At 71.5% G+C, this 53304-nt stretch carries 55 protein-coding genes, 1 other RNA gene and 1 riboswitch (2 of these 57 only partly in view); of the genes, 20 read left to right on the top strand and 36 right to left on the bottom strand.

What is annotated here, in order from left to right:
* Positions 1 to 720, bottom strand: partial view of an ABC transporter substrate-binding protein gene (locus V8J39_RS17900; protein ID WP_336462312.1) — the 5' portion only. It extends 372 nt beyond the left edge of the window; 720 of the gene's 1092 nt are visible here — the first part of the coding sequence; the start codon lies at positions 718 to 720; the stop codon falls past the left edge of the window.
* 41 nt (positions 721 to 761) lie between these two features.
* Positions 762 to 948, bottom strand: a riboswitch (cobalamin riboswitch).
* Positions 949 to 1180: 232 nt separating this feature from the next.
* Between V8J39_RS17900 and dut the strand changes: the two genes are divergently transcribed.
* The 3 genes from dut to V8J39_RS17915 all read left to right on the top strand — a co-directional run bounded on the left by dut (position 1181) and on the right by V8J39_RS17915 (position 4860).
* The gene (gene dut, locus V8J39_RS17905; protein WP_336462313.1) at positions 1181 to 1633 is read left to right on the top strand and encodes a dUTP diphosphatase; all 453 of its coding nucleotides are present in this window, start codon (positions 1181 to 1183) and stop codon (positions 1631 to 1633) included.
* A gap of 63 nt (positions 1634 to 1696) precedes the next feature.
* A complete protein-coding gene (locus V8J39_RS17910) occupies positions 1697 to 2785 on the top strand; it encodes a HesA/MoeB/ThiF family protein (protein ID WP_336462314.1) in 1089 nt (362 codons plus the stop codon).
* Between the two features lie 56 nt (positions 2786 to 2841).
* A complete protein-coding gene (locus V8J39_RS17915) occupies positions 2842 to 4860 on the top strand; it encodes a M3 family metallopeptidase (protein ID WP_336462315.1) in 2019 nt (672 codons plus the stop codon).
* A 93-nt stretch (positions 4861 to 4953) separates the two neighbouring features.
* Here V8J39_RS17915 and V8J39_RS17920 read toward each other — a convergent pair whose 3' ends face one another.
* On the bottom strand, positions 4954 to 5844 hold the full coding sequence (locus V8J39_RS17920; RefSeq protein WP_336462316.1) for a cation diffusion facilitator family transporter: 891 nt from the start codon (positions 5842 to 5844) through the stop codon (positions 4954 to 4956).
* A 202-nt stretch (positions 5845 to 6046) separates the two neighbouring features.
* Positions 6047 to 6772 (bottom strand): SH3 domain-containing protein, encoded by a 726-nt coding sequence (locus V8J39_RS17925; protein ID WP_336462317.1) that lies wholly within the window; start codon positions 6770 to 6772, stop codon positions 6047 to 6049.
* 383 nt (positions 6773 to 7155) lie between these two features.
* Between V8J39_RS17925 and V8J39_RS17930 the strand changes: the two genes are divergently transcribed.
* The 4 genes from V8J39_RS17930 (at position 7156) to V8J39_RS17945 (ending at position 13721) form a co-directional block, all read left to right on the top strand.
* Positions 7156 to 8142, top strand: a complete 987-nt coding sequence (locus V8J39_RS17930; RefSeq protein WP_336462318.1) for a 2-hydroxyacid dehydrogenase — start codon at positions 7156 to 7158, stop codon at positions 8140 to 8142.
* Between the two features lie 35 nt (positions 8143 to 8177).
* Entirely contained in the window at positions 8178 to 9644 is a 1467-nt protein-coding gene (locus tag V8J39_RS17935; RefSeq protein ID WP_336462319.1) for a glycosyltransferase family 39 protein, read from the top strand.
* On the top strand, positions 9641 to 11077 hold the full coding sequence (locus V8J39_RS17940) for a glycosyltransferase family 39 protein (RefSeq protein WP_336462320.1): 1437 nt from the start codon (positions 9641 to 9643) through the stop codon (positions 11075 to 11077). Before V8J39_RS17935 ends, V8J39_RS17940 begins: the two co-directional genes overlap by 4 nt.
* Positions 11078 to 11219: 142 nt before the next feature.
* Positions 11220 to 13721, top strand: coding sequence for a GcvT family protein (locus V8J39_RS17945; RefSeq protein WP_336462321.1), 2502 nt, complete (start codon positions 11220 to 11222; stop codon positions 13719 to 13721).
* Between the two features lie 283 nt (positions 13722 to 14004).
* Here the strand turns inward: V8J39_RS17945 and V8J39_RS17950 are convergent, their stop codons facing one another.
* The 9 genes from V8J39_RS17950 to xdhA form a co-directional block, all read right to left on the bottom strand.
* The gene (locus V8J39_RS17950; protein WP_442902611.1) at positions 14005 to 14772 is read right to left on the bottom strand and encodes a glycoside hydrolase family 25 protein; all 768 of its coding nucleotides are present in this window, start codon (positions 14770 to 14772) and stop codon (positions 14005 to 14007) included.
* A gap of 108 nt (positions 14773 to 14880) precedes the next feature.
* Positions 14881 to 15951 carry an NAD(P)/FAD-dependent oxidoreductase gene (locus V8J39_RS17955; RefSeq protein WP_336462323.1) on the bottom strand — a complete coding sequence of 357 codons (1071 nt, stop codon included), beginning with the start codon at positions 15949 to 15951 and terminating at the stop codon, positions 14881 to 14883.
* 104 nt (positions 15952 to 16055) lie between these two features.
* The gene (locus V8J39_RS17960; protein ID WP_336462324.1) at positions 16056 to 17135 is read right to left on the bottom strand and encodes a BMP family ABC transporter substrate-binding protein; all 1080 of its coding nucleotides are present in this window, start codon (positions 17133 to 17135) and stop codon (positions 16056 to 16058) included.
* A 61-nt stretch (positions 17136 to 17196) separates the two neighbouring features.
* Positions 17197 to 18114: an ABC transporter permease gene (locus V8J39_RS17965; RefSeq protein ID WP_336462325.1), complete on the bottom strand. Its 918-nt coding sequence runs from the start codon at positions 18112 to 18114 to the stop codon at positions 17197 to 17199.
* Positions 18111 to 19193 carry an ABC transporter permease gene (locus tag V8J39_RS17970; RefSeq protein ID WP_336462326.1) on the bottom strand — a complete coding sequence of 361 codons (1083 nt, stop codon included), beginning with the start codon at positions 19191 to 19193 and terminating at the stop codon, positions 18111 to 18113. Before V8J39_RS17970 ends, V8J39_RS17965 begins: the two co-directional genes overlap by 4 nt.
* Positions 19190 to 20773 carry an ABC transporter ATP-binding protein gene (locus tag V8J39_RS17975; RefSeq protein WP_336462327.1) on the bottom strand — a complete coding sequence of 528 codons (1584 nt, stop codon included), beginning with the start codon at positions 20771 to 20773 and terminating at the stop codon, positions 19190 to 19192. Before V8J39_RS17975 ends, V8J39_RS17970 begins: the two co-directional genes overlap by 4 nt.
* Positions 20770 to 21669 carry a xanthine dehydrogenase accessory protein XdhC gene (xdhC, locus tag V8J39_RS17980; RefSeq protein ID WP_336462328.1) on the bottom strand — a complete coding sequence of 300 codons (900 nt, stop codon included), beginning with the start codon at positions 21667 to 21669 and terminating at the stop codon, positions 20770 to 20772. Before xdhC ends, V8J39_RS17975 begins: the two co-directional genes overlap by 4 nt.
* Entirely contained in the window at positions 21666 to 24098 is a 2433-nt protein-coding gene (gene xdhB / locus V8J39_RS17985) for a xanthine dehydrogenase molybdopterin binding subunit (protein WP_336462329.1), read from the bottom strand. The genes xdhC and xdhB overlap by 4 nt, the downstream gene beginning before the upstream one ends.
* Entirely contained in the window at positions 24095 to 25459 is a 1365-nt protein-coding gene (gene xdhA, locus V8J39_RS17990) for a xanthine dehydrogenase small subunit (protein ID WP_336462330.1), read from the bottom strand. The genes xdhB and xdhA overlap by 4 nt, the downstream gene beginning before the upstream one ends.
* A 244-nt stretch (positions 25460 to 25703) precedes the next feature.
* Here xdhA and speB point away from each other — a divergent pair, with 244 nt between their 5' ends.
* The gene (speB, locus tag V8J39_RS17995) at positions 25704 to 26681 is read left to right on the top strand and encodes an agmatinase (RefSeq protein ID WP_336462331.1); all 978 of its coding nucleotides are present in this window, start codon (positions 25704 to 25706) and stop codon (positions 26679 to 26681) included.
* Positions 26682 to 26796: 115 nt separating this feature from the next.
* On the opposite strand, the gene V8J39_RS18000 is transcribed toward speB, so the two are convergent.
* Positions 26797 to 27051 carry a hypothetical protein gene (locus V8J39_RS18000; RefSeq protein ID WP_336462332.1) on the bottom strand — a complete coding sequence of 85 codons (255 nt, stop codon included), beginning with the start codon at positions 27049 to 27051 and terminating at the stop codon, positions 26797 to 26799.
* Positions 27052 to 27497: 446 nt separating this feature from the next.
* On the opposite strand from V8J39_RS18000, the gene V8J39_RS18005 reads away from it, so the two are divergent.
* Together V8J39_RS18005 and V8J39_RS18010 are read left to right on the top strand one after the other, a co-directional pair.
* The gene (locus tag V8J39_RS18005; RefSeq protein ID WP_336462333.1) at positions 27498 to 29426 is read left to right on the top strand and encodes a DEAD/DEAH box helicase; all 1929 of its coding nucleotides are present in this window, start codon (positions 27498 to 27500) and stop codon (positions 29424 to 29426) included.
* 124 nt (positions 29427 to 29550) lie between these two features.
* Positions 29551 to 30540, top strand: coding sequence for a bile acid:sodium symporter family protein (locus V8J39_RS18010; protein WP_336462334.1), 990 nt, complete (start codon positions 29551 to 29553; stop codon positions 30538 to 30540).
* A gap of 11 nt (positions 30541 to 30551) precedes the next feature.
* Here the strand turns inward: V8J39_RS18010 and V8J39_RS18015 are convergent, their stop codons facing one another.
* Positions 30552 to 32333: an SLC13 family permease gene (locus tag V8J39_RS18015; RefSeq protein ID WP_336462335.1), complete on the bottom strand. Its 1782-nt coding sequence runs from the start codon at positions 32331 to 32333 to the stop codon at positions 30552 to 30554.
* Positions 32334 to 32494: 161 nt separating this feature from the next.
* On the opposite strand from V8J39_RS18015, the gene V8J39_RS18020 reads away from it, so the two are divergent.
* On the top strand, positions 32495 to 32944 hold the full coding sequence (locus tag V8J39_RS18020; protein ID WP_336462392.1) for a nucleoside deaminase: 450 nt from the start codon (positions 32495 to 32497) through the stop codon (positions 32942 to 32944).
* Here V8J39_RS18020 and V8J39_RS18025 read toward each other — a convergent pair.
* The 5 genes from V8J39_RS18025 to V8J39_RS18045 all read right to left on the bottom strand — a co-directional run bounded on the left by V8J39_RS18025 (position 32941) and on the right by V8J39_RS18045 (position 36753).
* Positions 32941 to 33561, bottom strand: a complete 621-nt coding sequence (locus tag V8J39_RS18025) for a class I SAM-dependent methyltransferase (protein WP_336462336.1) — start codon at positions 33559 to 33561, stop codon at positions 32941 to 32943. The genes V8J39_RS18020 and V8J39_RS18025 overlap by 4 nt on opposite strands.
* Before the next feature lie 4 nt (positions 33562 to 33565).
* A complete protein-coding gene (locus tag V8J39_RS18030) occupies positions 33566 to 34357 on the bottom strand; it encodes a CDP-alcohol phosphatidyltransferase family protein (RefSeq protein WP_336462337.1) in 792 nt (263 codons plus the stop codon).
* 4 nt (positions 34358 to 34361) lie between these two features.
* Positions 34362 to 35054, bottom strand: a complete 693-nt coding sequence (locus V8J39_RS18035; RefSeq protein WP_336462338.1) for a phosphatidylserine decarboxylase — start codon at positions 35052 to 35054, stop codon at positions 34362 to 34364.
* A gap of 274 nt (positions 35055 to 35328) precedes the next feature.
* On the bottom strand, positions 35329 to 36024 hold the full coding sequence (locus V8J39_RS18040) for a metal-dependent hydrolase (protein WP_336462339.1): 696 nt from the start codon (positions 36022 to 36024) through the stop codon (positions 35329 to 35331).
* 126 nt (positions 36025 to 36150) lie between these two features.
* The gene (locus tag V8J39_RS18045; RefSeq protein WP_336462340.1) at positions 36151 to 36753 is read right to left on the bottom strand and encodes a TetR/AcrR family transcriptional regulator; all 603 of its coding nucleotides are present in this window, start codon (positions 36751 to 36753) and stop codon (positions 36151 to 36153) included.
* 107 nt (positions 36754 to 36860) lie between these two features.
* Between V8J39_RS18045 and V8J39_RS18050 the strand changes: the two genes are divergently transcribed.
* The 6 genes from V8J39_RS18050 (at position 36861) to rnpB (ending at position 42139) form a co-directional block, all read left to right on the top strand.
* Positions 36861 to 38075, top strand: a complete 1215-nt coding sequence (locus tag V8J39_RS18050; RefSeq protein WP_336462341.1) for a Bcr/CflA family efflux MFS transporter — start codon at positions 36861 to 36863, stop codon at positions 38073 to 38075.
* Positions 38076 to 38192: 117 nt separating this feature from the next.
* On the top strand, positions 38193 to 38480 hold the full coding sequence (gene gatC, locus V8J39_RS18055) for an Asp-tRNA(Asn)/Glu-tRNA(Gln) amidotransferase subunit GatC (protein WP_336462342.1): 288 nt from the start codon (positions 38193 to 38195) through the stop codon (positions 38478 to 38480).
* A 4-nt stretch (positions 38481 to 38484) separates the two neighbouring features.
* Positions 38485 to 39972, top strand: coding sequence for an Asp-tRNA(Asn)/Glu-tRNA(Gln) amidotransferase subunit GatA (gene gatA / locus V8J39_RS18060; RefSeq protein WP_336462343.1), 1488 nt, complete (start codon positions 38485 to 38487; stop codon positions 39970 to 39972).
* A 55-nt stretch (positions 39973 to 40027) separates the two neighbouring features.
* Complete coding sequence (locus tag V8J39_RS18065; protein WP_336462344.1) at positions 40028 to 40879, top strand: hypothetical protein; 852 nt, start codon at positions 40028 to 40030, stop codon at positions 40877 to 40879.
* Complete coding sequence (locus V8J39_RS18070) at positions 40876 to 41574, top strand: N-acetylmuramoyl-L-alanine amidase (RefSeq protein WP_336462345.1); 699 nt, start codon at positions 40876 to 40878, stop codon at positions 41572 to 41574. The genes V8J39_RS18065 and V8J39_RS18070 overlap by 4 nt, the downstream gene beginning before the upstream one ends.
* A gap of 143 nt (positions 41575 to 41717) precedes the next feature.
* Positions 41718 to 42139: RNase P RNA component class A (gene rnpB / locus V8J39_RS18075), an RNA gene on the top strand.
* Positions 42140 to 42167: 28 nt separating this feature from the next.
* Here rnpB and V8J39_RS18080 read toward each other — a convergent pair.
* Complete coding sequence (locus V8J39_RS18080) at positions 42168 to 42674, bottom strand: GNAT family N-acetyltransferase (protein WP_336462346.1); 507 nt, start codon at positions 42672 to 42674, stop codon at positions 42168 to 42170.
* Between the two features lie 181 nt (positions 42675 to 42855).
* Here V8J39_RS18080 and rpmG point away from each other — a divergent pair, with 181 nt between their 5' ends.
* Entirely contained in the window at positions 42856 to 43023 is a 168-nt protein-coding gene (gene rpmG, locus V8J39_RS18085; protein WP_336462347.1) for a 50S ribosomal protein L33, read from the top strand.
* 1007 nt (positions 43024 to 44030) lie between these two features.
* On the opposite strand, the gene trpA is transcribed toward rpmG, so the two are convergent.
* On the bottom strand, positions 44031 to 44822 hold the full coding sequence (trpA, locus tag V8J39_RS18090; RefSeq protein ID WP_336462348.1) for a tryptophan synthase subunit alpha: 792 nt from the start codon (positions 44820 to 44822) through the stop codon (positions 44031 to 44033).
* A gap of 322 nt (positions 44823 to 45144) precedes the next feature.
* Between trpA and ychF the strand changes: the two genes are divergently transcribed.
* Together ychF and V8J39_RS18100 are read left to right on the top strand one after the other, a co-directional pair.
* Positions 45145 to 46242 carry a redox-regulated ATPase YchF gene (gene ychF / locus V8J39_RS18095; RefSeq protein ID WP_336462349.1) on the top strand — a complete coding sequence of 366 codons (1098 nt, stop codon included), beginning with the start codon at positions 45145 to 45147 and terminating at the stop codon, positions 46240 to 46242.
* A 6-nt stretch (positions 46243 to 46248) separates the two neighbouring features.
* A complete protein-coding gene (locus V8J39_RS18100) occupies positions 46249 to 46593 on the top strand; it encodes a GIY-YIG nuclease family protein (RefSeq protein ID WP_336462350.1) in 345 nt (114 codons plus the stop codon).
* On the opposite strand, the gene V8J39_RS18105 is transcribed toward V8J39_RS18100, so the two are convergent.
* The 15 genes from V8J39_RS18105 to V8J39_RS18175 all read right to left on the bottom strand — a co-directional run.
* Complete coding sequence (locus tag V8J39_RS18105; RefSeq protein ID WP_336462351.1) at positions 46590 to 47090, bottom strand: cell wall hydrolase; 501 nt, start codon at positions 47088 to 47090, stop codon at positions 46590 to 46592. The genes V8J39_RS18100 and V8J39_RS18105 overlap by 4 nt on opposite strands.
* A 392-nt stretch (positions 47091 to 47482) precedes the next feature.
* Complete coding sequence (locus V8J39_RS18110) at positions 47483 to 48466, bottom strand: site-specific integrase (RefSeq protein ID WP_336462352.1); 984 nt, start codon at positions 48464 to 48466, stop codon at positions 47483 to 47485.
* Positions 48463 to 48627 carry a hypothetical protein gene (locus V8J39_RS18115; RefSeq protein ID WP_336462353.1) on the bottom strand — a complete coding sequence of 55 codons (165 nt, stop codon included), beginning with the start codon at positions 48625 to 48627 and terminating at the stop codon, positions 48463 to 48465. Before V8J39_RS18115 ends, V8J39_RS18110 begins: the two co-directional genes overlap by 4 nt.
* A gap of 1 nt (position 48628) precedes the next feature.
* Positions 48629 to 48811 (bottom strand): hypothetical protein, encoded by a 183-nt coding sequence (locus tag V8J39_RS18120; RefSeq protein WP_336462354.1) that lies wholly within the window; start codon positions 48809 to 48811, stop codon positions 48629 to 48631.
* Entirely contained in the window at positions 48808 to 49053 is a 246-nt protein-coding gene (locus V8J39_RS18125; protein WP_336462355.1) for a hypothetical protein, read from the bottom strand. Before V8J39_RS18125 ends, V8J39_RS18120 begins: the two co-directional genes overlap by 4 nt.
* Complete coding sequence (locus V8J39_RS18130) at positions 49050 to 49313, bottom strand: hypothetical protein (RefSeq protein ID WP_336462356.1); 264 nt, start codon at positions 49311 to 49313, stop codon at positions 49050 to 49052. Before V8J39_RS18130 ends, V8J39_RS18125 begins: the two co-directional genes overlap by 4 nt.
* Positions 49313 to 50236 carry a hypothetical protein gene (locus V8J39_RS18135; RefSeq protein WP_336462357.1) on the bottom strand — a complete coding sequence of 308 codons (924 nt, stop codon included), beginning with the start codon at positions 50234 to 50236 and terminating at the stop codon, positions 49313 to 49315. The genes V8J39_RS18130 and V8J39_RS18135 overlap by 1 nt, the downstream gene beginning before the upstream one ends.
* Positions 50233 to 50445 carry a hypothetical protein gene (locus tag V8J39_RS18140; protein WP_336462358.1) on the bottom strand — a complete coding sequence of 71 codons (213 nt, stop codon included), beginning with the start codon at positions 50443 to 50445 and terminating at the stop codon, positions 50233 to 50235. Before V8J39_RS18140 ends, V8J39_RS18135 begins: the two co-directional genes overlap by 4 nt.
* Positions 50442 to 51236, bottom strand: coding sequence for a hypothetical protein (locus V8J39_RS18145; RefSeq protein ID WP_336462359.1), 795 nt, complete (start codon positions 51234 to 51236; stop codon positions 50442 to 50444). Before V8J39_RS18145 ends, V8J39_RS18140 begins: the two co-directional genes overlap by 4 nt.
* Positions 51233 to 51895, bottom strand: a complete 663-nt coding sequence (locus tag V8J39_RS18150; RefSeq protein ID WP_336462360.1) for a hypothetical protein — start codon at positions 51893 to 51895, stop codon at positions 51233 to 51235. Before V8J39_RS18150 ends, V8J39_RS18145 begins: the two co-directional genes overlap by 4 nt.
* Positions 51892 to 52077, bottom strand: coding sequence for a hypothetical protein (locus V8J39_RS18155; protein WP_336462361.1), 186 nt, complete (start codon positions 52075 to 52077; stop codon positions 51892 to 51894). Before V8J39_RS18155 ends, V8J39_RS18150 begins: the two co-directional genes overlap by 4 nt.
* A complete protein-coding gene (locus V8J39_RS18160) occupies positions 52074 to 52505 on the bottom strand; it encodes a DUF968 domain-containing protein (RefSeq protein WP_336462362.1) in 432 nt (143 codons plus the stop codon). The genes V8J39_RS18155 and V8J39_RS18160 overlap by 4 nt, the downstream gene beginning before the upstream one ends.
* Positions 52502 to 52960, bottom strand: coding sequence for a DUF1367 family protein (locus tag V8J39_RS18165; protein ID WP_336462363.1), 459 nt, complete (start codon positions 52958 to 52960; stop codon positions 52502 to 52504). The genes V8J39_RS18160 and V8J39_RS18165 overlap by 4 nt, the downstream gene beginning before the upstream one ends.
* A 5-nt stretch (positions 52961 to 52965) precedes the next feature.
* The gene (locus V8J39_RS18170) at positions 52966 to 53175 is read right to left on the bottom strand and encodes a hypothetical protein (RefSeq protein WP_336462364.1); all 210 of its coding nucleotides are present in this window, start codon (positions 53173 to 53175) and stop codon (positions 52966 to 52968) included.
* Positions 53172 to 53304, bottom strand: the final stretch of a protein-coding gene (locus V8J39_RS18175) for a lambda exonuclease family protein (RefSeq protein WP_336462365.1). 494 nt of this gene lie beyond the right edge of the window; the window shows 133 of its 627 coding nt (coding positions 495-627); its start codon lies beyond the right edge, outside the window — the gene reads right to left on this strand; its stop codon occupies positions 53172 to 53174. Before V8J39_RS18175 ends, V8J39_RS18170 begins: the two co-directional genes overlap by 4 nt.

Below are 53304 nucleotides of genomic sequence, written 5' to 3' on the forward strand. Positions count from 1 at the left end.
CCACACCACCGCCGAGGCGTCGGGCAGCGACAGCGCCTGCGCCCGGCCGACGGCGGCCGCCGCGCGCGCCTTCAGGTCGGCGACGATCTCGGCGCCCCGGGCCGGGCGGTCCATGATCGCGGCCATCTCCTCGATCGAGCGGTACAGCGTGGCGACGTCGAAATCGGCGCTGCGGGTGCCGTCCGAGCCGGTGAGGTTGTCCTTCGCCTCGCAGTCGGTGGGCATGACATAGGCGGGAATGCCGAGGTCGGCGAACTGCGCGCGGGTTCCGACCGCGCCCTGCGGCCCGATCATCCACTCGAACATCGTCGGCACGAAGCCCGGGCGGCGGTTGACCACCGCCTCGAAGCCGGGCGCGTTGTCGGCGATGCGCGGCACCCCGGCATCGACATCGCGATAGGCGGGCAGCACGTCGTTGAACCACAGCGCGGTGCCCGCCATCCGGTCGGCGACGCCCAGCGCATACAGGATCTCGGTCGTGGCCTGGCCGATGCTGACCACGTTCCCCGGCGGGCCGTCGAAGCGTAGCGGGTGGCCGCAGTTGTCGATCTCCAGCGGATAGCGCGTGCCCTCTGCCTGCGCGGGTGCGCAGGGTGCCAGCAGCGCGGCGAGCGCGAGGGCAAGGGTGACGGGACGGGCGGCGGGAAGGGCGGCGGGCGCCCGGTTCGGAAGACGGCTGGACGCGGGGGCCGGGGACCGCCGCAGGGAATGGGCACGCATGACTGCTCCTTCCGGGCACCCCGCCCGGGCTTGCTGATGGGGGATGGCAGGTCTCCTGACTCGCGGGTCGTGGCTTGCCCCGCCTTCCCGCGCCGTTGAGGGCGCAGTGGCATCGGGGGTCGCTCGCCGCTCACAGTTGCGGGGGCAGTCGCGGGTTCGGCGCCTGATGGCTACACCTCACCGCGTTCCCTTTTCATCCGGGCGGCCTGGCCGGCCCGGAAACCATCCGTTCCGGGATGCCCGAGCCGGGGGTGCGGGTCAAGCGGGCATGGTGGGCAAGGCGCAGCTGCATGGGGTGATCCGTATGAGTGTTATAATATAACAATCATGCCGGCCGGGGGCCGTCAAGCGGCTTTCCCTGCGCCGCGCGGGGTCAGCCCGGCGCGCGGGCCGCAGGGACATTCGGGTTGCCTGCGGCGGGGGGGCTTTGTATCGGTTGGCCATGGCGCAAGGGGCTCGGATGGAACTGATCATACTGGACGCGCGGCTGGCCGAGTGGGGCTTTCCCAGGTACCACAGCGCCGGTGCCGCCGCGATCGACCTCTTTGCCTGCATCGAGGCCCCGCTGCGCATCGAGGCGCAGGCGCCCGCGACCCTGGTCAGCAGCGGCGTCGCGCTGTCATTCGACGATGTCAGCCTTGCCGGGCTGGTGCTGCCCCGCTCGGGCCTCGGTCACCGCAAGGGGCTGGTGATGGGCAACGGCACCGGCCTGATCGATCCCGACTATACCGGCGAGATCTTCGTCAGCGCCTGGAACCGCAACCCGCCCGGCGCGGACCCGATCGAGATCCAGCCGGGCGAACGCATCGCGCAGATGGTCTTCGTGCCCGTCGTGCGCCCCAGCTTCACCGTCGTCGACCGCTTCAGCCGCAGCACCGAGCGGGGCGCCGGCGGCTTCGGCTCGACCGGCTGAGCGCCGGGCCGCGACCGCGAGGGGGCCACCACCCATGCAATCCGCCGCCAGATCGCCCGAGCGATGCCGGCCCTTCCGGGCGGGACGCTGATGCTGGTGGCCGCGATCGCCGCCGCGCTGCTGGCGCTGGCTTGGGCGCTGCGCCTGCCGCGCCGGGTGCTGGCCACGATGCTGGCGCTGCTGTGGCTCGCCGCGCTCTCGGCGCATCTGGTGCTGCCCGAGGGGGCGGGCCTGCGCCGCGCCATCGGCGGATCGGCGGCGGGCTGGTTCGCGCTGGGCCTCGCCGTGGCCGCGGTGCTGGCCTATCGCGGGGGCCTCGCCCGGCTGCGCGCCCGCGTCGCCGCAGCACCGGACCCCGCTTCGGACAGGCCCGCGGGCGCTTTCTCGTCGGCCGAGCTTGACCGCTATGCCCGCCACATCGTCCTGCGCGAACTCGGCGGTCCGGGGCAGCGCAAGCTGAAGGCCGCGAGGGTGCTGGTGATCGGTGCCGGCGGCCTCGGCTCGCCGGCGCTGCTGTACCTTGCCGCCGCGGGGGTGGGGACGATCGGCATCGTCGACGACGACACGGTCTCGAACTCGAACCTGCAGCGGCAGGTGATCCACCGCGACGCCGACATCGGCCGGCCCAAGGTCGCGAGCGCCGCGCGCGAGATGACGGCGTTGAACCCGCACGTCACCGTGATCGCGCACCCGATCCGGCTGGAGGCCGACAGCGCGGCGCGGCTGTGCGCCGACTATGACCTCGTGCTGGACGGCACCGACAATTTCGCGACCCGCCTTCTGGTCAACGCCGCCTGCGTCGCCGCCCGCAAGCCGCTGATCTCGGCCGCGATCACCCAGTGGGAAGGCCAGATCTCGCTCTACGATCCCGCCGCGGGCGCGCCCTGCTACGCCTGCATCTTCCCGCAGGAACCGGCCGAGGGCCTCGCGCCTTCCTGCGCCGTCGCGGGGGTGGTGGGCGCGCTGCCGGGCGTCGTCGGCGCGATGATGGCGCTCGAGGCGGTGAAGGAACTGGGCGGCGTCACCGCGTCGGGGGCCGGGCTGTCGCTGCGCGGGCGGATGATGCTTTACGACGCGCTCTGGGGCGAGAACCGCACCATCGCCATCCGCCGCCGCCCCGACTGCCCGACCTGCGGCGGGCTGCACGGCTGAGCCCCTCTGGCAAATCCGCCGCGCCGGTCATAGCTTCGGGGCAAAGGAGATTTGCGATGACCAACCCGCTGCTTTCCGACTGGACCGGCGCCTTCGCGCTGCCGCCCTTCGCCCAGATCCGCGACGAGGATTTCGCGCCGGCCTTCGATGCCGCGCTGCATGCCGCCCGCACCCGGATCGGCGAGATCGCCAAGGACCCGGCCGCGCCCAGCTTCGCCAACACGATCGAGGCGCTGGAGCTGGCCGAGGGCGATCTCGACCGGGTGGCGGGGGTGTTCTACAACCTGTCGGGCGCGGACTCGAACCCCGCGCGCGAGGCGCTGATGCGCGAGCTGGCGCCGAAGATGGCGGCCTTCTCGTCCGAGGTGACGATGAACGCCGCGCTGTGGTCGCGGATCGAGACGCTGTGGCACGGCCGCGACGGGCTCGGGCTCGACCCCGAGCAGGCCCGGGTGCTTGAGCTTTATCACCGCATGTTCCTGCGCGCCGGGGCCGAGCTGACCGGCGGCGACCGCGACCGCATGGCCGAGGTCAAGAAGCGCCTGGCCGTGCTGGGCACCAGCTTCACCCAGAACCTGCTGGCGGACGAGCGCGACTGGTCGCTCGACCTCGCTCCCGGGGATCTCGAGGGGCTGCCCGATTTCGTCGTCGACGGCATGGTGGCGGCGGCGGCGGAACGCGGGCGGACGGGGCACACGCTGACGCTCTCGCGCTCGCTGATCGTGCCGTTCCTGCAGTTCTCGCCGCGCCGCGCCCTGCGCGAGACCGCCTATCGCGCCTGGGTCGCGCGGGGCGAGACCGGCGGGCCGACCGACAACCGCGCCATCGCGACCGAGATCCTGTCGCTGCGAGCGGAGCGCGCGACGCTCCTCGGCTATGACAGCTTCGCCGACTACAAGCTGGAACCCGAGATGGCCAAGACGCCCGCGGCGGTGCGCGACCTGCTGATGCGGGTCTGGACCCCCGCCCGCGCCCGCGCCGAGGCCGACGGCCGGGTGCTGGAGGCGACGATGCATGACGACGGCATCAACGGCGCGCTCGAGCCCTGGGACTGGCGCTACTACTCCGAGAAGCGCCGCCTGAAGGACCACGCGCTCGACGAGAACGAGATCAAGCCGTTCTTCTCGCTCGACGGCATGATCGAGGCCGCCTTCGACACCGCCAACCGCCTGTTCGGGCTGGAGTTCAGGGCGCTCGACGTGCCGCTCTACCACCCCGACGCCCGCGCCTGGGAGGTGACGCGCGGCGGCCGCCACATGGCGGTGTTCATCGGCGACTATTTCGCGCGCGGCTCGAAGCGGTCGGGCGCCTGGTGCTCGACCATGCGGGGCCAGCGCAAGCTGGGCGGCGAGGTGCGGCCGATCGTCGTCAACATCTGCAACTTCGCCAAGGGCGACCCGGCGCTGCTGTCCTATGACGACGCGCGCACGCTGTTCCACGAATTCGGCCACGCGCTGCACCAGATGCTGTCGGACGTGACCCACCCGTTCATCTCGGGCACCTCGGTCGCGCGCGATTTCGTCGAACTGCCCAGCCAGCTCTACGAGCACTGGCTCGAGGTGCCCGAGGTGCTGACCACCCATGCCCGGCACTGGAAGACCGGCCAGCCGATCCCCGACGACCTGCGCGACCGGCTTCTGGCCGCGGGCACCTACGACCAGGGCTTCGCGACGGTCGAATACGTCGCCTCGGCGCTGGTGGACCTTGCCTTCCACGAGGGGCCGGCCCCGGCCGACCCGATGGCGAAGCAGGCCGAGGTGCTGGATGCGCTTGGCATGCCGCGCGCGATCCGGATGCGCCACGCGACACCGCACTTCGCCCATGTCTTCGCGGGCGACGGCTATTCCTCGGGCTATTACAGCTACATGTGGTCCGAGGTGATGGATGCCGACGCCTTTGCCGCCTTCGAGGAGGCCGGCGATGCCTTCGACCCGGCCACGGCCGGCAAGCTCGAGGCCTTCATCCTGTCGAAGGGCGGCAGCGAGGCGGCCGAGGCGCTCTACACCGCGTTCCGTGGCCGGATGCCGGGGGTCGAGGCGCTGCTGAAGGGCAGGGGCCTGTCGGACGCCGCCTGATCGCGCGCCGCGCGCCGGCCCGGCCGGCGCGCGGCCTGCGGGTCCCGGGCGGGTCCCGGGCGGGAACCGCGTCTGGACCGGATCAGGACCGGATCACGACCGGGCGGGGCCGTACCAGACATCCTTGTGGATGATCACGTCGCACTGCGGCCAGGTCTCGATGATCCGGCGGCGCAGCCCGGCGCCGATGTCATGCGCCTCGCGCAGGGACTGGCTGCCGTCCAGTTCCAGGTGCAGGTTCACGAAGACCCGGCTGCCCGCGGTGCGGGTCTTGAGGTCGTGAAAGCCCATCACCCCTGGCCAGTCGCGCGCCAGCTCGGCGATCGCGGCGACCAGCGCGGGGTCGGCGCGGCGGTCCATCAGCGCGTCCCAGGCGCCCTTGCCGATGCGCAGCGCCCCCGCGATCATCAGCGCCGCGGCCGCCAGCGCGACCACGCTGTCGATCTGCCCCAACCCGAACCGGCTCGAGGCCCAGAGCGCGACGATCGCGCCGATGTTGGGCAGCAGGTCGCCGATGTAATGCAGCGAATCCGCGGCCACGACCCGGTTGCCGGTCCGGGCCGCGACATGGCGCTGCCACAGCACCAGCGCGATGGTCAGCACGATCGACAGCACCATCACCGCGATGCCGCCGGCCTGCGCGGCCAGCGCCTCGGGCTGGTCCGCGACCAGCCGCCCGGCGGCGGCCCAGCCGATCACCACGGCCGAGACGGTGATGAAGATCGCCTGCCCGAGCGCCGCGAGGTCCTCGGCCGAGGAATGGCCGAAGGCATGGTCCTCGTCCGGCGGGCGCGCGGCATAGGTCATCGCGGCCAGCCCGCCAAGCGACACCATCAGGTCCATCGCGCTGTCGGCGAGCGAGGCCGCGACCGACAGCGCCCCGGTGGCCGCCAGCGCCCAGAGCTTGGCCACCACCAGCACGAGCGCCACCGCGACCGAAGCCGCGCCGGCGATCAGGTTCAGTCGGGTATGGGCCTTGTCCATCGCAGCGCTCCGCAAAGAGGCGCCGTTCTAGCGCCCTGTGGCCGAAGGTGGAAGCGGGCTTTGCCCCTTCGGCCGTTCCGCGACGGATTATCGCGGCCGGTTCGTCTGCGGATCGCCACGCCCCTCGGGCGCGCGGCCCGGTGGGCCCTGGATGTGTCGCGCGACGGGACCCCGGCGGGCGCCCCGGGATCACTCGACGGGATCACTCGAAGCGTTCGCGGGCGTCGACGCCCCAGATCTCGGTCTTGCGGACCCAGCCGTCCTGGCCGGCGCCGGTGACCTCGCACCAGTCGGTCTGGCACTGGTCGAGCCGGGCGATCGCGCCCTGCTCGGCGAAGGCCAGCACGCCGCTGGCATCGTCGGGGCTGCCGTGAAGTTCGGCCTTGTCGGCGGTGAAGACGACGGTGCGCACCCCCGAGATCAGCGAATAGTGCAGCCAGCCGCCGACGCCGTCACGATCCTCGACCCGGCGCCAGTGGCCGAATTCGGCGGTCACGCGCAGCGGCATGTCGCGGTGGCGGAACACCCAGTCGATGCGGTGCGACAGCGAGGGGCCGCGGCGGACATTCGCCTCGGACGCCTTCAGCGAGACATAGCGCGGCACCGGCAGGTTGGTCACCGACCCCTTCTCGGGCCGGACCGCCGCCAGTTCGACCATCGTGTCCAGCGTCGGGTCGGCCGAAGCCTCGATCACCGCCTCGGACGGGGTGGCCTGACCCTGCTGCAGCCGTGCCGCCTGCGCCGCCACGACCGCGGCGCCGGGGGCACCGGTGACGGCCGGATCCGGGATCGGCGTGACATCCGCCATCACGGCGCTGTCGGGCAGGGCAGGGGCGTGGTCGCTGGCACGGACATGGTCCGCCGCCACCCAGATCATGCCCGCAAGGCAGGCCACGCTTACAGAAATCCCACCAAGACGGATGCTCATGCCGCCCCCTCTCACTGTCCGCTACTGCCGGATGCGACATCTTGGCCCGGACCCCGTCGCCCGGCGCCCGGGCCGGTCCTTGCCGGGAGCCGGCCGCGTCGCTTGGCCCGATCACACCATCCCCCGCGAAAGATTTCCAGCCGGTTGCGGTCAATTCCGCACGAGGTCGGGGAACCGTTGCAAAGCTGCGACTGACGCGCCTGCCATGGCGCGTCAACTTCCGCCCGCAACCTGCTGCAATCTTGGTAGACTCGCCGCGGCGCCGTCACGTCGGGGGACTGTTTCGCCAAGATTGACCGCTTGCGCGCGCAATAATATTTCGGGCAAGATGCCGCGCATGCAGCACAGCGTCGCTGCAGCCAGCAGAACCGGAAGGCCTGAACATGTCGAAGCCGCGACTCACCGTCACCCTCACCCGTCCTCTGCCCGAGCCGGTCGAGGCGCGGCTGTCGGAGCTGTTCGACTGCCGCCTGCGCAGCGACCCCGCGCCGATGACCCGCGACGAGCTGGTGGCGGCGATGGCCGGCAGCGACGTGCTGGTGCCGACGCTGACCGACCACATCGACGCGCCGATGCTGGCGCAGGCCGGCGAGCGGCTGAAGCTGATCGCGAACTACGGCGCCGGCGTCGACCATATCGACGTCGCCTCGGCCCGCCAGCGCGGGGTGCTGGTGTCGAACACCCCCGGCGTCGTGACCGAGGACACCGCCGACATGGCGATGGCGCTGATCCTCGGCGTCACCCGCCGCATCCCCGAGGGCATGGCCGCGATGCAGGCCGGCGGCTGGCAGGGATGGGAGCCGCTGGCCTTCCTCGGCGGCCGGGTCGGCGGCCGGCGGCTGGGGATCCTCGGGATGGGGCGGATCGGCCTTGCCGTCGCGCGCCGCGCCCGCGCCTTCGGGATGGACATCCACTATCACAACCGCAAGCGCCTGCGCCCCGAGACCGAGGCCGAGGTCGCGGCGACCTACTGGGACAGCCTCGACCAGATGCTGGCGCGGATGGACGTGGTGTCGGTGAACTGCCCGCACACGCCCTCGACTTTCCATCTGCTGAACGCGCGCCGGCTGAAGTTGCTGAAACCCTCGGCGGTGGTGGTGAACACCTCGCGCGGCGAGGTGATCGACGAGAACGCGCTGACCCGGATGATCCGCGCGGGCGAGATCGCGGGCGCAGGCCTCGACGTCTACGAGCGCGGGGCCGAGATCAATCCCCGCCTGCGCGAACTGCCGAACGTGGTCCTGCTGCCGCACATGGGGTCGGCCACGGTCGAGGGCCGGATCGAGATGGGCGAGAAGGTCATCCTGAATGTGAAGACCTTCGCCGACGGACACCGGCCCCCGGATCTGGTCGTTCCCGGCATGCTGTGAGATAAGGCCCGGGTTTTCCTCGGCCCGGGTGACCCATGTCCGCTACCGCTTCCGACCGTCGCTGGACGCGCATCTTCGTGCTGGCGGTCGCGGCCTATTTCACCGCGCAGGTCGTGCTGCGCCTGTGGCTTGGCGGCGCCTACGAGACCGACGAGGCCGAAATGGTGGCGATGACGCCCGGCCTGCGGCTGGGCTATGGACCGCAGCTGCCGCTGTACAACTGGCTGCAGCTGGGGCTGTTCCAGCTGTTCGGGCGCGGGCTGTTCGCGCTGTCGCTGATGAAGCAGCTGCTGCTGGCCGGCGTCTGTCTCTTCGCCTTCGCCGCGTTCCGCCTCTGGCTGCCGGCCCGGATCGCGGTGGCGGGGGCGGCGGCGCTGATCTTGGTGCCCGACATCGCCTGGGAGGCCGAGCGCGCCACCACCCATTCCAACATCATGCTTGCGGCCGCGGCGCTGGCGCTTTGGGCCGCAGGGGCGCTGGCCCGCGCCGGGCTCGCGGGGCGGGCCGGCTGGCGCCATGCGCTGGCGCTCGGGCTGGCGCTCGGCATCGGCGGCTTGTCGAAATACAACTTCTGGCTTGTGCCCGTGGCGCTTCTGCTGGCCGGGCTGACACTATCGCGACTTCGCCGGCTGATCCTCGCGCCGCGGGGGCTTGGCGCGCTGGCGCTGGCGGCGGCGGTCGCGGCGCTGGTCATGGCGGCGCCGATGGCCTGGCTGGTGGCCGAGGCGCGGGTGGCGCTGTCGTCGACCGCGAAGCTCGACATCGGTGGCGGGCGCTTCGCGGGGCTGCCCGATGTGGCGACGGGCCTCGTCGCGCTTCTGATCCTGCCGGCGCTGGTGGCAGGGGGGCTGCGGCTGGCGGGGCGGGGGGCGCCCGCGCCGGCCGGTGACGCCGCGCTCTGGCTGGCCTGGCTCGCGCGTGCGGCGGCGATCGCGGCGGGCCTTGTCGTGATCGGCGTGGTGGCGGCGGGCATGGGCGCGGTGACCTCGCGCTGGATGCTGCCGGTGGCGGTGCTGGCGGCGCCCGCGATGGTGATGGCGGCCGCGCTGCGCGCCCCGCGCGGGCCCACGGTCACGGCCGGGCTTGCGCTTCTGCTCGGGCTCGCGGTGATGGCGGGGCTGGGCTACGACCGCTGGAAGCCCGGCGCGCGCCGCGATGTCGATTTCCGCACCCTGCCCGCCATCGTCGAGGGCATCGCCCCGCCGACGGTGCCGGTGGCGGTCGAGTTCTATGCCGCCGGCAACCTGCTGCGCTGGGCGCCGGGGCGCGAGGTGAAGCCGCTGCTGCCCTTCGTCGCGCGCGCCTTCGGCGCGGGGCCGGTGCTGTTCCTGCTGCGCGAGACCACGCCGCGCGAGCTTGGCGACGCGATCGTGCAGGCCGGCTGGCCCGCGGGCGCCGGCCGCCTGCTGTCCCAGGGCAGCTTCACGCTGCCCTACCTGACCGACGACGCGACCATGCCCTTCCGCTGGGCGCTGGTCGACATGCCCGGAGTGGCGCCATGACCGACACCCGTTTCGACCGCCGTTTCCTGCTGGCGGTCGCGCTGTATTTCCTGGCCCAGGTCGCGCTGCGCACCGCGCTGGGCGGCACGTTCGAGCCCGACGAGGCCGAGATGGTGCTGCTGGGGCGCACCCTGCACCTGGCCGAGGGCTCGCAGACGCCGCTTTATGAATGGAGCCAGTTCCTGTCGTTCCGGATCTTCGGCCTGGGCACGCTGGGGCTGGTCGCGGTGAAGAACCTGTGGCTGTTCGTCGCCTATGCCGCGATGTACCGCGCGCTGCGCCGCGCGGCCGAGCCGGCGCTCGCCGCCTGCGGCACGGTCGCGATGCTGATGCTGCCGAACCTTGGCTGGGAGGCGCAGCGTTCGAATTCGCACACGATCGCGATGGTGACGCTGGCCTGCGCGACGGTCTGGGCGCTGGCGCGGCTGGCCGAGCGGCGGGGCCTGCGCGACTTCCTGCTGCTGGGGCTGGTGGTGGGGCTGGGCGGGCTGGCCAAGCCGAACTACTGGGCGGTGCCGGCCGCGCTGGGGCTGGCGATGGCGCTGTCGCGGTCGTGGCGCGGGCTTCTGGCCGACCGGCGGATGGCGGGGGCGGGGCTGGTGGTGCTTGCCGTGATCGCGCTGCCCTATGCCAAGCTGCTCGCCTCGCCCGAGACGACGTTCGAGGACACCTGGGAATTCGCCAAGGGCGACCTGCTGGTGCCGGCGCTGCCCTTCGTGAACGGCCTCGTGCGGCTGCTGCGCGAGACGGTCGCGGGCCTCGTGCTGCCGGCGCTGGTGCTGGGGCTTGCCGCTGCCGCCAGCCGCCGCCGGCCCGTCGCCCTGCCGTTCGAGCGGCTGATGCTGGCCGCGGGCGGGCTTGGGCTGGGCATCGTCGCGCTGGTGATCGTCGCGGGCGATGTCGCCTTCGTGCGCTCGCGCTGGCTGCTGCCGCTGTTCCTGCTGATCGCGCCGGCGGCGGCGGTGGCGGTCCTGCGCCCGGCCGGTGCGCGCCTGCGCCGCGGGGTGCTGGCCGCCGCGGGCGTGCTGGCCTGCCTGGTGCTGGTGGCGATCGCCGACCTGCGCCTGCGCGGCGCCGGCAGCGATTCGCTCGAGATCGGGCGGCTGGCCGAGGCGATCGAAGCGGCCGAGCCGGGCGGGGTGCCGCCGCTGGTCGGCAACCATTACTACCTTGGCAACCTCGCGCTGGCGCGGCCGGGCTGGACCTTCCTGCCGCCCTATTCCACCCGCCGGCTGGCCGAGCCGCCGCCCGAGGTGCTGCTGGTCGACGTCGACGACAGCCCGGGCGCGATCGCCCGCGCCCTGGCCGAGCATGGCTGGACCGCGCCGGCCGAGGTCACCGGCCGGATCGAGGCCGACCTGCCCTATCGCTTCGAGGATCCGGGCACGACCCGGCACGTCACCGTCCTGCGCGTCGCGCCGGTCGGCGGCTGAGCGTCGCCGGGCCCGCCGGCGCGGCAGATTTCCGTGCCGGCCCGGGGCCATGTCGCTTTTGGCTCGTGAATGTCGTGCGAGTCATCGTGCGGCGATGGCTTTCTGGCATCTGTGGGGCAGGTTCATGCGCAGGAGTCGCCCCATGAAAACCCATGTCCGTGCCCTTGTCGTCGGTGGTGGCGCCGTCGGAAACGGGATTGCCTATCACCTGGCCAAGGCGGGCTGGGACACGATGCTGCTGGAGCGCGACGAGCTGACCTCGGGCTCGACCTGGCATGCCGCGGGTCTGCTGCCGCTGTTCAACATGAGCTACGCCACCACCCACATCCACAAGTACTCGGTCGACTTCTACAAGACGCTCGAGGCCGAGACCGGCCTGAACGCGGGCTTCGCGATCGTCGGCAACCTGCGCATGGCGCAGACCGACGCGCGGATGGACGAATACATGCTGTATTCCTCGGTCGCCGAGACCGCGGGCGTGTACCATGAATTCCTGACGCCCGCGCAGATGAAGGAGCGCTGGCCGCTGCTGCGCACCGAGGATCTGAAGGGCGCGCTGTTCCACCCGCAGGACGGCTACATCAACCCCGCCGACGTGACCCAGGCCATGGCCAAGGGCGCGCGCCAGCGCGGGGTCGAGATCGTGCGCAAGGCCCAGGTCGACAGCTACCAGTGGACCGGGTCGGAATGGATCGTCTCGGGCCGCCGGATGGTCGAGAAGGGCGGCATGCTGATCCCGGGCGAGGAGACCTTCGAGATCCGCGCCGAGCACGTGGTGACCGCGACCGGCAACCACGCCCAGCGCACCGCCCGCCTGCTGGGCATCAAGATCCCGGCGATCCCGGTCGAGCACCAGTACATCGTGACCGAGCCGGACCCGGCGCTGGTCGAATGGCGCAAGGCCGGCAACCCCGAGCACCCGGTGCTGCGCGACGCCGACGCGCTGTGGTACGTGCGCGAGGAGCGCGGCGGCTGGATCCTCGGCCCCTACGAGCGCAACGCGCCCGCCTGCTTCAAGTACGACGTGCCCGACAGCTTCCGCGCCGACCTGTTCCCGCTCGACCTCGAGCGGATCGAGGCCGAGTACATGTCGATGATCCATCGTCTGCCCTCGTCCGAGACGGTGGGCCTGAAGGACGATTTCAACGGTCCGATCTGCTACACCCCCGACGGCAACCCGCTGGTGGGACCGGCGCCGGGCCTGCGCAACATGTGGCTGGCGGAAGGGTTCTCGTTCGGGATCACCGCCGCGGGCGGCACCGGCCACTACCTCGCCCAGCTGATGACGGAAGGCGAGGCCGAGATCGACATGGCCTCGCTCGATCCCAAGCGCTACGGCTCGTGGATGACCACCGACTATGCGGTGAAGAAGAACGAGGAATGCTACGAGCACGTCTTCATCCTTCACCACCCGGACGAAGAGCGCGAGGCGGCGCGCCCGCTGCGCACGGCGCCCGCCTATGACCGCCAGAAGGCGGAAGGCGCGCAGTTCGGCCAAGTCAACGGCTGGGAGCGCCCGAACTACTACGGGCCGAAGGATGCGCCCGAGGGCTTCGACCACGACGCGCGCAGCTTCCGCCGCGGCGGCTGGTGGCAATATGCCGAGGCCGAGGCGAAGGCGATCCGCGAGACCGCCGGCCTGATCGACGCCTCGGCCTTCACCAAGCACCTGCTGCGCGGCCCGGGCGCGACCGCCTTCCTCGACCAGTTCACCTGCAACAAGCTGCCGAGCGTCGGCCGGATCAACCTGACCTACGCGCTGACCGAAAAGGGCACCGTCCGCACCGAATACACGATCGTGCGGATCGCCGAGAACGACTATTACCTCGTCTCGGCCGGGGCCTGGACCGACTATGACGCGGACTTCCTGCGCAAGTCGGCCGAGGACTTCATGGCGGCGGGCGGCGGCTATATCGACATCCACAACGTCACCACCCAGTGGGGCGTCTATGCCATCGCCGGCCCGAACGCCCGCGCGATCCTGAACGAGATCGTCTGCGACGCCGACCCGGCGACGGTGCTGTCGAACAAGCGCTTCCCCTGGCTCACGATGCGCAACATCGAGCTGGGCATGTGCCCGGTGCGCGCGATCCGCGTGGCCTATACCGGCGAGCTGGGCTGGGAGCTGCACTTCCCGGTCGAGTTCGGCCGCTACCTGTGGGACCAGCTGGTCGCCGCAGGCGAGAAGCACGGGCTGAAGCTTGTCGGCGCGCGGGCGCAGAACTGGCTGCGCCAGGAGAAGTCGTACCGCGCCTTCGGTTCGGACCTCGGGCGCGACGCGACGCCGCTGGAAGGCGGCCTCGACCGGTTCGTCGACCTCGGCAAGGAGTTCACCGGCAAGCAGGCGATGCTCGACACCGGGATCCGGGCCAAGTTCGTGACGCTGCTGATCGATGGCCCGGCGGATGCCGATCCCTGGGGCAAGGAGGCGATCCTGTCGAACGGCGAGAAGGTCGGGCGCCTGACCTCGGGCGGCTATTCGGTGGCCTTCGGCAAGCAGATCGGCCTGGGCTACGTGCGCCCCGACCTCGCCGAGGTCGGCACCAGGCTCAAGGTGAAGATGCTGCTGCAGGAATGGGATGCCGAGGTGGTCGAGGACAGCCCCTACGATCCCAAGAACGTCAGCATCCGCGTCGACGGCTGAACCGGCGCGACGGGCGGGCCCGCACTCGCGGGCCCGTGCGGCAGCCTTGCCGCGGGCCCGACATGAAAAACCCGCTGCCGCGGGCCGGGGAAACCGGTGGCGGCAGCGGGCTGACCTGAAAATCGTACGGAACTAGGGTCGCGGTGTAACTTGGTCATTGAATGCGCGGACAGTGTCGCAGCATTCGCGCGCCCTGCCAAACGCCGGGCCTGTCGTCGCCGGCGCATCGTGGCTTTTGGGAAACAGTGGCCGCCCTCCCGTTCCCGGGGGGCGGCCATGATCGTCAGCGCTGGCTGCGCCGCGCAAGCCAGCCCAGCCAGTCCGACCGGCTGCCGGCGAAGGCGTTCAGGTCGACCTGGCCCGAGAAGCCGTCGGCCAGCCCGGTGCCGGTCCACTGCCAGAAGCCCCAGGCATGGCCCGGGTAGACCGCCGAGGGATGCCCGGCGACCGAGCGCAGCCAGAATTCCTCGGGCCCCATGCGCCACATCTCGTTCTCGCGGAAGAAGTCGACGGTGGTGTAGATCACCGGGCGCTGGCCGTAGTACTGGTGCAGGATGTTGACGAAGCGCGTGGCCTCGGAGCGGTACCACTCCGGCTCGCGCCGCACCGGGCAGGTGCGCGAGCGCGTCCATTCGATGTCCAGCACCGGGGGCAGAGCGCCCGGCTCGCGCGGGACATGGCTGATGAACCAGGCGGCCTGTTCCTCGGCGGTGCGGCAGAAATAGTAGAAGTGGTAGGCGCCGCGCGGCACCCCGGCGATCCGCGCCGCGGTCCAGTTGCGGGTGAAGTAGGGATCGACCAGGTCGCCGCCCTCGGTCGCCTTGATGAAGGCGAAGGACACGCCGCCGCGACCGGCCGCCGACCAGTTGATCTCGCCCTGATAGCGCGACACGTCGACACCGTGGATGTCGTAGTGGATCGGCATCCGTCCGCGCCAGGCATGGGGCGCGGCATCGGAAAACTGTGGCGGAATGCCCGGCGGCGGGCCGCCGCAGGCTGCCAGAAATGCGAAAAGTCCTGCCGCGGCGACTGCGCGGAGCTGCTGGATCATCACGGCCTCGTCCCTGCCGGCCCGAAGCGGCCGATCTCATGCGCCGCCTTGTCGCATGGAACGGCGCGCGCGTCATCGGTCGCGCGCGATCACGATTTCGCCAAGACCTCAGGTGAGTCGCGAAGGTGACAGTGCCGCGACCGTGGCCGCCTCCAGGGCGGGCGCGCGCCCCGCGACCAGGTCGGCCAGCAGCTGCCCGGCCCCGGCCGAGGTCTGGAACCCATAGCCGCCCTGGCCGGCCATCCACAGGAAGTCCGCCGCCCGCGGATCGGGCCCGATCACCAGCACCCGGTCGGGCGCGAAGGTGCGCAGCCCGGCCCAGGCGGCGACCGGCCGGGTGACCTCGACGCGCGACACCGCCTGCCAGCGCGCCAGCCCCTCGGCCAGCACCATGTCCTCGGGCCAGGCGTCCTGCGCCGCCATCGGCTCCTCCTCGGCCGGCGAGACGATCAGCGCCCCGGCATCGGGCTTGGCGTACCACGATTCGCCCGCACCGAAGATCATCGGCCAGCCCGACAGGTCGTGCCCGCCCGGCGCCGCGATCCGCGCGACCGAGCGGCGATGCGGCACGAGCCCGAGCGGCCCGATCCCGGCCATCGCCGCGATCGCGTCGGCCCAGGCCCCGGCGGCATTCACGATCTGCCGGCCCTCGACCGTTCCCGCCGGCGTCGTCGCCTGCCAGCCGCCCGGCACCCGCGCGATCGCGCCCACCCGCCGGCCGGTCAGCACCTCGGCCCCGCGGCCGCGGGCGGCCTTCAGCAGGCCCTGCATCCACAGGTCGGTGTCGATGTCGAAGGCATGCGCCCCCAGCGCCGCGCGGTCGAACCCGGCCGGGTCCAGCACCGGCACCCGCGCCACCGCCTCGTCGACGCCGATCTCGTCCAGCTCCATCCCGACCACGTCCGCGGCGAAGTCCTGCGCGGTCTCGCGCGCGCCCAGCAACAGCATCCCGCGCGGCGACAGCACGCCCGCCTCGGCAAGCGCGGGCCCGGTCGCGCGGCTCAGCGCCACCACCGGCGGCAGGCCGTAGTTCGGCTCGAACAGCGCGGCCGAGCGCCCCGAGGCATGATACCCGGTCGAGGTCTCGGCCTCGATCAGCACGACCGAGCCCAGCTCGGACAGCCGCGCCGCCGCGACGATGCCGGCGATGCCGCCGCCGATGATCAGGAAATCGCGCATTCTCTCCGCTCCGTCCGACGTGGAAAGAGGCGCCTCGCGGCGCCCCTTTCGCATTGGTCCAAATATCCCCGCCGGAGGCATCCCCGGCCGGGCGGCCCCGCGCCTCAGCTCGGGATCTTGTCGGTGATGCCCTCGACATAGAACGACATGCCGGCAAGCGTGCCGTCGTCGACCACCTCGCCCTCGGCCAGGAAGTCCGACCCGTCCTGCTTCTTCAGCGGGCCGGTGAACGGGTGATAGGCGCCCGAGACGATGTCCTGTTCCAGCTTGGCGGCCTCGGCGCGGACCTCCTCGGGGATCTCGGACGAGAATTCGCCGATGCCCACCATGCCTTCCTTGATGCCGTACCAGTTGTTGGCCGTGGCCCAGGAATTGTCGATCACCGCCTGCACCCGCTCGATGTAGTAGGGCGCCCAGTTGTCGATGATCGAGGACAGGCGCGGCTTGGGCGCATAGTCGATCATGTCGGCGGCCTGGCCGAAGCCATAGGCGCCGGCCTTCTGCAGCGTGGCGAGCGGCGCGGTCGAATCGGTATGGGCCAGCACGACGTCGACGCCCTGGTCGAGCAGCGCCTGGGTGCCGTCGGCCTCTTTCGCCGGGTCGAACCAGGTCGACAGCCACACGACCGAGATCGTGACGTCGGGGTTGGCCTTCTTCGCGTGGATGAAGGTCGAGTTGATGCCCATGATCACCTCGGGGATCGGGAACGAGGCGAGGTAGCCGATCTTGTTGGTCTTGGTCATCTTGCCGGCGATGTGGCCGCAGACGGCGCGGCCCTCGTAGAAGCGGGCGTTGTAGACGGCCATGTTCTCGGCGGTCTTGTAGCCGGTCGCGTGCTCGAACTTCACCTTGGGGAATTTCTTGGCCACGTTCAGCGTCGCGTCCATGAAGCCGAACGAGGTGGTGAAGATCAGGCTGCAGCCGGTCAGGGCCATTTGCGTGATCGCGCGCTCGGCATCGGCGCCCTCGGGCACCGACTCCTGATAGACCATCTCGACCGCGTCGCCGAAATGCTCCTTCATCTTCGTCGCCGCCTCGTGGTGGTGCTGCGACCAGCCGCCGTCGTTGATCGGGCCGACATAGATGAAGCCGATCTTGGGCTTGGCCTGGGCGAAGGCCAGCCGGGGCAGGGCGGTGATGGCGGTCGCGGCCGCGGCGGTGCTCAGCAGTTGTCTGCGGTTCATGGAAAGTCTCCCTCTCATCTGTCGTGCCGCGAGTGCCGCACGGCGTTTCGGAACGGCCGCCCTAGCGGGCGGCGTGGAACGGTTTGCCGAGCGCGGCGGGCGCAAGGCCCCGGCCGCCCTTCCAGGACAGGATCACCAGCGCGAGGATGGTGGCAAGATAGGGCGCCATCGCCAGGTACTGCGCCGGGATGGCGATGCCCGCGGCCTGCAGCCGCAGCTGCAGCACCGAGATGCCGCCGAACAGCCAGGCCCCGAACAGCGCCCGGCCCGGCCGCCAGCTGGCGAAGACCACGATCGCCAGCGCGATCCAGCCCGCGCCCGCGGTCATGCCGTCGGTCCATTGCGGCACCCGCACCAGGCTGAGATAGCCGCCGCCGAGACCCGCGCAGGCCCCCCCGAAGGCGATCGCCAGCGTGCGCACCCGCACCACCGGATAGCCCAACGCATGGGCGGCCTCGGCATTCTCGCCGACCGCGCGCAGGATCAGCCCCGCCCGGGTCCGCGCCAGGAACAGCCCCGTGCCCAGCACCAGCAGCAGCGCGAGGTACACGACCCAGTCGTAGCCGAACAGCACCGGCCCGATCACCGGCAGCCCCGCGAGCGGCCCGAACAGCGGCCCGCCGATCGACGGCGGCCGCACGCCGGAATAGCTTTGCCCGATCAGGGCCGAGAAGCCGATGCCGAACAGAGTCAGCGCCAGCCCCGTCGCCACCTGGTTCGACAGCAGCCCCTGCGTCAGCCCCGCGAAGACCAGCGACAGCGCCGCGCCCCCGGCGGCGGCGGCGACGAAGCCCAGCACCGGCGAGCCGGTCTGCACCGCGGTCGCGAAGCCGGTGATCGCGCCGACGATCATCATCCCCTCGACCCCGAGGTTCAGCACGCCCGCGCGCTCCACCACCAGCTCGCCGATCGCGGCCAGCAGGATCGGCGTCGCCGCGACGACGAGCGAGACGGTCAGCAGGACGGGGTCGATGATCATGCCGCCACCTTTCGGCCCAGCCGGACCCGGAAATTCGCCAGCACGTCGAAGGCGAGCAGGAAGAACAGGAGCATCCCCTGGAAGGCCTGGATCGCGGCCGAGGGCAAGGACAGCATCAGCTGCGCGATCTCGCCGCCGATGTAGGTCAGCGCCATCAAGAGGCCCGCCAGCAGGATGCCCACCGGGTTCAGCCGGCCGAGGAAGGCCACGATGATCGCGGTGAAGCCGTAGCCGGAGGCGAATTCCGTCGTGATCTGTCCCGAGGGGCCGGTGACCTCGAAGATCCCCGCCAGCCCCGCGAGCGCGCCCGAGATGCCCAGGCAGGCCAGCGTCATCGCGCCGGGCCGCACGCCCGCGAACCGCGCCGCGCGCGGCGCCTCGCCCGCGACGCGGATCTGGAAGCCGAACAGGAAGCGCGAGAACACCACCTGCGCCACGATCACCGCCAGCACCGCGGCGATCCCGCCCCAGTGCAGGCCGGTGCCCGCGACCAGCTCGGGATTGTGGGCGGCCGGATAGTCGCCGAAGTTGCGGCTGCCGGGAAAGCCCATGCCCTCGGGGTTGCGCAGGAAGCCGAAGGCCGCGGCCGACAGCAGCTGCTGCGCGACATAGACCAGCATCAGCGACACGAGGATCTCCGAGGTGCCGAAGCGGATCTTCAGCAGCGCCGGGATCATCGCCCACACGAACCCGCCCAGCGCGCCCGCGACGACCATCGCCGGGAAGATCAGCGGGCTTTCGGTGGGATAGGCCGCAAGGCCCACCGCCGCGCCGGCCAGCGCGCCGACCATGTACTGCCCCTCGGCGCCGATGTTCCAGATCTGGGCGCGAAAGCCGAAGGACAGCCCGATCGCGATCAGGATCAGCGGCCCCGCCTTCACCAGCAGCTGCGGCCGCGAATAGCTGGCGTAATCGCCAAAGAGCGGGTCCCAGAAGATGGTGCGGATCGCCTCGACCGGGTTCTTGCCCAGCACCGCGAACAGCAGCCCCCCCGCGATCATCGTCGCGATCACCGCCAGCACCGGGGTCGCGATGACCCAGCCGCGCGAGGGCTGCGGGCGTCTCTCCAGCCGGATCATGCGCGCGTCACCTGCGGATGGGCGATGCCGCCCGCCTCGGGGGCGGCGGCGCCCATGCCGTGCGCGCCGCCCATCATCATCCCGATCTCGTCCATCGTCAGCCCCTTGACCGGCCGCGGGCTGGTCATGCGCCCGCCGTTCAGCGCGGCGAAGCGGTCGGATATTTCCAGAAGTTCATCAAGGTCCTGGCTGATCACCACCACCGCCGCGCCCTCGGCCGCGCGGTTCAGGATCACCTGCCGGATCGCGGCCGCCGCGGCCGCGTCGACGCCCCAGGTCGGCTGGTTGATCAAGATCACCTTCGGGCCCTGCGCCAATTCGCGCCCGACCACGAATTTCTGCAGGTTGCCGCCCGACAGCGACCGCGCCGCCGCCCCGGGCCCGGGCGTGCGCACGTCGTAATCGGCGATCACCTCCTCGGCGAAGGCCCGGGTCTTCTTCCAGTCGATCAGGCCCATCCGCACCAGCCCGCGCCGGATCGCGCCCGACAGCAGCGCATTCTCGACAAGGCTCATCGCCGGCACCGCGGCATGGCCCAGCCGTTCCTCGGGCGCCGAGACGAAGCCCAGCCGGCGCCGGGCGTTCGGCCCCAGCGCGCCCACGTCGCGGCCGGCGGCGCGGATCATCGCGGGCGCGGTCGCAAGCTCGCCCGACAGCGCCAGCAGCAGCTCGTCCTGGCCGTTGCCCGCGACGCCGGCGATGCCCAGCACCTCGCCGGCGGCGACGGTGAAGCGGATGTCCTTCAGCGCGGTGCCGAACGGGATCGGCGAGGCGACCGACAGCCCCGCGACCTCGAGCGCGGGCTCGCCCTCGGCCATGGCTGGCTGGCCGCGCTCGGGCGGGGTCAGGGTCTGGCCCACCATCATCTCGGCCATCTCGCGGGCCGAGACCTCGCGCGGGGTGCAGGCGCCCACGACCTTGCCGCGGCGCAGGATCGTGGCACCGTCGCAAAGCGCGCGGATCTCCTCGAGCTTGTGCGAGATATAGAGGATCGCCGTGCCCTCGGCCGACAGCTGGCGCAGGGTGGCGAACAGGATCTCGACCTCCTGCGGCGTCAGGACCGAGGTCGGCTCGTCCATGATCAGCAGCTTGGGGTCCTGCAGCAGGCAGCGCACGATCTCGACCCGCTGGCGCTCGCCGGCCGAGAGATCGCCCACCAGCCGCGCGGGGTCCAGTGGCAGGCCATAGGCGCGGCTGACCTCGGCGATGCGGCGGGCGAGATCGCGGGGCTTGGGCGGATCTTCCATGCCCAGCGCGACGTTCTCGGCCACCGTCAGCGCCTCGAACAGGGAAAAGTGCTGGAACACCATCGCCACGCCCGCGGCGCGCGCGGCGCGCGGATCGGCCGGGGCATAGGGTGCGCCCAGCATCCGCATCTCGCCCGCGTCGGGCTTGACCAGCCCGTAGATCGCCTTGACCAGCGTCGACTTGCCGGCGCCGTTCTCGCCCAGCAGCGCGTGGACCTCGCCCGGGGCGATCCGGAAGCTGACATCGGCATTGGCGACGACGCCGGGATAGGCCTTCGTCAGCCCCCGGATCGCCAGAAGCGGCGTCTCGCCCGTCACTTGCCCGTCCCTCATGCCTCCGCGCGCCCCTCGCCTGCGACGGGCGCGGCCACCCTGTCTTCGCCCCTCAGTAGCCGCGCGGCGACGCCGACGGCAATGGCCTGCGGGTGCTTGCCGAGGGAAGGATCGCCTATCGGACAGGCAATGCGCAATATTTGGGCGTCGGAATGGCCCAGCGCGCGCAGCCGGGACCGGAACCGCGCCGCCTTGGTCGCCGAGCCGATCAGCCCCGCCCGCGCGAAGCCGTGGCCAAGCAGCCGGTGGCAGATCTCGAGGTCGAGCGCATGCGAGAAGGTCAGCACCAGATGCTCGGCCGCGGGCGGGGCGGCGGCCATCGCCTCGGCCCCGGCGATGCGGATCGCGACACCCTCGGGCAGGCGGTCGGGAAAGCGGTCGCGCGCGGTGTCGAGCCAGGTGATCGCCAGATCCGGCAGCGGCGCCAGCACCGCGACCAGCGCCCGCCCGACATGGCCCGCGCCCCAGATCCACAGCGGCCGGCCCGCGCGCGGCGCGGCCTCGGCCAGCCAGCCGCCCGACAGGACCGGGGCGGCGGGCACGATCCCCTCGGCCCGGGCGCGGGCGCGCAGCCGGTGCAGCGGCAGCGGCAGCGGCGCGGTCCCCTCGACCCGGCGCAGCCACAGCCCGTCCTCGGGCGGGGGCAGCGCCGCCTCGGGCTCGAACACCAGCGTCACGGCGCCGCCGCAGCACTGGCCCAGCTCGGGCCCCAGCGGCCAGCGCCGGACCCGGGCGCCCGGCTGGCCGATCATCGCGCGGGCCTCGGCCACGGCGCGCCATTCCAGCGCACCGCCGCCGATCGTGCCCTGCTGGCCGGTCGCGGTGACGGTCATCGCGGCCCCCGGCTCGCGCGGGGCCGAGCCCGCGACGGCGGCGACGAGGATGCGGATGCTCATGCGCCGGCCGCCCGGGCGATGGCCTGCAGGATGCGCTCGGGCGTGGCGGGGGCATCGAGCGCGGGATAGCCGGGCCCGCAGGCGGCGCAGGCGTCCGACAGCGCGAGGAAGGCGGAAATCCCAAGCATGAAAGGCGGTTCGCCCACGGCCTTCGAGCGGTAGATCGTCTGTTCGCGGTTGGCCCCGTCCCACAGCGCGACATTGAACACCCGCGGCCGGTCCGAGCAGGCGGGGATCTTGTAGGTCGAAGGCGCATGGGTGCGCAGCCGGCCGTTGCCGTCCCAGACCAGCTCCTCGGTCGTCAGCCAGCCCGCGCCCTGCACATAGCCGCCCTCGATCTGGCCCACGTCCAGCGCCGGGTTCAGAGAGGCGCCGCAATCGTGCAGGATGTCGGTGCGCAGGATCCGGTTCTCGCCTGTCAGCGTGTCGATCGCGACCTCGGTGATCGCGGCGCCATAGGCGAAGTACAGGAACGGGCGGCCCCGGCCGGCAAGCCGGTCCCAGGTGATCTTCGGCGTGGCGTAGAAGCCGGTGGCCGACAGCGAGACCCTTCCCTGATAGGCGGCGGCCACGGCCTCGGCCCAGGGCAGGTCGGTCAGGCCGATGGCGACGCGCCCGGCCTCGAAATGCACGTCGCGGGGATGGGCGTCATGGGCGCGGGCCAGATGCTCGGCGATGCGGGTGCGGATCGTCTCGCAGGCGGCCTTGACCGCCATGCCGTTCAGATCGGCCCCCGACGAGGCCGCGGTGGCCGAGGTGTTGGGCACCTTGCCGGTGTCGGTGGCGGTGATGCGCACGAGGTCGGCGGGGATGCCGAAGACCGAGGCCGCGACCTGGCTCACCTTGCGGTGCAGGCCCTGGCCCATCTCGGTGCCGCCGTGGTTCAGCCCGACCGAGCCGTCCTGGTAGACGTTCACCAGCGCCCCGGCCTGGTTGAGATGGGTCAGCGTGAACGAGATGCCGAACTTGACCGGGCTGAAGCCGATTCCGCGCTTCAGGATCGGATTTGTCTGGTTCCAGGCCGCGATCTCGGCCCTGCGACCTTCGTAGATGGCGGATTTCTGCAAGCGTTCGGTCAGGCCGTGCAGGATGAAATCCTCGACCTCCATGTGGTAGGGGGTGCTGTTGCCGGTGTCGCTTCCGGTCGCGGCGCTGGCGCTGACGGCATGGCCCGCCACCACGGCCTCGGCCCCGCGCGAGGCAAGGTCGGTGCCCGGCTCGGCACCCTCGAGCGTCATCGGCTCGGGCTCCGGCAGGGCGGGGGCGGGCGCCATCACCACCGGCCCGGCCTCGGCGTAATAGTTGCGCCGGCGCAGCTCGACCGGGTCGATCCCCAGCGCGTGGGCCAGGTGGTCCATCACCCGCTCGATCCCCAGCACGCCCTGCGGTCCGCCGAAGCCGCGATAGGCTGTGGCGCTTTGGGTATTGGTGCGCAGCCGGTGGCTCTCGATCCGGATCGCGGGGATGCGATAGGCGTTGTCGGCGTGCAGCATCGCCCGGTCGGCCACCGGCAGGCTGAGGTCCATCGACCAGCCGCAGCGGAAGAGATGCGTGAATTCGACGCCTTGAAGCCGGCCCTCGGCATCGGCCCCGGCGCGGTAGCGGATCTTCAGGTCGTGGCGCTTGCCGGTGATGACCATGTCGTCGTCGCGGTCATAGCGCATCTTGCAAGGCCGCCCGGTGCGCGCCGCGGCCACGGCGCAGGCCACGGCCAGCGCATTGCCCTGGCTTTCCTTGCCGCCAAAGCCCCCGCCCATCCGCCGCATCTCGACCCGGACCATCGCCATCGGCAGGCCAAGCGCCTCGGCCACCTTGTGCTGGATCTCGGTCGGGTGCTGGGTCGAGGACAGGACGTGGCAGCCGCCATCCTCCTGCGGCAGCGCCATCGCGGCCTGGCCTTCCAGATAGAAATGCTCCTGTCCGCCGATCTCGATCTCGCCGGCGACGACATGGGCCGCGGCGGCGATCGCGGTCGAAGGCTGGCCGGTCTGCCAGATCACCGGCCCGCCCTCGAAGCGGCTGCCGGCCTCCATCGCCTGCTCGACGGTCAGGATCGCCGGCTCGGGGGCATAGTCGACCCGGCCCAGCCGCGCGGCGCGGCGGGCGGCCAGGTGGCTGGTCGCGATCACCAGGAACACCGGCTGGCCGATATAGTGCACCTCGCCCAAAGCCAGCAGCGGCTCGTCGTGCAGCGAGGGCGAGCAATCCGGCATGTGCTTGAAGTCACGAGAGGACAGCACCGCGACCACGCCTTCGGCTGCGCGGACCGCGCGCAGGTCGCAGGCGGTGATCCTGCCGCGGGCGCAGGTCGACAGGCCGAAGGCCAGGTGCAGCGTGCCCTCGGGCGCGGGCTGGTCGTCGACATAGCGGGCGCGGCCGGTGACATGCAGCAGGCCGCTGTCGTGGGGCAGGGGGCGGCCGACGCTCATGCCCCCATCTCCAGCACCGAGACCGGCTCGCCGTTCAGCTCGTGGCACCAGCGCAGCAGCAGGTTCTGCGCCACCCGCAGCCGGTAGCCGGCCGAGGCGCGCATGTCCGACATCGGCGCGAAATCCTCGGCCAGCGCCGCCATCGCGTCGTGGATCTCGGGCAGGCCGAAGGCCCGGCCCTCGAGCGCGGCCTCGGCGGCGCGGGCGCGTTTCGGCGTGCCGGCCATGCCGCCGAAGGCAAGGCGAACGCCGGTGGCCACGCCTTCGTCCAGCATCATGTCGAAGCCGGCCGCGACCGCAGAGATGTCCTGATCGAACCTTTTCGAGATCTTGTAGGCGCGGAAATTGCCGTTCGTTTTACGGAAATCGACCGAATGCACGAATTCGTCGGGGGCGCGGTCCTGCTTGCGGTAATCGAGGAAGAACGCCTCGAGCGGGATCGTGCGGTGCTGCGCGCCGCGGCGCAGGGTGAGCGTGGCGCCCAGCGCGATCAGCGCCGGCGGCAGGTCACCGATCGGCGAGCCGTTGGCGATGTTGCCGCCCACCGTCGCCGCGCCGCGGATCTGTTCCGAGGCGAAGCGGCGCAGGTAGCCTGCGAGCGCGGGCAGCGCGGTCTCGGTCGCCGCGCGCAGCCGCTGCACGGTGACGCCGGCCCCGACGCGGAAGCCGGTCGCCGTCTCGTCGATGCGCTGAAGCTCGCGGCAGGCATGCAGGAAGATCAGCCGCTCGGGGCGGCGCAGCTCCTTGGTCACCCAAAGGCCGACGTCGGTCGCCCCGCCGACCAGCAGCGCGCCGGGATCGGCCGCGAGCGCCGCGGCCAGCGCATCGGCCGTCGCCGGGGCGAGCGGCGCGGGCCCGGTCTCGGCAGGGGCGGCGGCGCGGATCCAGTCCGGCACCGGCTCGGCCGCGGCGGCCTCGGCGGCGCGGACGATCGGGGCATAGCCGGTGCAGCGGCACAGGTTGCCCGCCAGCTGGTCGTCGTGGTCGGTCCGCCCGTTCAGGTGTGCCGTCGCCATCGAGGCGATGAAGCCCGGCGTGCAGAAGCCGCATTGCGAGCCGTGGTGGTCCACCATCGCCTGCTGCACCGGGTGCAGCCGGCCGTCGGGGGCGGCGATGCCCTCGACGGTGGTGACCGCGCGGCCATGCAGTTGGGCCACGAACAGGATGCAGGCGTTCAGCGCCCGGGTTCCGGCCGCGTCGGTGACCATCACCGTGCAGGCGCCGCAGTCGCCCTCGTTGCAGCCCTCCTTGGTGCCGGTCAGGCCGCGATCCTCGCGCAGCAGGTCAAGCAGCGTGCGCGTCGGATCCGCAAGCTCGACGCGGACGGGCGTTCCGTTCAGGTGAAACGCGATTTCGGGCATGGATGAACCTGCCGCTGTCTGTCGCGCCGCGACGGGCGGGGGGCGCCCGATGCGGCGTAAAGCGGCCCCTGCGCCCGAGTTTCGCGGGCGCTCCATGGTCTGTAAAGGGGTTTTCCGGCCCGGGTCCGCTCTGGAATCGCCCTCGCCGGCCCGGTCCTGCCGGCCCGCTCTTGCCGGCCCGCTCTTGTCGGTCTCGGCGGGCGGCCTTAGGCAGAGGGGGCAACAGGCGGCAGGAGGCGCGGGCATGGCACTGGAAGACGCGAAGACGCAGGTCGACATGGGGTTCACGCGCGCCGAGCCGCGCGGGCTGGCCTACGAGAACGCCTTTGGCGGCGCGACGAGCTTCCTGCGCCGGCGCTATACCAAGGACCTTGCGGGCTACGACCTGGCCGTCACCGGCGTGCCCTTCGACCAGGCGGTGACGCATCGCACCGGCACCCGGTTCGGCCCGCGGGCGGTGCGCGAGGCCTCGAGCCTGATGGCCTTCGACGCGCCCTTCGACTGGGGCTACGACCCGATGACCGAGTTCGCGATCGCCGATTGCGGCGACCTCGCCTTCGACTATGCCAAGGTGTCGGACTTTCCCGACACGCTGACCGCCCATATCCGCGGCATCCTGGCCCAGGGCGCGGGGACGATCACGCTGGGCGGTGACCACTATATCACTTTTCCGATCCTGAAGGCCTATGCCGAGCGTCACGGGCCGATCCCCTTGATCCATTTCGACGCCCATTCCGATACTTGGGCGGATGACGACCTGACCCGGATCGACCATGGCACGATGTTCTACAAGGCGGTGAAGACCGGCGTCGTGGATCCGGCGCATTCGGTGCAGGTCGGCATCCGCACCGACAATCCCGACACGATGGGCATCGCCCAGATCCCCGCGCGCGAGGTGCACGAGCAGGGCGCCGCCCGCGTGGCCGAGCGCATCCGCGCCATCGTCGGCGACCGGCCCTGCTACCTGACCTTCGACATCGACGCGCTGGATCCGGCCTTCGCCCCGGGCACCGGCACGCCGGTCTGGGGCGGGCTCGCCAGCTGGCAGGCGGCGGCGATCCTGCGCGATCTGGCCGGGATCCGGCTGCTGGGCGGCGACGTGGTCGAGGTCTCGCCGCCCTACGACACCACCGGCGCGACCGCGATCGCGGGGGCGCATGTCGCGCTGGAACTCATCTGCCTATGGGGCTGGACCCGGCGCGGCGGCAGCGGCCGGGGCTGACGGCGAAGGCCCACCCCAGAAGGTCCGCCCCCCGAACGGCCGCCCCCCGAACGACCGCCAACGAAAAACGCGCGCCCGGCCGGGGCGCGCGTTGCGGGTGTGCTGACAGGATCGCTCAGGCCGAGCGGACCAGCCCCAGGATGTCTTCCTCGGGCGCGGGCACCCAGATCGTGGCGGCGCCGCTTTCGCCGGCAAAGCCGGTGCGGACCTCGGGCGGGCCCTGGCGGGTGAAGCTTTGCGCCTGTCCGGGGACCAGGCCGTTTTCCTCGGCCAGCGCCAGGAACACGTCGCGCGGGTCGCGCGCCGCGTCGGTCTCGATGCTGAATTCGACCGGGTGGCCTTCGGCGCGCAGGGTGTAACGCATGAACATAGTCGGGTCTCCATTCTCGCGTAGGGCGCCCTGAACCCATGCGCCGCCCCCCGGGTGGGGCGCGGTCGCGCAGGCCTCATCCCCGCGGCCAGGCGGTGGAGGACGGGCGGCTGATGTCGGACGTCCGGGGACCGGGGCACCGCATCGCGCGGCGCCGACCCTCCCCCGGAGGAGGTGAGCGGAAGATAGGCGGCGAGATGTCGCGGCGGAAGGGGCGGCGGGCGGAAAACCGCGCTGTTAGCGCGCACACTGGCCTGTGCACCGATCGGTTCAGATGTAACTTGACGACAATTTGCCGCAGCGCCGGCGACATTGGCGCTTTACCCCGGCGGCGGGGCGCTGTAGGTGCCTCCGATCCCGCGGGGGGCCATGCCGGCCGTTCCCCGCCATTGGCCCGGAGGCACCGGGTTCGCGGATTCCCGGGCACAGGTCGGCAGGACATCACGATGAAAACGACGCTTTCCACGGCCCTCGAGGCACGCGGCTACACTTCGCTGACCCCCGTTCAGGAGGTCGTCACCGGCGAGACCTATGCCGGCCGCGACCTTCTGGTCTCGGCGCAGACGGGGTCGGGCAAGACGGTGGGCTTCGGCCTTGCCATCGCGCCCGAACTGCTGGGCGAGGGCGAGAGCCTTGGCGTGCCGGCCGCGCCGCTGGCGCTGGTGATCGCGCCGACGCGGGAACTTGCGCTGCAGGTCAAGCGCGAGCTTGGCTGGCTTTACGCCGGCGCCGGTGCCGTCATCGCCTCGACCGTGGGCGGGATGGACGCGCGGGCGGAACGGCGCGCGCTGATCGACGGGGCGCATATCCTCGTGGCGACGCCCGGCCGGCTGTGCGACCACCTGCGCCGCGGCTCGGTCGACCTGTCGGAGCTGCGCGCCGTCGTGCTGGACGAGGCCGACGAGATGCTGGACCTCGGCTTCCGCGAAGACCTCGAGACCATTCTCGCCGCCGCGCCGGAAAGCCGCCGGACGCTGATGTTCTCGGCCACCGTCTCGCCCGAGATCGAGCACCTGGCCCGCACCTTCCAGCGCGATGCCGAGCGCATCACCGTCGCCGCGCCGGGCGGCAAGCATGCCGACATCTCGTACCGGGCGGTGATGGTCGCCGAGCGCGACGAGGAGAACGCGATCACCAACCTGCTGCGCTTCCACGAGGCGCCGAACGCGATCGTCTTCGCCAACACCCGCGCCGCGGTCTCGCGGCTGGTGTCGCGGCTGTCGAACCGCGGCTTCTCGGTGGTGGCGCTGTCGGGCGAGCTGAGCCAGCAGGAGCGCAGCCACGCGCTGCAGGCGATGCGCGACGGCCGGGCGCGGATCTGCGTCGCGACCGATGTCGCCGCGCGCGGCATCGACCTGCCGAACCTCGATCTGGTGATCCACGCGGAGCTGCCGCTGTCGGAAGAGGCGCTGCTGCACCGTTCGGGCCGCACCGGCCGGGCCGGGCGCAAGGGGATCTCGGCGCTGATCGTGCCGCCGCGGGCGATGCGGCGGGCCGAGCGGACGCTGAAGGCCGCCAAGCTGGAAGCGATCTGGGAGCCCGCGCCCTCGGCCGAGGCGGTGCTGGAGCGTGACGACACCCGGCTGCTGGAAGACCCGGTCTGGGCCGAGGTCGCGACCGAGGCGGAAACCGCGACGGTGAGCCGGCTTCTGGCCGAGAAGGGCGCCGAGGCGACGGCGCTGGCGATGCTGCGGCTGTGGCGCGGCCAGCGTTCGGCGCCCGAGGATCTGAACCCGGTCGCGGCGCGGGCCGAGCCGGGCGCGGGCTTCGGCCCCTCGGTCTGGTTCTCGCTGCCGATCGGGCGCGAGCGCAATGCCTCGGCCAAGTGGATCATGCCCAAGGTCTGCGACGCGGGCGGCATCTCGCGCCGCGAGATCGGCGCGATCCGCATCGCCCCCGAAGAGACCTATGTCGAGATCGCGGCCGAGGTCGTGCCCGCGTTCCTCGAGGCGCTGGGCCCGTCGCGCGAGATCGCCGAGGGCCTGTCGCTGACGAAGCTCGACGCGGCGCCCCAGGGCACCGCCTATCACCCGGGGCCGCGCAAGAGCTTCGGGCCGAAGCCGGGCGGCGCCAAGGGCGGCAAGCCCTGGGCCAAGGGTCCGCGCGCCGAGGGCGACGACCGCCCCGGTCCGAAAGGCGCCAAGCCTTGGGCCAAGGGGCCGCGCCCCGAGCGCACCGAAGGTGCCGAGCGCCCGGCGCCGCGCCCGAAATACGCCCGTGACGGCGGCGAGAACCCCGGCGGCTGGCAGCCGCAGCCGTCGCGCAAGCCGGGCGCCAAGTTCGGCGCCAAGCCGGCCGGTGCGAAGTTCGGCGGCAAGCCCGGCGGCGCGAAGTTCGGCGCCAAGGGCAAGCCCGGCGGCTTCAAGGGCAAGTGACCGCGACCGGGAGAGGCGGGCCTGCCGGCTTGCCTTTCCCGTGCCGGGAAGGATAGAGGAGATCGATCCCCCCGGCCTGACCCTGCGCGTCCCGGCCGCTCTCCCAGTTCCGGAGCTTGACCCCATGGCATTCCTGAAGCGGCTTGGCATCGACACCTACATGCTCCTGCTCATCGCGACGGTGGTGCTGGGGGTGGTGCTGCCGGTGCGGGGCATTTTCGCCGACGGGCTGAAGCAGGTCACGTTCTGGGCGGTGGCGCTGCTGTTCTTCCTGTACGGCGCCAAGCTGAATGCCGCCGCGGTGCGGGCCGGGCTGATGAACTGGCGGCTGCAGGCGCTGACCTTCGTCGTCACCTATGCGATGTTCCCGATCCTGGGCCTGGCGATCACCTGGGCCGCGGGTCCGCTGCTGACGCCCGAGACCCGCCTGGGGATCCTGTTCCTGTCGGTGCTGCCCTCGACCGTGCAAAGCTCGATCGCCTTCACCTCGATGGTGGGGGGCAACGTGCCGGCGGCGATCTGCGCGGCCTCGGTGTCGAACCTGGTCGGGGTCGTGCTGACGCCGGTGCTGGTGACGGTGATCCTGCACCAGGGCGGCGCCACGGTGCAGGGCGACGCGGCGGTCAAGATCGCGATGCAGATCCTGCTGCCCTTCGTCATCGGCCAGCTGCTGCGGCGCTGGATCGGCGGCTGGGTCGCCCGTCACAAGACCCTGACCATGGTCGTCGACCGCGGCTCGATCCTGCTGATCGTCTACTCGGCCTTCTCGGCGGGCACGGTCGCGGGGCTGTGGCACGTGCTGTCGCCGGCCGATCTGGTGACGCTCTATCTCGTGGTGGTGGCGTTCCTCGCGCTGGCGATGCTGGCGATGGCGGGCCTTGGCCGCGCCACCGGCATGGCGTTCGAGGACCGGGCGGTGCTGTTCTTCTGCGGCTCGACCAAGAGCCTGGCGAGCGGCCTGCCGATCGCGACCGCGCTGTTCCCGGCCGCGACGCTGGGCGCCGTGGTGCTGCCGACGATGCTTTATCACCTGTCGCAGCTGTTCGTCTGCGCCGTCGTGGCCCAGCGCGGCGCCGCGCGGCTGGCGGGCGAGGGCGCGCCCGCCCGCGCCTAACCTGCCCGCGCCTAGCCTGCCAGCGGCCAGACCAGCAGCAGCACCGGCAGGCCGACCGCGACCACTATGACCTCAAGCGGCAGGCCCATCCGCCAGTAGTCGGTGAAGCGGTAGCCGCCGGGGCCCAGCACGATGGTGTTGTTCTGGTGCCCGATCGGCGTCAGGAACGCGCAGGAGGCGCCGACCGCCACCGCCATCAGGTAGGTGTCGGGATTGGTGCCCGTCGCCTCGGCCAGCCGGATGCCGACCGGCGCCGCCAGGATCGCCGTGGCATTGTTGTTCAGCACGTCCGACAGGCACATCGTCGCCACCAGCAGCACCGCGACCGCCACCCAGGGCGCCAGCCCGTCGGTCATCCGGGCGATGCCCTCGGCGATCAGGCCAGAGGTGCCGGTGGTGTCCATCGCCATGCCCAGCGGCATCAGCGCGCCCAGAAGCACGATCACCGGCCAGTCGACATGGTCGTAAAGCTCCTCGGCCGTCAGCACCCCGCCGAGGACATAGCCGCCCAGCACGATCCCCAGCGCCACCGGCATCGAGATCCAGCCCGTCGCCACCACCGCGATCGCCAGCACGAACAGCCCGATCGCGAAGCGCGCGCTGCGCTCTTTCACCACCGGCTCGGCCCCGTCGAGCGGCAGCACGTGCAGCCAGTCGACGATCGCCTCGGCCTGCGCCTCGGGGACCAGCAGCAGCAGGATGTCGCCCGGCTCGATCCGCGTCGCGCGCAGGTGCGACCGGATCGTCCGGCCGCGCCGGATGATCCCCAGCAGGACCGAGTCGTGTTCCTGGCCCAGCCGCAGCTGCCGCGCGGTCAGGCCCGCCAGCCGCGACTGGGTCGACACTACGACCTCGATCATCGTCTGGCCCTCGCGCGCGACCATCGGCGCGTCGGCCTCGCGCCCGTCGGGATAGGACAGCCCCAGTTCGAGCCGCAGCTCCTCGAGCGCGGAGGGGACGGCGTGGATCAGCAGCATGTCGCCCACTTCGGCCGTGGCGGTGCCGCCCATCGCATAGACCCGCCGCCCGCGCCGGGTCAGCGCGACCAGCGTCGCGTCGGCCTTCTGCGCCGCCTCCTCGAGGTCCGCGCGGCTGAGCGTGGCGGCGCGGCTGTCCTCGGGCACCACCAGCTCGGCCACGTACTGGCGCATCTTCGACTGGTTGCCGGCCCCCTCGGCATCGTCGCGCCGCGGCAGCAGCCGCCAGCCGACGAGGCAGATGAAGGCCAGCCCCGCCACCGCCACCGCGCCGCCCACCGGGGCGAAGTCGAACATGCGGAACGGGGTGCCGCCGGCCTCGGCGCGGAAGCCCGCGACGATCAGGTTCGGCGGCGTGCCGATCAGCGTGACCATGCCGCCGAGGATCGTGGCGAAGGCCACGGCCATCAGCGTCAGCGACGGCGCCCGCCCGGCCTTGCGCGCGGTCTGGATGTCGAGCGGCATCAGCAGCGCCAGCGCGGTGACGTTGTTCATCACCGCCGAGATCAGCGCGCCGACGCCGCCGATGCGCGCGAGATGCAGCGCGACCGGCGCCTCGGGGCGGGTGAGGTGGCGCCCGAGCAGGTTGACGGCGCCGGTGCGCATCAGCCCGGCCGAGACCACGAGCACCAGCGCGACCGTCATCGTCGCGGGATGGGCGAAGCCCGAGAAGGCGTCGTCGGCGGGAACGATCCCGGCGACGACGGCGGCCATCAGCCCGGCGAAGGCGACCAGGTCGTGGCGCCACCGGCCCCAGATCAGCAGCGCGACGACAAGGGCGAAGATGGATACGAGGGTGATCTGGTCTGACGTCATCGCCTGTGCCGGAAGCCTGTGCGGGGAAGGCGGCCCGGATGCGGCCGCTGGGGCACAAGGCGGCGCGGCGGCCTGCGGTTCCGGCCCGGCGGATGGAAATTCGCGAAGACTTCGCGACGCTTGCCGGGCGGGCGGGGCTGTGGGATGACCATGGCATGACCGTGCCCTTCACCTCGTTCATGGAGATCGCGCTGGCCCAGGCCGCGGCGGCGGCCGCGCGCGGCGAGGTGCCGGTCGGCGCGGTGGTGGTGGCGCCGGGCGGCCGCGTCGTCGCGCAGGCCGGGAACCGCACGCGCGAGCTGTCGGACCCGACCGCCCATGCCGAGGTTCTGGCCCTGCGCGCGGCCTGCCGCGCCGCGGGGTCCGAGCGGCTGCCGGGCCATGACCTGTGGGTGACGCTGGAACCCTGCCCGATGTGCGCGGCCGCGATCGGCTATGCGCGGATCGGGCGGCTGTACTACGGCGCGGCCGATCCGAAGTCGGGCGGCGTGGCGCAGGGGGCGCGGGTCTTCGCCCATCCGCAGTGCCACCACGCGCCCGAGGTCTATGACGGCATCGCCCGCGCCCCGGCCGAGGCGCTGTTGCGCGACTTCTTCGCCGCCCGGCGCTAGTCCGCGACCCGGCGGAAGGCGAGGAAGGTCATCATCCCCGCCGGCGGGAAGGCGCGGGTCTCGATCAGCTCGAGCCCCGGGGTGCCGGTCACGCGCGCAAGGTCGAAGTCGGAATGCCAGCCGAGGTGGTCCGACAGGCCGGCGGTGCGCCGCTCGAGCCAGGCCATGGCGCCGGTCTCGGACCGGAAGTGGTTGGTCAGCACGACGTGGCCGCCGGGGCGGGTGACGCGGGCGATCTCGGCCATCACCCGCTCGGGCTCGGGCACGACCGACATCACGTGCATCGCGGTGACGGTGTCGAAGCTGGCGTCGGCGAAGCCGAGGCTGCGGGCATCCATCCGCGCCAGCAGCTCGACCGTGTCCAGCCGGTCGCGGGCGACCCGGGCCTGGGCGCGGGTCAGCATCTCGCCCGAGAAGTCGATGCCGGTGACGCGGCAGCCGGGGCCGTAGAAGGGCAGGGCAAGCCCGGTGCCCACCCCGATCTCCAGCACCCGGCCGCCGCGGGCATTGACCCAGTCGACGGTGCGGCGGCGCCCGGCATGGGTCAGGGCGCCGAAGCTCTGGTCGTAGAACCGCGCCCAGCGGGCGTAGGTGGTGCTGACGGCGCTCAGGTCCATCGTGTCAGCCCCGGTGACGCTGGCGCGGCGGGCGCACGAAGGCCAGCACGACCATCGCGGCATAGGCCGCGCACAACAGGATCAGCGTCTCCCACGGATAGGTCAGCAGCGCCGCCCCGGCGACGGCGACGCCGACCAGCAGGAATTTCACGTTCTCGCGCCCGATCCGCGCGGCCTTCAGCGACCAGGTCGGGATGCGCGAGATCATCAGCAGCCCCACCGCCGCCAGCCAGGCGCAGGTGACGATGCCCGGCAGCACCGGCTCGTGCGCGCCGCCCGGCGAGGTGAAGGCGAAGGAGATGTACATCGGCAGCATCGCGAGCAGTCCGCCCGCGGGCGAGGGCACCCCCATGAAATACCCCGGCGGCAGCGCCGGGCCCGGCAGCACGTCGTCCTCGGCCTTCATCGCGACGTTGAACCGCGCCAGCCGCAGCACGCAGCAGACCGCCAGCGCCAGCACCGCGAGCCAGCCGGCCGAGCGCATGTCCTGCAGCGCCCAGAAATAGACCAGCAGGCCGGGCGCGCAGCCGAAGTTCAGGAAATCGGCGAGGCTGTCGAGTTCGGCCCCCATCCGGCTGTTGCTTTTCAGCAGCCGCGCCAGCGAGCCGTCGACGCCGTCGATCACCGCGGCGAAGAAGATCAGCTCGACCGCCAGCAGGTATTCCCCCTGCACCCCGAACCGGATCGAGCTGAGCCCGGCGCAGATCGCCCCCACCGTCAGGATGTTGGGCAGCAGCTGCAGCAGCGAGAAGTCGCGGGCCGGGGCGCGGGGCAGGCGGCGGCGGGGCGGGCGCATCGGCTCAGCCCGCCCGGGGCGTCGCCGGCGCGACGGGCGCCGAGAGGTCGGCCAGCACCGTCTCGCCCGCGACCGTGGTCTGGCCGACCGAGACCAGCGGCACCACGCCTGGCGGCAGGTAGGTGTCGAGCCGCGAGCCGAAGCGGATCAGGCCGAAGCGCTCGCCCGCGGCCAGCGGCGCGCCGACCTTGACGAAGCACAGGATCCGGCGCGCGACGAGGCCCGCGATCTGCACCACCGCCACCTGCCGGCCATCGGCCAGCCGGATCGCGAGCGAGTTGCGCTCGTTGTCCTCAGAGGCCTTGTCGAGCGAGGCGTTGACGAAGGTGCCGGGCCGGTACGAGATCGCCGTGACCTCGCCCGAGACCGGCGCGCGGTTCACGTGGCAGTTGAACACCGACATGAAGACCGAGATCCGCGTCAGCGGCTCGGGGCCCATCCCGAGGTCCTCGGGCGGCACCGCGGGTTCGATCATCGAGATGATGCCGTCGGCGGGGCTGATCACCAGGTTCGGGCGGGTCGGGGTGACGCGCTCGGGGTCGCGGAAGAAGTAGTAGCACCAGATCGTCAGGATGACGCCGATCCAGCCCAGCGGCTCCCACAGCCAGAACAGCACGAGGGTGATCGCGGCGAAGATCGCGACGAAGCGGTAGCCCTCGGGGTGCATCGGTTTGAGGAAGGTGTCGGTCATGCGCATCGTCGGCGGGCCTCGCGGGTCGGTGGGGACGCGCGGCGGTCGGCGTCGTCGCAACCTTCCTAAGGCAAGGGGCCGGGGATGCAAGCACGCGGCGCCGGTCCGTTGCCGCGTGCCTGCATCCCCGGCCGGGCCGCGCCGGGATCCGCGCGTCCCGGCCGGGCCGGGGAGCGGGGCGCGGAGCGTGCTCCCGGCCGGCTGTCGCCGGGCGGTATCACCCGGGCGGCGCGACGGCGCCGGGATGCCCCGCGCGGGTCTTCCCGGCGGGGAGCGGCCGTCAGATCGTGATCGGGGTCAGGACCTCGGGTTCGATGACCTCGACCTCGGGCAGGGCCTCGGCCAGCGGCGCGGCCGACTGGGCGAGGGCGGGGAAGGTCCGGTAGTGGCAGGGGATGATGGTCTTGAAGTCGAAGAAGGTCTTGGCCGCGTAGGCCGCGCGCTTCATGTCCATCGTGTAGTGCCCGCCACAGGACAGGATGCCGATGTCGGGCGCGTGCAGGTCGGCGAAGATCTGCATGTCGGCCATCACGTCGGTATCGCCCGAGACGTAGATCACGTGGCCTTCGCCCGCGATCATGTAGCCCGATTCCGTGCCCATGTAGAGCGGCCCCGCATCGGTGGTGACCGACGACGAATGCGTGGCCATGACCATCGTCACCTCCGCGCCGCCCAGCGCGACCGTGCCGCCCTTGTTGAAGCCGATGCCGTCGGCGACGCCCGCGGTCGCCTGCAGCCAGCCCACGATCTCGGGCACGCCCACGACCGGGATCGACAGCTCGGTCGCGATGGCGGCGGCGTCGCCGGTATGGTCGCCGTGGCCGTGGGTCAGAAGCACATGCGTCGCGCCGGCGATCGCCTCGGCCCGCTTCTCGGCCGGGAACATCGGGTTCCCCGTCAGCCAGGGGTCGAGCAGGATGACGGCGTTCTCGATCTCGATGCGGAAACCGGCATGGCCGAGCCAGGTGATCTTCATCGTGTCTTCTCCTTGCGGTGTGTCTTGCTGCGAGACCATAGGGCGCGGCGCGCCCAAGGAAAATGCGGCGATGCGCTTGCGCCCCGGTGCCGTCGGGTCCGCCCGGGGCCACGGTGAGCGGTCGGGTCAGCCGCCGGCCCGGCTGGCGGAGGGGCTGCCGAAGACCTCGTGGCACAGCGCCCGCGCGAGCTGTGCATCAACGGGCAGGCCGTTCAGAAGCCGGTACCAGAACGCGCCGTGGATCATCGCCGAGATCAGCGCGGGGTCGCGGCCGGGGGCGATCTCGCCGGTCCGGCGCGCCTCGTCGAGCATGTCGGTCACCAGCGCCTCGCGCGGCAGCACGAAGCGGTCGCGGAACGCCTGCCGGAACGCCGCGTCGGCCTGCGCCGCGGCGATCAGCGCCGCCAGCGTCTCGCCGTCGCGCGCGACATGGTCGAAGACCGCCAGCAGGAAGGTCTCGAGCCGCGCCGCGACCGGCCCCGGCGCCGTTCCGACCGGCGGCGGGTCGAAGCCCGCGCCGGTTTCGAACACCGCCTCGAGCACGAGATCCGCCTTTGCCGGCCAGCGGTTGTAGATCGACTGGCGCGCGACCCCGGCCACCGAGGCGATCTGGCCGATCGACACGCTGTCATAGCCCCGCTCGCGCACCAGCCGCAGCGCGGCCCGCTTCATCGCCTTGCCGGCCTCGGCATCGCGGGGCCGCCCCGCGCGGCGCTCGCCGTCATCCATCGCCTGTCTCCCCGGGTTCCGGCACAGGGAACTTGATTTCTGGACCGAAGTCCATCAATTGTGACTGGACCGCAGTCCATTAATTCCTCCCGCCAGGACAGGTGCAGATGTCGATCCCCTTGCTGTCGTCCCGCCGCGCCGCGGCCATGACCGGCGTTCTCGCGCTGCTGTCGGTCTTCCCGCCGCTTGCGACCGACATGTACCTTGCGGCGATGGGCGATCTGGCCGCGGCGCTGCACGCGGGCCGGAGCGAGACCGAGCTGTCGCTGTCGCTGTTCTTCCTGGGGCTTTGCCTGGGGCAGCTGGTGGTCGGGCCGCTGGCCGACGTGCTGGGGCGGCGGCTGCCGCTGCTGGCGGGCTGCGCGCTGTTCACGATCGCCTCGGGGCTGCTGCTGGCGACCGGCGAGATCGCGGTGTTCAACGCGCTGCGGGTCGTGCAGGCGATCGGCGCCTGTGCCGGGATGGTGGTGGGGCGCGCGGTGGTCAACGACCTTTACGAGGGGCCGCGCGCGGCCAAGGCGATGACGGTGCTGGTGATGCTGATGACGCTGGGGCCGATCGCGGCGCCGACGCTTGGCAGCCTGCTGCTGCAGGGCTTCGGCTGGCGGTCGATCTTCTGGTGCATGGTCGGGGTCGGGGCGCTGGCCTTCGGGCTGACGCTGGCGGTGATCCCCGAGACGCGGGCCCGTGCGGCGCGGCCGGCACGGCCGGTGCCGACGGCGCTGCGCCATGCCCGCGCGCTGATGCGCAGCCGCGCCTTCGTGGTGCCGGCGCTGACGGCGGGGCTGGTGCAGGGCGGGATGTTCGCCTTCATCACCGGCTCGTCGGGCGTGTTCCAGGGGGTGTTCGGGCTGGGGGCGCTGGCCTACGGGCTGCTGTTCGCGGCGATCGCGGCGGCGCTGCTGGCGGCGGGGCGGCTGAACGGGCGGCTGCTGGACCGCTTCGCGCCGGGCGCGATCCTGGGGGCGGGGCTGCCGGCCTATGCGCTGGCGGCGACGGCGACGGTGCTGGTCTCGGGGACGGCGCAGCTGTGGGTGTTCGTGGTGCCGCTGTGGATCGCCATCGGCATGGTGGGCCTGCTGTCGGCGAACGCGATGGCGCTGGCGATGGAGGCGGCGCGGGCGGCGGCGGGGATGGGCTCGGCGCTGATGGGGGCGCTGCAGTTCGGGCTGGCCTTCGCGGTCTCCTCGGCGGTGGCGCTGGCCGCCGGGCAGTCGGCGCTGCCGATGAGCCTTGGCCTGCTTCTGCCGGCGCTGGCGGCGACGGCGCTGTGGCACCTTGCCGCGCCCGGGCCCGCCCCCCGGACCCGGGCCCGGGCCTGACCCCGCGACCCCGGGGTCCGGCTGCGGGCCCGACCGCCGCCCCGGGGTGCGCGCCGCGCTTGCAGCGTGGCGCCCTGATGGGTAAACCCGGCCCCGATCAGAAGGAGCCCGGGATCCATGTCCATCGACATCGCCACCGCCGCCCGCGTCGCGCAGCTGTCGCGCATCGCCGTGAAGCCCGAAGACCTGCCCCGGCTGGCCGAGCAGCTCTCGGACATCCTCGGCTTCATGGAGCAGCTGAACGAGGTCGACGTCGAGGGCGTCGAGCCGATGACCTCGGTCACGCCGATGCGGCTGAAGCGGCGCGCGGACGTGGTGACCGACGGCAACATGCCCGAGAAGGTTCTGTCGAACGCGCCCGACGCGCGCGAGGGCTTCTTCGCGGTCCCGAAGGTGGTGGAATAAGACGATGACCGAACTCAACACCCTGACCATCGCCGAGGCCCGCGACCGGCTTGCCAAGCGCGAGTTCACCGCCGAGGACCTGACGATGTCGTGCCTGTCGGCGATCGATGCCGGCGGCGCGCTGAACGCCTTCGTGCACAACACGCCCGAGATCGCGCTGGCGCAGGCGCGCGCCGCCGACGCGCGGCTGGCGGCGGGCGACGCGCCCGCGATGTGCGGCGTGCCGATCGGCGTGAAGGACCTGTTCTGCACGAAGGGCGTGCCGTCGCAGGCCGCGTCGAACATCCTCAGGGGCTTCACCCCGGAATACGAATCGACCGTCACCGGCAAGCTCTTCGACGCGGGCGCGGTGATGCTGGGCAAGCTGTCGATGGACGAGTTCGCCATGGGCTCGTCGAACGAGACCGCGTGCTACGGCCCCGCGATCAGCCCCTGGCGGCGGGCGGGCGACGACGCGAAGATCACGCCCGGCGGCTCGTCGGGCGGCTCGGCGGCGGCGGTGGCCGCCGACCTGTGCCTTGCCGCGACCGGCACCGACACCGGCGGCTCGATCCGCCAGCCGGCGGCCTTCACCGGCATCACCGGGATCAAGCCGACCTACGGGCGCGTCTCGCGCTGGGGGATCATCGCCTATGCCTCGTCGCTGGACCAGGCCGGCCCGATGACCAAGTCGGTGCGCGACGCCGCGATCATGCTGGGCGCGATGGCCGGGGCGGACGCGAAGGATTCGACCAGCGCCGAGATCGCGGTCCCCGATTTCGAGGCCGCGCTGACCGGCGACATCCGCGGCAAGCGCATCGGCATCCCGAAGGAATACCGGCTGGACGGGCTGAGCGCCGAGATCGCGAAGCTTTGGGACGACGGCATCGCGATGATGAAGGATGCCGGCGCCGAGATCGTCGACATCTCGCTGCCCCACACGAAATACGCGCTGCCCGCCTATTACGTGATCGCCCCGGCCGAGGCCTCGTCGAACCTCGCGCGCTATGACGGGGTGCGCTACGGCCACCGCGCGAAGCTCGCGCAGGGCGACGGCATCACCGAGATGTACGAGAAGACCCGCGCCGAGGGCTTCGGCCCCGAGGTCCAGCGCCGGATCATGGTCGGCACCTACGTGCTGTCGGCGGGCTTCTACGACGCCTATTACAACCGCGCCCGCAAGGTCCGCGCGCTGATCAAGCGCGATTTCGAACTGGCCTTCGAACAGGGGATCGACGCGATCCTGACCCCCGCCACGCCCTCGCCGGCCTTCGGGATCGGCGAGGTGACCGATGCCGATCCGGTCGAGATGTACCTGATGGACGTCTTCACCGTGACGGTGAACCTCGCCGGGCTGCCCGGCGTGACGGTTCCGGTGGGGATGTCGGGCTCGGGCCTGCCGCTGGGGTTGCAGCTGATCGGGCGGCCGTGGGAGGAGGGCGACCTTCTCAATCACGCCTACGTGCTCGAACGCGCCGCCGCCTTCGTTTCAAAACCGTCGAAATGGTGGTAAGCGCCGCCGCATTCCCGCGCGCCACCTGTCCCCGACCGCAGTAGCCGAGACCGCCATGACCGTCCTTCGCCTGTTCCCGCATGTTGCGCTGACCGCTGCCCTGCCGCTGCTGGCGATGACGGCCTGTGCCCCGGTGGCCCCCGATGACGCGGCGGGCGTCGGGTTCAACGACTACGCGGGCTACATGGCGCAGAACACCGGCCGCGCGGCGCCGCAGGGCAGCTATGGCGCGCAGGCGGGGCTGGTGCAGAACGGCGGGCCGCAGGGGACGATGCAGGGCACCCTGCCGGGGGCGGCCGCCGCGGCGACCGGAGCCGGCATGACGGGCACCGGCATGACGGGCGCTGGCGGCGACATCGGCACGGCCACCCTTCAGGCGCTCGGCCGCGCGCCCTCCGGGACCGCGGTCGGCCAACCGATGGGCCAACCGATGGGGCAGCCGCTGCCCGCCCCGGGCGCCGGCGTCAGCCCGCAGCTGGAAGTGACCGCCGCGCCATCCGCGGCCGCCGCCGCGCCGGTGATCGACAACGGCGGCATCTCGTCGGAGAACGACTTCTCCGCCGTGTCCTCGGAACGCTCCATCGAGGCCGACCGCGCGCGGATCCAGCAGAATGCCGCGACCTACCAGCAGATCGCGCCGACCGCCCTGCCGCAGCGCGCCGGCAACGGGCCGAACATCGTCGAATACGCCGTCAACGCCCGCAACGCGCTGGGCGAGCAGGTCTATCCGCGCTCGTCGCTGCACCTCTCGAGCGTGCAGCGCAACTGCGGCCGCTTCGCCTCGCAGGATCTCGCGCAGATCGAGTTCCTCAACCGCGGCGGCCCCGAGCGCGACCCGGGCAACCTCGATCCCGATGGCGACGGCTATGCCTGCCTGTGGGATCCGCGGCCGTTCCAGAAGAAGTGACCGCCGGCTTCCCCTCGCCCAATCACGGCGAGCGGCGGGGCGGGCTCGTGCCCAGCCACGTGGTCATCCACTACACCGCCATGGAAAGCCATGCCGCCGCCCGCGCGCGGCTCTGCGATCCGGCGGCCGAGGTCTCGTGCCACTGGCTGATCGGCACGGACGGCCGGGTCGAGGCGCTGGTCGACGAGCGCCGCCGGGCCTGGCACGCGGGCGCGGGCAGCTGGGGCGGGCTGTCGGACCTCAATTCCCGCTCGATCGGCATCGAGCTCGACAATCGCGGCGAGCGGCCCTTCGCGGCGCGCCAGATCGATGCGCTGCACGGGCTGCTGGCGGGCATCCGCGCGCGCTGGGCGATCCCGGCCGCGGGGGTGATCGGGCATTCCGACATGGCGCCGGGGCGCAAGGCGGACCCGGGCCCGCGCTTCGACTGGCGCCGGCTGGGGCGCGCGGGGCTCGCGCCCTGGCCGTCCGCCGCCGACGACCCGGCCGCCACCGCGCCCGTCGGCGGCCTCGACGCCGATCTCCTGGCCTTCGGCTATCCGGCCGAGGTCGCGCCCGACCTGCGCCTCGCGGCGTTCCGCCTGCGCTTCCGCCCCGGGGTCGCCGGCCCGGCCGACGGGCGCGACGCCGCGATCGCCGCCGAACTCGCGCGCCGCTGGCCGGCGGGGCCGGGGGCTCACGTCCCCGGCGCCTGACGGAGCCTTCCCCGGGAAGATGTCCGCACCCCCGATCGTCGCTTTCGCATTGGCCGAAATATCCCGGGGGAGCGCGCCGCGGCGCGCGGGGGCGGAGCCCCCGTCTTGACGGCGCCGCGCGAACCACGTAGCGCAACCCCCGTGCGGGCGGCCGGATGACCGCGTCGGGGGCAACCCCGTCGAGGAAAGTCCGGACTCCACGAAGCAAGGGTGCCGGGTAACGCCCGGCGGGGGCAACCCCAGGGAAAGCGCCACAGAGAACGAGACCGCCATGCGAAGGGCTCCGGCCCGGTCATGGTAAGGGTGAAACGGTGGGGTAAGAGCCCACCGCGGACCTGGCGACAGGGACGGCACGGCAAGCCCCACCCGGAGCAATGCCGAATAGGGGCCTCGCGCGGGGCTGGTCGGCCGGTCCAGGCCGGGCGATACCGCCGCAGGGATGCTTCGACCCGAGAGGCCCGGGTTGGCAGCTTGAGCGCGTCCGCAAGGGCGGGCCGAGAGGAATGGTCATCCATGGGGGTTCGCGCCCCCGGGACAGAATCCGGCTTACAGGCCGCCCGCACAGACGTCCCGCGCAGATCGCTCCGGTCGGATCATCCCCGCCGGGGACCGTCCGGCTCGGATCCTCCGTCCCCGGGGCACTCGACCTCCGCGCGCCGCTTCTGGAAGCCGGTCTTGGTCTGCGCAAAGCCCGCGCGCCGGTAGAAGTCGAGCGTCGTGGGCCGCGACGAGCCGGTCAGCAGCATCACCTTGTAGCAGCCCGCCGCCCAGGCCGCCGCGCTCGCCGCGTCGAGAAGGCGGGTGCCGTGGCCCCGGCCGCGATACGCGGGGTCGGTCACGACATTCTCGATCAGGCCGAAGGGGCGGCCGCCGCGGGTGAGGTTCGGGATCACCATCAGCGTGCAGCTGGCAAGGACGCGGCCCGCTTGCGCCGCGACCAGCACGGCGCTGCCCGGCACCGCCGCGATCCGGCCGAGAATCGCCTCGGCCTCGGCCGGGGCCGGCGGGGGATTGCCGGGCGCGAGGTGGCGGTAGAGCGCGAGCAGGCCCGGCAGGTCGGCGGCGGTGCAGGGGCGGACGGGGGCGTCGTCTTCGGTCATGGCGCGACCCTGCCGCGGGGGCGGCGGCGGCGCAAGGACCCGCTGTCGCGCGCGCTTTGCGCCGCGGCGGCGCGCGGTGCAGGATTCGCGGTTGACTCGGAGGCCGGCATGGGTAAAAGGCGGGCTTCAAGGAATTCGAGGGGTCCGCCTGTCAGGCGCGCCCGGCTCCAGGAGAGAGACAATGGCGAAGCCGACGACGATCAAGATCCGTCTGAACTCGACGGCGGGCACCGGGCACTTCTACGTGACCAAGAAGAACGCCCGCACCATGACCGAGAAGATGTCGGTCAACAAGTACGACCCCGTCGTGCGCAAGCACGTGGAATACAAGGAAGGCAAGATCAAGTAAGATCTGCCGATCCGCCGGATGAGGGCCGCGCCGAAGGGTGCGGCCTTTTTCTTCCGGGGGAGGGGGTCTGCCGGAGGGGGCGGGGACGGATGCAGAGGATCCTGATCGTCGGCGGGCCCGGGGCGGGCAAGTCGCGACTGGCGGTCGAACTCGGGCGGCGCCTCGGCCTGCCGGTGCATCATCTTGATCACGTCCACTGGCAGCCCGGCTGGGTGGCGCGTCCGCGCGCCGACCGCGACTGGATGACCCGCGAGATCCACCGCGATGCCGCCTGGATCATCGAGGGCGACTATGCCCGCACCGAGCCCGAGGCGGCGGATGCCGCCGAGATGCTGATCTGGCTCGACCTGCCGATCTGGCTGCGGATCGCGCGGCTGTTCACCCGCGTGCTGGCGACCCGGCGCGGCGCGGCGCGCCCCGACCTGCCCGAGGGTTGCGACGAGAGCTTCAGGCGCGGCTTCGTCGACCTTGCGCTGTACGCAATCCGCTCGCGCACCGCGACCCGTGACCGCCACCTCAGGCTGCTGATGAGCCATGCCGAGGGCCGGCGGGTGCTGCGCCTCGCCACGCCGGGCGCGGTGCGGCANGCTGTACGCAATCCGCTCGCGCACCGCGACCCGTGACCGCCACCTCAGGCTGCTGATGAGCCATGCCGAGGGCCGGCGGGTGCTGCGCCTCGCCACGCCGGGCGCGGTGCGGCAACTGCTGTCGGTGCTGCCCGAGGCAGGCTGACGCGCGCCCCGGCCCAGGAGCGCGCCGCGAGGCCGCCTAGGGGGGCCGCCACGGGGCCGGATGGCGGGTCTGCTCACGACGACAGCGGGCAGAAGCTCCAGCGCATCCCGGCGGTCCCCCCCCCGTCGCGCGATCAGTGCGCCGCTCGGGCCGCGGCGCGGCGGCGGGGAGTGCCTGCCCGGCCGCCCGGGCATGGCGCCGCCATGCGCCCTGAACGAAAGCGCCGCGCGCCCGGGGGGCACGCGGCGGATGCGGTCCGGGACCGGGCAGGGCCCTCAGGCGGCGTGGGCGCCCGCGGCCAGCGCGGCGACGCGCTCGAGGATCTCGTCCACCGGGCGGCCCTCGCCGATCAGCTTGACGATCGCCGAGCCGACGACGCAGCCGTCCGCTGTGCCGGCGATGGTCTGCGCCGCCTCGGGGGTGTTGATGCCGAAGCCCACCACCACCGGCAGGTCGGTCGCCGCCTTGATCCGGGCGACCTCGGGGCCGACATCGGTCGCCTGCGCGGTGGCCGAGCCGGTGATGCCGGTGATCGAGACGTAGTAGACGAAGCCCGAGGTGTTCTGCAGCACCACCGGCAGCCGCGCGTCGTCCGTCGTCGGCGTCGCGAGGCGGATGAAGTTCAGCCCCGCCGCCTGCGCGGGCAGGCACAGCTCGGGGTCCTCTTCCGGCGGCAGGTCGACGATGATCAGCCCGTCGATGCCAGCGGCCTTCGCCTCGGCCAGGAAGCGGTCGACGCCGCGCGAATAGATCGGGTTGTAATAGCCCATCATCACGATCGGCGTGGTGTCGTTCCCGGCCCGGAAGGCGCGCACCATCTCGAGCGTGCGGTCGAGCGTCTGGCCGCCTTCCAGCGCGCGCTGGCCGGCAAGCTGGATCGTCGGGCCGTCGGCCATCGGGTCGGTGAAGGGCAGGCCCAGCTCGATCACGTCGACGCCGGCGGCCGGCATGCCCTTCATCACGGCCAGCGAGGTCTCGACATCGGGATCGCCGGCCATCAGGTAGGCGACGAAGCCCTTGCGGCCTTCCTGTTTCAGCCGCGCGAAAGTGTCGTCGATCCGGGTCATGGGGCCTCTCCTTGAACGCCCGGGTGATGCCCGCTCGCCCCGGGAAAATCAATGCCGGAAGCGGCGCCGCCGTGGCCGAAGGCGACGTTTGCGCCGCTGCGGGCGCGGTGACCTCCGCCCGGGGGCCGGGAAAGGGACGGCGCCTGCGGGTCGGACGCCTGCAGCCGCCCGCGGCACCCACCCCGGGCCCGCGCCGCGTTCATCCGCCGCGCCCCGCCTGACCCGCCCAGCCTGTCCCGCCGCGCGCGTCGCTTGCACCCGCGCGGGGCTTTGCCTAAAAGCCCTGCGACACCTGAAAACCGCTTTCGGACCGGAGAGAAGCATGGGCTTTCGCATGGGCATCGTCGGGCTGCCGAACGTCGGCAAGTCCACCCTCTTCAACGCCCTGACCCGCACCGCCGCGGCGCAGGCCGCAAACTTCCCGTTCTGCACGATCGAGCCGAACGTTGGCGACGTCGCCGTGCCCGATCCGCGGCTCGACAAGCTGGCGGGCATCGCCGGGTCGAAGCAGATCATCCCGACGCGCATCACCTTCGTCGACATCGCGGGCCTGGTGAAGGGCGCGAGCAAGGGCGAGGGCCTGGGCAACCAGTTCCTGGCCAACATCCGCGAGACCGACGCCATCGCCCATGTCCTGCGCTGCTTCGAGGATGGCGACATCACCCATGTCGAGGGCCGCGTCGACCCGATCGCCGATGCCGAGACGATCGAGACCGAGCTGATGATCGCCGACATGGAATCGATCGAACGCCGGCTGGCCAACCTGTCGCGCAAGCTCAAGGGCGGCGACAAGGAGGCGGTCGACCAGGACCGGCTGCTGCGCCAGGCGCTGGCGGTGCTGGAAGGCGGCAAGCCCGCCCGCACCGTGGCCGTGGCCGCGGACGACCGCCGCGCCTGGGACATGCTGCAGCTGTTGACCGCGAAGCCCGTGCTCTATGTCTGCAACGTCGAGGAAGCCTCGGCCGCGAAAGGCAATTCCCAGTCCGAGCGGGTGGCGAAGATGGCGGCCGAACAGGGCGCCGCGACCGTCGTGATCTCGGCCCGGATCGAGGAGGAGATCAGCCAGCTCGACGCCGAGGAGCAGGCGATGTTCCTTGAGGAGATGGGGCTGGACGAGGCCGGTCTCGACCGCCTGATCCGGGCGGGCTACGACCTGCTGGGCCTGCAGACCTACTTCACCGTCGGTCCCAAGGAGGCCCGCGCCTGGACGATCCACAAGGGCACGCTCGCCCCGCAGGCCGCGGGCGTGATCCATGGCGATTTCGAGAAGGGCTTCATCCGCGCCGAGACCGTGGGCTACGACGACTACGTCGCCGGCAACGGCGAGGCCGGCGCGCGCGAGGCGGGCAAGTTCCGCGTCGAGGGCAAGACCTACGAGGTCAAGGACGGCGACGTCCTGCACTTCCTGTTCAACGCCTGACCGGCCATGCCGGAGCATGAGCCGGAGCCGGAGCCGGAGCGTGAGCCCGGCCCGGCGCCGGTTTCGGGGCCAGTCACGGGGCCGGGGGAGGCGCGGGCCTTCGTCTACGTCCTCGGCCGGCTCGGGCCCCGGGGCGCCGCGACCTATGTCGGCTGGACGCTCGACCTCGACCGTCGGCTGGCCGAGCACAATTCCGGCCTGACCCGCGGCGCGAAGTCGACCCGCGGCGGCGGCTGGGCGCTTCTCTACGCGGAATGCCTGCCCTCGCGCCGCGCGGCGATGAGCCGCGAATGGCATCTCAAGCGTGACCGTGCCCTGCGCCGCCGGCTGGCGGCCGGCCTGCGGGCCTAGCGCCAGCCCGTCAGCCCCTCGAGCGCGCCGGGCGGGACCGGCTGGGTGACGTCGGCGCGGTCGCGCCGCTCGTAGAAGGCGTTGCCGCCGGTCACCAGCACGTAGTGCATGTTGGTGTAGCGCGCGCGGTAGCCGGCGGTGTGGAAGAACTTGGCATTGCCGATCAGCGGGTGGCGTTCGCCCGCCAGCACCGAGCGCGCGACCTCGGGGATCATCGGCGCGGTGTTCATCTGCATCCGCTTCGACATCACCCCGGGGGCGAACTGGCCGCGCTGGCCGACGACGCCGCAGACGCTGCGGGGATAGTCGCCCGATTGCACGCGGTTCATGACCACGCTGCCGACGGCGACCATGCCGTCGCGGCTGGACCGGTTCGATTCGAAGTACATGGCGCGTTCCATGCAGTCGAGTTCGGTGTGATGGCGGAAGGCGCCGCAGCCCGCCAGCAGCGCGAGCGCCAGGGCGGGGGACGCCAGCCGCAGCCGGCGAAAGGTCATGGGTGGGGTCCTGCTGCTCGATGAACCACGGTTGTTTTGCGGGCGAGTCTAGCAGCGGCGGGCCGCGCGCATCAATGCCTCCCGGTGGCGGTGGACGGTCGAAACGACCCCTTGCGCGCGTGACGGACAGCCCGTAAACAGGCCGGGCTTGCTGCGGGGGCTGTCGCGAAGCCTCGGATGCCACCCCGCAGCGCGAAGATCGACGCCCTCGCGGCGAAGATCGGGGCGGGTTGGCGGAGAGGTTACGCAGCGGATTGCAAATCCATCCGCAAGCGCCTGAAATTCCTAGATAGTCTGCTGCGGAAATCTCCGGACATGTCGTGAACATATCGCGAATGTTGCGGAGCGAATTTTAGCCCCGATCCCGGTGCTGCGTGCTGCCTGCGGTCCGCTCATTTCCGCTTTCCCTGCGCCTCGGTGGCCCGGGCGCGCTGCCTGACCGCGCCGGCATATTTCGCCACCATGCGCAGGCTCTTGTGCCCGGTGATCGACGCGATCTGCTCGTCGGTGCATCCCAGCGCGGCAAGCTCGGCGGCGGCGGAGTAGCGCAGGCCGTGCAGGTCGAAGTCCTTGGCGCCGACGGTCTCGCGCACCGCCATGACCAGATCGGCCGCGCCGCGGTAGCTGGTCGGCTTCCCGTTCTTGCCCCAGGCGCAGATCGTCAGTCCGACCCGAGGCGTCGCGTCCAGCGTGGCTCGCAGCCGGGGCGTCAGCGGGATCCATAGGGGCGTGCCGGTCTTTCCCTGCTTCACCTCGATCCCGTCGCCGTCAATGTCGCTCCAGCGCATCCTCAGCACGTCGCCGATCCTCTGGCCGGTGCCGAGGCACAGCTCGAAGATCAGCAGCGTGCGGCCGGATGCGGCCTCGCGGAACTTCTCGATCAGGGCAGGGGGCCATGCCTCGCGCTCCGGGCCGGTCGATTTCAGCAGCGAGACGCCCTTTGCTGCGTTCGTCTCGACCCATCCGAGGTCGTGGGCGTGGTTCAGCACGATCCGCAGCACCTGGACGATGTAGTTGGCGAAGCGCTGGGCGCTGGCATTCGCGTCTCGAGCCCGGATCACGTCCTTGCGCTTGAGGCCGGCGACCGGCAGCTCGCCCAGCTTCTCAGTGATCCAGGCGAGGACCTTGTCGTAATCGCGCGCGGTGCGGACGCTCAGGCTGCCATAGGCGGGGCTGGCGACGTAGAGCTTCACCAGCGCGGCGAAGGTCTTGCGGCCGGTGTAGGCCGGTCGCGCGCCTGCCAGGATCCGCGCATATTCGGCGGCGAACTCGGGCGTGTGCGGCGCGCTGGCGATGCGCGCCGACGGCCAGCCGCGGCGCTGGAAGTAGAGCACGCCGCCCTTGTCGTAGATGTAGGCAGGGAGTTGGCGCTTCATCGGCGGAAATCGATCCTGTCGAAGTCGTCGGGTTCGGCGGCCCGGTGCTTGATGCCGATGGAGCCATCGGCGCGCACATCCACGTCGTAGCCCTTGGCGAGCCATTCGTCGATGTCGCGCTTGGTGGCCTTCGGGATGGTCGGAACGGCGTGCTTCCCCATGTCAGCCCTCCTTCGCTGTGGCGGCGCCGGTGACCGGCCGCAGCTGGTCCACCCACCGCTCGCAATCGTCCCATGCCGCCTCGGCCGCGAAGCTGTCGTGGCGGCGGATGGCGGCGCGAAGGCGGTTGAAGTCCCGCAGCATCGTTTGCGCGCGAGCGCCGTCGACAAAAGGTTGGTCGGTCATGGGCGATCCTCCCTGATCTCCGGCTCGACAGTGATCAAGATAGGCGGGTGTGCCGATCCAAGAAGCGTCACGGTGATCGGAGCGCCCGAGGCCAGCGCAGCCAGTTCCGCAGGGGTGGGTTGCCAGCGGGTCTGCATGGCAGGTGTGCCGTCGGCATAGACAAAGTCCCGCACGCATAGGCCGTTGTAGCCCTGCGACTTGCCGATACGGCGCGTAGTGCCCTCGATGGCAAGGGAGATCACTGCCGGGTCTCCTTCGGTTCGGAGTACCGCCCTTCGATGCGGGCGAGGTATTCGCGCAGCATCGCTATCATGTCTTCGCGCTCGCCGTTGCTGATGTAGTTCACGCGCCCGCCGTCGATCTTGCCGAACTCGGCGGTGAGAAGGATGAAGCCTACCGTCGGACGTTTGCTTGGCTTCCTGCGTCCGTTCAGGGCAACGTCGATGTCCTTGGCGATGCGGTTCATCACAGCATGGTATTGGGCTTGGATCTGGTCCCCCATCACGCACCACCTTCCGTCTCGGCGCGCTGGCGGGCATTGATCCAGTTCCGCAGTGACAGGCGACCGCTGGGGCCGAGCGCGTCATATGCTGGCCGATACATCTCGCGCAGATGGCCCACTGCGCCTGAGCCCAGGTTGATGTCAAAGCCTTCCTCCGTCGGCCGCGCGCCGGGCGTAAGAGCAATGGGCCGCGCTATGGCAGTGCGAGCCGTCTCTACGGCTCCCGGCTCATCAAAGCCGCCATAGCTGCCGGTTGCGGTCAGGCGGTCATTGGCGAAGCTATCGTTCCAGCAAGCGATTTCATCCAGCGCCGCCCGAAGCGCGTCACGCTCGGCCTCGGCGGCTGCCACCTTGGCGCGTTCCTGATCGGCCATCCGGGAGTAGACGACATAGCAAAGCCCGATGGCCATCCCGCTGCCCTGTCGCGCATGATCGCGGGCGGAACGCAGATACTGGATCACCCAGAACCAGCTGTTATCCGCAGCGAACCGCTTTCGATCCATGGCCTCGAAATAGCCGATGAGGCTGTTCAGGAAGCGGGCGGTGCGGGACAACCTGCCCTCGACCCGCTGCGCTCGGCGGTGCATGACTTGCAGCTTGGTACGCAGCGTGTCGCGCTCTGCCTCGGCGGCGGCCCGCGGTGCCGCTATCCGTGACACATGGGGCGGATCGGCGAAGGCGATCCAGTCCCCAGAGATCAAAGGCTGTCGGTCGGAGTGATGACTGTTCGCGCAGTCTGCGTCCCTCTTCTCCCCAGCCACCGGCTCGGCGGGGGCCTTGGGGGTGAGGGTGGCGAGGAACTCGGCGAAGGCTGTGTCAGCGTGCGGCAGCGTGTTTCCAACCATGCCAGCGACAAGCGTAGCCTCTTCATGCTTCACGCCAGCGCCAAAAGCCGCCCGCATCTGCTCTTTGGTGTAGGTCATGCGTCGTCTCCCGCAGGCACGCCGACGGCGGTCGCGCAGACCTGGCCATCGGGTAGGGTTTCGAAGGTCACGCGGTCCGGATCGAACCGCCAGCCAGGCTCCATGCTTTCGCTGTGCCGGGCGACGAGACCGCGCACGGCGGGCGGGCCGAAGGTGGCGCTGCGCTCGCTGCTGACGGGCGGAAGGGGGCGGTTGCGCCAGTCGGTCATTCGAGCGGCCCGCCCTGTTTGCAGATCCCTTTACGGGCGAGCCTCTCTTGCGCCAGATTGGTGAATGCCACCAGCGGAGGGAGGAGAGGATGCTTTGCATGAAGCGAGGCGATCAGCGGCTCTGTGAGGTCGCGAGCTACACCATCGAGTTCGAGGCGGGATCCAGGCTGCTTACGGCCTACATCGTCAATCCGCCCGAAGATCTTGCGCGCCATGCGAGTGGCGTGACGCCATGGAGAATTGAGAGCGAAGACCTCGTCCTCGAGTTCGAACCGAGCGTGGTCAACTTCGGAGAAGGACACGGCACTGCCACCGTCAGCGGCTTCATCTTCGAACCGTGACACCTTTTCGGAACGGGAAACGATTTCGGGGGTTTCGGCTTCGGTCCTGCTGCAGTCCTTCGCCTCGGCAGCAGGCCCACCAAGTTTCGAGGAGGATCCAAAATGTCGAACGCTTGGGGCGTGCCCCTCATGTTGACCCTGTCCAACGACCCGGTCCGCAGCCACACCGTCAGCAATGTCGATGAAGCGATGGAGCTCCTTCTTGCCCGCGAGTGGGGTGACGTCTTCAGCACGGCTTTTGTCACGGCGCAGCGCGAGCTCTATGAACTCAGGCTCCGCGGCGGCTCGGCTGCGCGGGCGCGCGCCGCCTTTTGCCAAGCTGCGGATGCCGCTGGGCACATGGTGATCGAATGCCGCGGCGCGGTGATCGCAAGCGCTGCGGTCTTGGGCAATCGACGTGGCCCCCACTGAGCTGACCGTCGGAGCAAGGTCTTCGTCGAGGTTGGTCATGCCGCCACCTCGCCGAGCGCGTAGCCGCCCCATTGCGAGGCCCATGCCGCGGCCATGCCGGCGAAGGTCTTGCTCCGGATCTTCCACCGGTCAGGCCCGGGCGAGGCGCGGTGGATGCCCGACCAGGCCTTGTGCTCGTCTGTGCCCGGCCGGGGCGGCGTGAGCTTCAGCGTCGGCACCAGCGGCGGCAGACCGCGCAGGTAAAGCCCGGTCGCCTTGAACGCCCGGTCGCCGAACCACCACGGCTGCACGATCTGCGGGCGGATCCAGTTCTCGATCCGCTCGCGGGCGTGGCCGTGCATCACCGGGTTCTCGACCGCGACGCGCGGGATTGGTGCATTGAGGCATGCCGAGAACAGCGCGGCGCCTTCGTCCAGCTCGGCCCACATCTCGGCCTCGGTCTTGCCCGGCGGCGGGACGCTGAGCCAGCGGACACCGGAGTTGCACAGCCGGGTGCAGGGCGGGTTCGACACCAGCATCAGATCCCAGCCTTGGTGCATCACATCGCGGATGTCGCCGCGAATGTGCCGGTTCGTCGGCTTGTCCGCTGGCAGGAGGTCGCACTGCCAAGCGTCGTGGCCGAGCGCGAGGAAGGCGTCGAGGGCGACACAGCTCGTGGCGCAGCCGATGAGGACGCGGAGCGGTTGAGCGCTTTTCACCCCACCACCTCCGCCACGATCGGCACGGCGCGGACGGCCTCGATCGGCCAGCCGTTGTCCTGCGCGATCCGCTTGTCGATCGTCGCCATGTCGGCCGCGGTGGGGACGCCACCGATAAACCAGGCGCGCAGGGCGTGGATGCGCTTGGCGCGCTGAGCGGTGACGGCGATGTCGGTGGTCATGCGGTCTCCTTCCCGGTCCAGCCGAGCTGATCGCGGGTCATTTCGATGAAGTCGGTGTCGGGGCCGTACTCCTGCCGCCAGCGCTCGGGCTCGCGGTGGACGGCAATCTTGGAGGTGTCCCAGTCGCCTTGGTGGTGCCCGTCACAGAGGGGGATTGCGGTGTCATCAGGGCGCTTGGCCTGTGAGCCTCGGTCGTGGATCGGGTGGTGCGCCTGCGTCGGGGTGAGCTGGCGGAGGCCCCAGCCGGCGCAGATGACGCAGGGTAGGGCTCGCACCTGGGCGAGGTAGTCCGGGTTAGCCTTCGCCCGGGTGACGGGCTTCGGCTTGGTCCGCATCGGGGCAGACCGGCGCAGGCCCTTCGGCTCGAGCTTGTCGGCCTTGAGGCCCAGCGGCGGGCGGCCGGCGAGGTTGCCGATGTGCGCGGTCATGCGAACCCCATCATCAGCTCGACCGCGCGATCCATGTCGCCAGTGGTCCAGTTCGTCAGGAACTCGGCGAGGATCACGTCGAGCACGTCGCTGTAGAGCTGCGAGAACTCGGCCTCGTCCATCTTCGACCAGGCGATTGACTTCGGGACCACGCGGATCTCGCCGTGCGGGGTCATGTCCGCCTCGTAGTGCCCCGCCTTCACGATGACGTACTTGCGGAACATCTCGGGGCTCGTGCGGACCGCTCCGAACTTCGTCTGCATCTCGGGCCACTCGTGGTTCGAATAGGCCACGTCGAGCATGGCGAAGAACTTGCGGTGGAACTTGCCGTTGCGGGGCAAGCGCACGGATGCGGTGACGGGCTGGCCCATCTTCACCTTGGCGAACCACTCGGCAGCGGCGCTGTCGGCGGGTGCGAGCCCGGCAGGGGTGCGCATGAAGGAAAGGTCGGCCATGTCCGTCAGCCTCCGAAGTGGATCTTGAAGTGCTTGTCCCAGCCGCGCTGCACCTCGTCGCGCGCGGCCTCGCGGTTCTCGTCCGTCTCGGCCTTGCCGTCGGCGAGCATCAGGCCGGCCGTGGCGAGGTCGATCAGAAGGCCCTCATCGGTCCAGCCGGTGTTCTCTGCGGCGTCGCGGATCAGCTCTCGGATGGTATTGTCGCGGGCGGTCATGCTGCCTCCGCCATGAAGCGGGCGCGCAGGTCGGCTTCCATCTCGTCCAGCTCAGCGAGGAACTTGCGCACCTCGGCAGTGATCTCCTCCTGCATGTCGAAGTCAGCATCCACGCGGCGGACCAGAAGC

Source organism: Frigidibacter sp. MR17.24 (genome assembly GCF_037095655.1).
In the GTDB taxonomy this organism is placed as follows: domain Bacteria; phylum Pseudomonadota; class Alphaproteobacteria; order Rhodobacterales; family Rhodobacteraceae; genus Frigidibacter.

Excerpts from the sequence above, each read along its gene's own strand:
- xdhC (WP_336462328.1), bottom strand. The coding sequence starts at position 21,669 with ATGAGCATCCGCATCCTCGTCGCCGCCGTCGCGGGCTCGGCCCCGCGC.
- V8J39_RS17970 (WP_336462326.1), bottom strand. The coding sequence starts at position 19,193 with ATGATCCGGCTGGAGAGACGCCCGCAGCCCTCGCGCGGCTGGGTCATC.
- V8J39_RS17940 (WP_336462320.1), top strand. The coding sequence starts at position 9,641 with ATGACCGACACCCGTTTCGACCGCCGTTTCCTGCTGGCGGTCGCGCTG.
- V8J39_RS17920 (WP_336462316.1), bottom strand. The coding sequence starts at position 5,844 with ATGGACAAGGCCCATACCCGACTGAACCTGATCGCCGGCGCGGCTTCG.
- V8J39_RS18165 (WP_336462363.1), bottom strand. The coding sequence starts at position 52,960 with ATGGCCGACCTTTCCTTCATGCGCACCCCTGCCGGGCTCGCACCCGCC.
- V8J39_RS17930 (WP_336462318.1), top strand. The coding sequence starts at position 7,156 with ATGTCGAAGCCGCGACTCACCGTCACCCTCACCCGTCCTCTGCCCGAG.
- xdhA (WP_336462330.1), bottom strand. The coding sequence starts at position 25,459 with ATGCCCGAAATCGCGTTTCACCTGAACGGAACGCCCGTCCGCGTCGAG.
- V8J39_RS18120 (WP_336462354.1), bottom strand. The coding sequence starts at position 48,811 with ATGACCGACCAACCTTTTGTCGACGGCGCTCGCGCGCAAACGATGCTG.
- V8J39_RS17925 (WP_336462317.1), bottom strand. The coding sequence starts at position 6,772 with ATGAGCATCCGTCTTGGTGGGATTTCTGTAAGCGTGGCCTGCCTTGCG.
- V8J39_RS18100 (WP_336462350.1), top strand. The coding sequence starts at position 46,249 with ATGCCGGAGCATGAGCCGGAGCCGGAGCCGGAGCGTGAGCCCGGCCCG.
- V8J39_RS17945 (WP_336462321.1), top strand. The coding sequence starts at position 11,220 with ATGAAAACCCATGTCCGTGCCCTTGTCGTCGGTGGTGGCGCCGTCGGA.
- V8J39_RS18005 (WP_336462333.1), top strand. The coding sequence starts at position 27,498 with ATGAAAACGACGCTTTCCACGGCCCTCGAGGCACGCGGCTACACTTCG.
- V8J39_RS18130 (WP_336462356.1), bottom strand. The coding sequence starts at position 49,313 with ATGGGGGACCAGATCCAAGCCCAATACCATGCTGTGATGAACCGCATC.
- xdhB (WP_336462329.1), bottom strand. The coding sequence starts at position 24,098 with ATGAGCGTCGGCCGCCCCCTGCCCCACGACAGCGGCCTGCTGCATGTC.
- V8J39_RS17910 (WP_336462314.1), top strand. The coding sequence starts at position 1,697 with ATGCCGGCCCTTCCGGGCGGGACGCTGATGCTGGTGGCCGCGATCGCC.
- V8J39_RS18030 (WP_336462337.1), bottom strand. The coding sequence starts at position 34,357 with ATGCGCCCGCCCCGCCGCCGCCTGCCCCGCGCCCCGGCCCGCGACTTC.
- speB (WP_336462331.1), top strand. The coding sequence starts at position 25,704 with ATGGCACTGGAAGACGCGAAGACGCAGGTCGACATGGGGTTCACGCGC.
- V8J39_RS17975 (WP_336462327.1), bottom strand. The coding sequence starts at position 20,773 with ATGAGGGACGGGCAAGTGACGGGCGAGACGCCGCTTCTGGCGATCCGG.
- V8J39_RS18105 (WP_336462351.1), bottom strand. The coding sequence starts at position 47,090 with ATGACCTTTCGCCGGCTGCGGCTGGCGTCCCCCGCCCTGGCGCTCGCG.
- V8J39_RS18040 (WP_336462339.1), bottom strand. The coding sequence starts at position 36,024 with ATGAAGATCACCTGGCTCGGCCATGCCGGTTTCCGCATCGAGATCGAG.
- V8J39_RS17950 (WP_442902611.1), bottom strand. The coding sequence starts at position 14,772 with ATGATCCAGCAGCTCCGCGCAGTCGCCGCGGCAGGACTTTTCGCATTT.
- V8J39_RS18110 (WP_336462352.1), bottom strand. The coding sequence starts at position 48,466 with ATGAAGCGCCAACTCCCTGCCTACATCTACGACAAGGGCGGCGTGCTC.
- V8J39_RS18155 (WP_336462361.1), bottom strand. The coding sequence starts at position 52,077 with ATGACCACCGACATCGCCGTCACCGCTCAGCGCGCCAAGCGCATCCAC.
- V8J39_RS18115 (WP_336462353.1), bottom strand. The coding sequence starts at position 48,627 with ATGGGGAAGCACGCCGTTCCGACCATCCCGAAGGCCACCAAGCGCGAC.
- V8J39_RS18050 (WP_336462341.1), top strand. The coding sequence starts at position 36,861 with ATGTCGATCCCCTTGCTGTCGTCCCGCCGCGCCGCGGCCATGACCGGC.
- gatC (WP_336462342.1), top strand. The coding sequence starts at position 38,193 with ATGTCCATCGACATCGCCACCGCCGCCCGCGTCGCGCAGCTGTCGCGC.
- V8J39_RS18025 (WP_336462336.1), bottom strand. The coding sequence starts at position 33,561 with ATGGACCTGAGCGCCGTCAGCACCACCTACGCCCGCTGGGCGCGGTTC.
- trpA (WP_336462348.1), bottom strand. The coding sequence starts at position 44,822 with ATGACCCGGATCGACGACACTTTCGCGCGGCTGAAACAGGAAGGCCGC.
- V8J39_RS18000 (WP_336462332.1), bottom strand. The coding sequence starts at position 27,051 with ATGTTCATGCGTTACACCCTGCGCGCCGAAGGCCACCCGGTCGAATTC.
- V8J39_RS17965 (WP_336462325.1), bottom strand. The coding sequence starts at position 18,114 with ATGATCATCGACCCCGTCCTGCTGACCGTCTCGCTCGTCGTCGCGGCG.
- V8J39_RS17915 (WP_336462315.1), top strand. The coding sequence starts at position 2,842 with ATGACCAACCCGCTGCTTTCCGACTGGACCGGCGCCTTCGCGCTGCCG.
- V8J39_RS18170 (WP_336462364.1), bottom strand. The coding sequence starts at position 53,175 with ATGACCGCCCGCGACAATACCATCCGAGAGCTGATCCGCGACGCCGCA.
- V8J39_RS18035 (WP_336462338.1), bottom strand. The coding sequence starts at position 35,054 with ATGCGCATGACCGACACCTTCCTCAAACCGATGCACCCCGAGGGCTAC.
- V8J39_RS18135 (WP_336462357.1), bottom strand. The coding sequence starts at position 50,236 with ATGACCTACACCAAAGAGCAGATGCGGGCGGCTTTTGGCGCTGGCGTG.
- dut (WP_336462313.1), top strand. The coding sequence starts at position 1,181 with ATGGAACTGATCATACTGGACGCGCGGCTGGCCGAGTGGGGCTTTCCC.
- V8J39_RS18140 (WP_336462358.1), bottom strand. The coding sequence starts at position 50,445 with ATGACCGACTGGCGCAACCGCCCCCTTCCGCCCGTCAGCAGCGAGCGC.
- V8J39_RS18015 (WP_336462335.1), bottom strand. The coding sequence starts at position 32,333 with ATGACGTCAGACCAGATCACCCTCGTATCCATCTTCGCCCTTGTCGTC.
- gatA (WP_336462343.1), top strand. The coding sequence starts at position 38,485 with ATGACCGAACTCAACACCCTGACCATCGCCGAGGCCCGCGACCGGCTT.
- V8J39_RS17955 (WP_336462323.1), bottom strand. The coding sequence starts at position 15,951 with ATGCGCGATTTCCTGATCATCGGCGGCGGCATCGCCGGCATCGTCGCG.
- V8J39_RS18045 (WP_336462340.1), bottom strand. The coding sequence starts at position 36,753 with ATGGATGACGGCGAGCGCCGCGCGGGGCGGCCCCGCGATGCCGAGGCC.
- V8J39_RS17960 (WP_336462324.1), bottom strand. The coding sequence starts at position 17,135 with ATGAACCGCAGACAACTGCTGAGCACCGCCGCGGCCGCGACCGCCATC.
- rpmG (WP_336462347.1), top strand. The coding sequence starts at position 42,856 with ATGGCGAAGCCGACGACGATCAAGATCCGTCTGAACTCGACGGCGGGC.
- V8J39_RS18065 (WP_336462344.1), top strand. The coding sequence starts at position 40,028 with ATGACCGTCCTTCGCCTGTTCCCGCATGTTGCGCTGACCGCTGCCCTG.
- V8J39_RS18145 (WP_336462359.1), bottom strand. The coding sequence starts at position 51,236 with ATGACCAACCTCGACGAAGACCTTGCTCCGACGGTCAGCTCAGTGGGG.
- V8J39_RS18080 (WP_336462346.1), bottom strand. The coding sequence starts at position 42,674 with ATGACCGAAGACGACGCCCCCGTCCGCCCCTGCACCGCCGCCGACCTG.
- V8J39_RS18160 (WP_336462362.1), bottom strand. The coding sequence starts at position 52,505 with ATGACCGCGCACATCGGCAACCTCGCCGGCCGCCCGCCGCTGGGCCTC.
- ychF (WP_336462349.1), top strand. The coding sequence starts at position 45,145 with ATGGGCTTTCGCATGGGCATCGTCGGGCTGCCGAACGTCGGCAAGTCC.
- V8J39_RS18010 (WP_336462334.1), top strand. The coding sequence starts at position 29,551 with ATGGCATTCCTGAAGCGGCTTGGCATCGACACCTACATGCTCCTGCTC.
- V8J39_RS17935 (WP_336462319.1), top strand. The coding sequence starts at position 8,178 with ATGTCCGCTACCGCTTCCGACCGTCGCTGGACGCGCATCTTCGTGCTG.